This is a genomic window from Nonomuraea sp. NPDC050310, assembly GCF_040655795.1.
Classification (GTDB): Bacteria; Actinomycetota; Actinomycetes; order Streptosporangiales; family Streptosporangiaceae; genus Nonomuraea.
This window is the reverse complement of the sequence record NZ_JBFAKP010000009.1, coordinates 218,712-272,416: the sequence shown is the minus strand read 5'-3', so window position 1 is coordinate 272,416 and position 53,705 is coordinate 218,712. Positions and strand designations below refer to the sequence as shown.

At 69.8% G+C, this 53,705-nt stretch carries 58 protein-coding genes (2 of these 58 cut by a window edge); 25 read left to right on the top strand and 33 right to left on the bottom strand.

The features are described 5' to 3' along the window. A protein-coding gene (locus AB0I67_RS23070) for an Lrp/AsnC family transcriptional regulator (RefSeq protein ID WP_357926995.1) crosses the window boundary here: on the bottom strand, positions 1-299 show its 5' portion. Its footprint begins 169 nt before the window's first position; only the first 299 of its 468 coding nucleotides appear in the window; it begins with the start codon at positions 297-299; its stop codon lies beyond the left edge, outside the window. A gap of 113 nt (positions 300-412) precedes the next feature. On the opposite strand from AB0I67_RS23070, the gene AB0I67_RS23065 reads away from it, so the two are divergent. Together AB0I67_RS23065 and AB0I67_RS23060 are read left to right on the top strand one after the other, a co-directional pair. Further along, positions 413-1,288 carry a phenylalanine 4-monooxygenase gene (locus tag AB0I67_RS23065; RefSeq protein WP_357926993.1) on the top strand — a complete coding sequence of 292 codons (876 nt, stop codon included), beginning with the start codon at positions 413-415 and terminating at the stop codon, positions 1,286-1,288. Positions 1,289-1,348: 60 nt separating this feature from the next. Further along, positions 1,349-2,128 (top strand): serine hydrolase, encoded by a 780-nt coding sequence (locus tag AB0I67_RS23060; protein WP_357926990.1) that lies wholly within the window; start codon positions 1,349-1,351, stop codon positions 2,126-2,128. A gap of 61 nt (positions 2,129-2,189) precedes the next feature. Here AB0I67_RS23060 and AB0I67_RS23055 read toward each other — a convergent pair whose 3' ends face one another. The 5 genes from AB0I67_RS23055 to AB0I67_RS23035 all read right to left on the bottom strand — a co-directional run bounded on the left by AB0I67_RS23055 (position 2,190) and on the right by AB0I67_RS23035 (position 6,563). Further along, positions 2,190-2,849: a response regulator transcription factor gene (locus AB0I67_RS23055; protein ID WP_357926987.1), complete on the bottom strand. Its 660-nt coding sequence runs from the start codon at positions 2,847-2,849 to the stop codon at positions 2,190-2,192. Positions 2,850-2,860: 11 nt separating this feature from the next. Then, positions 2,861-3,694: a phosphate ABC transporter ATP-binding protein PstB gene (pstB, locus tag AB0I67_RS23050; RefSeq protein WP_357927027.1), complete on the bottom strand. Its 834-nt coding sequence runs from the start codon at positions 3,692-3,694 to the stop codon at positions 2,861-2,863. Between the two features lie 24 nt (positions 3,695-3,718). Then, a complete protein-coding gene (gene pstA / locus AB0I67_RS23045; protein ID WP_357926985.1) occupies positions 3,719-4,609 on the bottom strand; it encodes a phosphate ABC transporter permease PstA in 891 nt (296 codons plus the stop codon). Next, the gene (pstC, locus tag AB0I67_RS23040; RefSeq protein ID WP_357927023.1) at positions 4,609-5,469 is read right to left on the bottom strand and encodes a phosphate ABC transporter permease subunit PstC; all 861 of its coding nucleotides are present in this window, start codon (positions 5,467-5,469) and stop codon (positions 4,609-4,611) included. Before pstC ends, pstA begins: the two co-directional genes overlap by 1 nt. Positions 5,470-5,549: 80 nt before the next feature. Further along, positions 5,550-6,563: a PstS family phosphate ABC transporter substrate-binding protein gene (locus AB0I67_RS23035; protein WP_357926982.1), complete on the bottom strand. Its 1,014-nt coding sequence runs from the start codon at positions 6,561-6,563 to the stop codon at positions 5,550-5,552. 138 nt (positions 6,564-6,701) lie between these two features. Here AB0I67_RS23035 and AB0I67_RS23030 point away from each other — a divergent pair, with 138 nt between their 5' ends. From AB0I67_RS23030 to AB0I67_RS23015, 4 genes are read left to right on the top strand one after another with little or no spacing between them, the layout of a single operon-like run. After that, a complete protein-coding gene (locus AB0I67_RS23030) occupies positions 6,702-7,136 on the top strand; it encodes a low molecular weight protein-tyrosine-phosphatase (RefSeq protein WP_357926979.1) in 435 nt (144 codons plus the stop codon). Next, positions 7,133-7,894, top strand: a complete 762-nt coding sequence (locus AB0I67_RS23025; RefSeq protein WP_357926976.1) for a fructosamine kinase family protein — start codon at positions 7,133-7,135, stop codon at positions 7,892-7,894. The genes AB0I67_RS23030 and AB0I67_RS23025 overlap by 4 nt, the downstream gene beginning before the upstream one ends. A 16-nt stretch (positions 7,895-7,910) precedes the next feature. Further along, positions 7,911-8,513, top strand: coding sequence for an ATP-binding cassette domain-containing protein (locus AB0I67_RS23020; RefSeq protein WP_357926973.1), 603 nt, complete (start codon positions 7,911-7,913; stop codon positions 8,511-8,513). Beyond that, positions 8,500-10,500, top strand: coding sequence for a YhgE/Pip domain-containing protein (locus AB0I67_RS23015; RefSeq protein ID WP_357926970.1), 2,001 nt, complete (start codon positions 8,500-8,502; stop codon positions 10,498-10,500). Before AB0I67_RS23020 ends, AB0I67_RS23015 begins: the two co-directional genes overlap by 14 nt. Here the strand turns inward: AB0I67_RS23015 and hisN are convergent. Next, positions 10,478-11,272 carry a histidinol-phosphatase gene (gene hisN / locus AB0I67_RS23010; RefSeq protein WP_357926968.1) on the bottom strand — a complete coding sequence of 265 codons (795 nt, stop codon included), beginning with the start codon at positions 11,270-11,272 and terminating at the stop codon, positions 10,478-10,480. The two genes, AB0I67_RS23015 and hisN, sit on opposite strands and share 23 nt — an antisense overlap. Before the next feature lie 76 nt (positions 11,273-11,348). Here hisN and AB0I67_RS23005 point away from each other — a divergent pair, with 76 nt between their 5' ends. Further along, positions 11,349-11,792, top strand: a complete 444-nt coding sequence (locus AB0I67_RS23005) for a DUF4442 domain-containing protein (RefSeq protein WP_357926965.1) — start codon at positions 11,349-11,351, stop codon at positions 11,790-11,792. A 7-nt stretch (positions 11,793-11,799) separates the two neighbouring features. Here the strand turns inward: AB0I67_RS23005 and rsgA are convergent, their stop codons facing one another. Next, complete coding sequence (rsgA, locus tag AB0I67_RS23000; RefSeq protein ID WP_357927020.1) at positions 11,800-12,849, bottom strand: ribosome small subunit-dependent GTPase A; 1,050 nt, start codon at positions 12,847-12,849, stop codon at positions 11,800-11,802. Then, the gene (aroA, locus tag AB0I67_RS22995; RefSeq protein WP_357926963.1) at positions 12,846-14,120 is read right to left on the bottom strand and encodes a 3-phosphoshikimate 1-carboxyvinyltransferase; all 1,275 of its coding nucleotides are present in this window, start codon (positions 14,118-14,120) and stop codon (positions 12,846-12,848) included. The genes rsgA and aroA overlap by 4 nt, the downstream gene beginning before the upstream one ends. A 95-nt stretch (positions 14,121-14,215) precedes the next feature. On the opposite strand from aroA, the gene AB0I67_RS22990 reads away from it, so the two are divergent. Beyond that, the gene (locus AB0I67_RS22990; RefSeq protein ID WP_357926961.1) at positions 14,216-14,962 is read left to right on the top strand and encodes an SOS response-associated peptidase; all 747 of its coding nucleotides are present in this window, start codon (positions 14,216-14,218) and stop codon (positions 14,960-14,962) included. A 146-nt stretch (positions 14,963-15,108) separates the two neighbouring features. Further along, entirely contained in the window at positions 15,109-15,441 is a 333-nt protein-coding gene (locus AB0I67_RS22985; RefSeq protein WP_357926958.1) for a TraR/DksA C4-type zinc finger protein, read from the top strand. Positions 15,442-15,457: 16 nt separating this feature from the next. Here the strand turns inward: AB0I67_RS22985 and AB0I67_RS22980 are convergent, their stop codons facing one another. Next, positions 15,458-16,189: a methyltransferase domain-containing protein gene (locus tag AB0I67_RS22980; protein ID WP_357926956.1), complete on the bottom strand. Its 732-nt coding sequence runs from the start codon at positions 16,187-16,189 to the stop codon at positions 15,458-15,460. Positions 16,190-16,419: 230 nt separating this feature from the next. Between AB0I67_RS22980 and AB0I67_RS22975 the strand changes: the two genes are divergently transcribed. The 4 genes from AB0I67_RS22975 (at position 16,420) to AB0I67_RS22960 (ending at position 20,097) form a co-directional block, all read left to right on the top strand. Then, the gene (locus AB0I67_RS22975; protein ID WP_357926953.1) at positions 16,420-17,028 is read left to right on the top strand and encodes a sigma-70 family RNA polymerase sigma factor; all 609 of its coding nucleotides are present in this window, start codon (positions 16,420-16,422) and stop codon (positions 17,026-17,028) included. Then, positions 17,025-17,288: a mycothiol system anti-sigma-R factor gene (rsrA, locus tag AB0I67_RS22970; protein ID WP_357926950.1), complete on the top strand. Its 264-nt coding sequence runs from the start codon at positions 17,025-17,027 to the stop codon at positions 17,286-17,288. The genes AB0I67_RS22975 and rsrA overlap by 4 nt, the downstream gene beginning before the upstream one ends. A gap of 221 nt (positions 17,289-17,509) precedes the next feature. After that, complete coding sequence (locus AB0I67_RS22965; protein WP_357926947.1) at positions 17,510-18,832, top strand: HD-GYP domain-containing protein; 1,323 nt, start codon at positions 17,510-17,512, stop codon at positions 18,830-18,832. Continuing rightward, positions 18,832-20,097 (top strand): HD domain-containing phosphohydrolase, encoded by a 1,266-nt coding sequence (locus AB0I67_RS22960; protein ID WP_357926945.1) that lies wholly within the window; start codon positions 18,832-18,834, stop codon positions 20,095-20,097. The genes AB0I67_RS22965 and AB0I67_RS22960 overlap by 1 nt, the downstream gene beginning before the upstream one ends. Positions 20,098-20,114: 17 nt before the next feature. On the opposite strand, the gene AB0I67_RS22955 is transcribed toward AB0I67_RS22960, so the two are convergent. Further along, complete coding sequence (locus AB0I67_RS22955) at positions 20,115-20,606, bottom strand: AAA family ATPase (protein ID WP_357926942.1); 492 nt, start codon at positions 20,604-20,606, stop codon at positions 20,115-20,117. Positions 20,607-20,653: 47 nt separating this feature from the next. Here AB0I67_RS22955 and AB0I67_RS22950 point away from each other — a divergent pair, with 47 nt between their 5' ends. After that, complete coding sequence (locus AB0I67_RS22950) at positions 20,654-20,872, top strand: biotin/lipoyl-binding carrier protein (RefSeq protein ID WP_357926939.1); 219 nt, start codon at positions 20,654-20,656, stop codon at positions 20,870-20,872. A gap of 12 nt (positions 20,873-20,884) precedes the next feature. On the opposite strand, the gene AB0I67_RS22945 is transcribed toward AB0I67_RS22950, so the two are convergent. Next, entirely contained in the window at positions 20,885-21,268 is a 384-nt protein-coding gene (locus AB0I67_RS22945) for a thioesterase family protein (RefSeq protein WP_357926936.1), read from the bottom strand. 217 nt (positions 21,269-21,485) lie between these two features. On the opposite strand from AB0I67_RS22945, the gene AB0I67_RS22940 reads away from it, so the two are divergent. Next, positions 21,486-23,051 (top strand): serine/threonine protein kinase, encoded by a 1,566-nt coding sequence (locus AB0I67_RS22940; RefSeq protein WP_357926933.1) that lies wholly within the window; start codon positions 21,486-21,488, stop codon positions 23,049-23,051. Between the two features lie 31 nt (positions 23,052-23,082). On the opposite strand, the gene AB0I67_RS22935 is transcribed toward AB0I67_RS22940, so the two are convergent. Genes AB0I67_RS22935 through AB0I67_RS22920 form a run of 4 tightly spaced genes read right to left on the bottom strand, consistent with a single transcriptional unit; the run spans position 23,083 to position 27,661 of the window. Next, positions 23,083-24,720, bottom strand: coding sequence for an acetolactate synthase (locus AB0I67_RS22935; protein WP_357926929.1), 1,638 nt, complete (start codon positions 24,718-24,720; stop codon positions 23,083-23,085). A gap of 20 nt (positions 24,721-24,740) precedes the next feature. After that, entirely contained in the window at positions 24,741-25,496 is a 756-nt protein-coding gene (locus AB0I67_RS22930) for a hypothetical protein (protein WP_357926927.1), read from the bottom strand. Next, positions 25,493-26,638, bottom strand: a complete 1,146-nt coding sequence (locus AB0I67_RS22925) for a sensor histidine kinase (protein WP_357926923.1) — start codon at positions 26,636-26,638, stop codon at positions 25,493-25,495. Before AB0I67_RS22925 ends, AB0I67_RS22930 begins: the two co-directional genes overlap by 4 nt. Before the next feature lie 54 nt (positions 26,639-26,692). Beyond that, complete coding sequence (locus tag AB0I67_RS22920) at positions 26,693-27,661, bottom strand: hypothetical protein (protein ID WP_357926920.1); 969 nt, start codon at positions 27,659-27,661, stop codon at positions 26,693-26,695. 68 nt (positions 27,662-27,729) lie between these two features. Between AB0I67_RS22920 and AB0I67_RS22915 the strand changes: the two genes are divergently transcribed. Further along, entirely contained in the window at positions 27,730-28,293 is a 564-nt protein-coding gene (locus tag AB0I67_RS22915; RefSeq protein WP_357926918.1) for a hypothetical protein, read from the top strand. Between the two features lie 32 nt (positions 28,294-28,325). On the opposite strand, the gene AB0I67_RS22910 is transcribed toward AB0I67_RS22915, so the two are convergent. Further along, on the bottom strand, positions 28,326-29,045 hold the full coding sequence (locus AB0I67_RS22910) for a GntR family transcriptional regulator (RefSeq protein ID WP_357926915.1): 720 nt from the start codon (positions 29,043-29,045) through the stop codon (positions 28,326-28,328). Between the two features lie 213 nt (positions 29,046-29,258). On the opposite strand from AB0I67_RS22910, the gene AB0I67_RS22905 reads away from it, so the two are divergent. Beyond that, positions 29,259-30,761, top strand: a complete 1,503-nt coding sequence (locus AB0I67_RS22905; protein ID WP_357926912.1) for a histidine kinase N-terminal domain-containing protein — start codon at positions 29,259-29,261, stop codon at positions 30,759-30,761. 44 nt (positions 30,762-30,805) lie between these two features. Here the strand turns inward: AB0I67_RS22905 and AB0I67_RS22900 are convergent, their stop codons facing one another. Further along, positions 30,806-31,060: a WhiB family transcriptional regulator gene (locus AB0I67_RS22900; RefSeq protein WP_357926909.1), complete on the bottom strand. Its 255-nt coding sequence runs from the start codon at positions 31,058-31,060 to the stop codon at positions 30,806-30,808. A gap of 273 nt (positions 31,061-31,333) precedes the next feature. After that, complete coding sequence (locus AB0I67_RS22895) at positions 31,334-32,275, bottom strand: diacylglycerol kinase family protein (RefSeq protein WP_357926906.1); 942 nt, start codon at positions 32,273-32,275, stop codon at positions 31,334-31,336. A gap of 146 nt (positions 32,276-32,421) precedes the next feature. On the opposite strand from AB0I67_RS22895, the gene AB0I67_RS22890 reads away from it, so the two are divergent. After that, on the top strand, positions 32,422-32,802 hold the full coding sequence (locus AB0I67_RS22890) for a hypothetical protein (protein WP_357926904.1): 381 nt from the start codon (positions 32,422-32,424) through the stop codon (positions 32,800-32,802). Here AB0I67_RS22890 and AB0I67_RS22885 read toward each other — a convergent pair. The 3 genes from AB0I67_RS22885 to sodN all read right to left on the bottom strand — a co-directional run bounded on the left by AB0I67_RS22885 (position 32,799) and on the right by sodN (position 34,552). Then, positions 32,799-33,578 (bottom strand): RNA polymerase sigma factor SigF, encoded by a 780-nt coding sequence (locus AB0I67_RS22885; protein ID WP_357926901.1) that lies wholly within the window; start codon positions 33,576-33,578, stop codon positions 32,799-32,801. The two genes, AB0I67_RS22890 and AB0I67_RS22885, sit on opposite strands and share 4 nt — an antisense overlap. Before the next feature lie 17 nt (positions 33,579-33,595). Continuing rightward, on the bottom strand, positions 33,596-33,988 hold the full coding sequence (locus AB0I67_RS22880; protein ID WP_357927015.1) for an anti-sigma factor: 393 nt from the start codon (positions 33,986-33,988) through the stop codon (positions 33,596-33,598). Positions 33,989-34,150: 162 nt separating this feature from the next. Further along, positions 34,151-34,552 carry a superoxide dismutase, Ni gene (gene sodN / locus AB0I67_RS22875; RefSeq protein WP_357926898.1) on the bottom strand — a complete coding sequence of 134 codons (402 nt, stop codon included), beginning with the start codon at positions 34,550-34,552 and terminating at the stop codon, positions 34,151-34,153. A gap of 61 nt (positions 34,553-34,613) precedes the next feature. Here sodN and AB0I67_RS22870 point away from each other — a divergent pair, with 61 nt between their 5' ends. After that, positions 34,614-34,946 (top strand): S24 family peptidase, encoded by a 333-nt coding sequence (locus AB0I67_RS22870; RefSeq protein WP_357926896.1) that lies wholly within the window; start codon positions 34,614-34,616, stop codon positions 34,944-34,946. Here the strand turns inward: AB0I67_RS22870 and AB0I67_RS22865 are convergent. The 5 genes from AB0I67_RS22865 to AB0I67_RS22845 are packed head-to-tail and all read right to left on the bottom strand — an operon-like array spanning position 34,943 to position 38,611. Beyond that, the gene (locus tag AB0I67_RS22865) at positions 34,943-35,362 is read right to left on the bottom strand and encodes a CGNR zinc finger domain-containing protein (RefSeq protein ID WP_357926893.1); all 420 of its coding nucleotides are present in this window, start codon (positions 35,360-35,362) and stop codon (positions 34,943-34,945) included. The genes AB0I67_RS22870 and AB0I67_RS22865 overlap by 4 nt on opposite strands. Positions 35,363-35,371: 9 nt before the next feature. Further along, the gene (locus tag AB0I67_RS22860; protein ID WP_357926891.1) at positions 35,372-36,175 is read right to left on the bottom strand and encodes a transporter substrate-binding domain-containing protein; all 804 of its coding nucleotides are present in this window, start codon (positions 36,173-36,175) and stop codon (positions 35,372-35,374) included. Positions 36,176-36,231: 56 nt separating this feature from the next. Continuing rightward, entirely contained in the window at positions 36,232-36,978 is a 747-nt protein-coding gene (locus tag AB0I67_RS22855; RefSeq protein WP_357926889.1) for an amino acid ABC transporter ATP-binding protein, read from the bottom strand. After that, complete coding sequence (locus AB0I67_RS22850; RefSeq protein WP_357926886.1) at positions 36,975-37,787, bottom strand: amino acid ABC transporter permease; 813 nt, start codon at positions 37,785-37,787, stop codon at positions 36,975-36,977. The genes AB0I67_RS22855 and AB0I67_RS22850 overlap by 4 nt, the downstream gene beginning before the upstream one ends. Beyond that, positions 37,787-38,611, bottom strand: coding sequence for an ABC transporter substrate-binding protein (locus AB0I67_RS22845; protein WP_357926884.1), 825 nt, complete (start codon positions 38,609-38,611; stop codon positions 37,787-37,789). The genes AB0I67_RS22850 and AB0I67_RS22845 overlap by 1 nt, the downstream gene beginning before the upstream one ends. Positions 38,612-38,814: 203 nt before the next feature. Here AB0I67_RS22845 and AB0I67_RS22840 point away from each other — a divergent pair, with 203 nt between their 5' ends. Together AB0I67_RS22840 and AB0I67_RS22835 are read left to right on the top strand one after the other, a co-directional pair. Beyond that, positions 38,815-40,014, top strand: a complete 1,200-nt coding sequence (locus tag AB0I67_RS22840) for an NADP-dependent malic enzyme (protein WP_357926882.1) — start codon at positions 38,815-38,817, stop codon at positions 40,012-40,014. A gap of 129 nt (positions 40,015-40,143) precedes the next feature. Beyond that, the gene (locus tag AB0I67_RS22835; protein ID WP_357926879.1) at positions 40,144-41,496 is read left to right on the top strand and encodes a hypothetical protein; all 1,353 of its coding nucleotides are present in this window, start codon (positions 40,144-40,146) and stop codon (positions 41,494-41,496) included. Between the two features lie 258 nt (positions 41,497-41,754). On the opposite strand, the gene AB0I67_RS22830 is transcribed toward AB0I67_RS22835, so the two are convergent. The 4 genes from AB0I67_RS22830 to AB0I67_RS22815 all read right to left on the bottom strand — a co-directional run bounded on the left by AB0I67_RS22830 (position 41,755) and on the right by AB0I67_RS22815 (position 48,333). Beyond that, entirely contained in the window at positions 41,755-43,440 is a 1,686-nt protein-coding gene (locus AB0I67_RS22830; RefSeq protein ID WP_357926877.1) for a hypothetical protein, read from the bottom strand. Positions 43,441-43,935: 495 nt separating this feature from the next. Further along, the gene (locus tag AB0I67_RS22825; protein WP_357926874.1) at positions 43,936-45,609 is read right to left on the bottom strand and encodes a hypothetical protein; all 1,674 of its coding nucleotides are present in this window, start codon (positions 45,607-45,609) and stop codon (positions 43,936-43,938) included. A 376-nt stretch (positions 45,610-45,985) separates the two neighbouring features. Beyond that, positions 45,986-47,071 (bottom strand): hypothetical protein, encoded by a 1,086-nt coding sequence (locus AB0I67_RS22820; protein WP_357926872.1) that lies wholly within the window; start codon positions 47,069-47,071, stop codon positions 45,986-45,988. A 158-nt stretch (positions 47,072-47,229) separates the two neighbouring features. Then, entirely contained in the window at positions 47,230-48,333 is a 1,104-nt protein-coding gene (locus AB0I67_RS22815) for a serine protease (RefSeq protein WP_357926869.1), read from the bottom strand. A 281-nt stretch (positions 48,334-48,614) separates the two neighbouring features. On the opposite strand from AB0I67_RS22815, the gene AB0I67_RS22810 reads away from it, so the two are divergent. The 4 genes from AB0I67_RS22810 to AB0I67_RS22795 all read left to right on the top strand — a co-directional run bounded on the left by AB0I67_RS22810 (position 48,615) and on the right by AB0I67_RS22795 (position 52,793). After that, a complete protein-coding gene (locus AB0I67_RS22810) occupies positions 48,615-50,060 on the top strand; it encodes an acetyl-CoA synthetase (protein ID WP_357926865.1) in 1,446 nt (481 codons plus the stop codon). A 77-nt stretch (positions 50,061-50,137) separates the two neighbouring features. Further along, positions 50,138-51,028 carry a hypothetical protein gene (locus tag AB0I67_RS22805; protein ID WP_357926862.1) on the top strand — a complete coding sequence of 297 codons (891 nt, stop codon included), beginning with the start codon at positions 50,138-50,140 and terminating at the stop codon, positions 51,026-51,028. Positions 51,029-51,037: 9 nt separating this feature from the next. Then, a complete protein-coding gene (locus AB0I67_RS22800; RefSeq protein WP_357926859.1) occupies positions 51,038-51,994 on the top strand; it encodes a zinc-binding dehydrogenase in 957 nt (318 codons plus the stop codon). A gap of 16 nt (positions 51,995-52,010) precedes the next feature. Next, positions 52,011-52,793, top strand: a complete 783-nt coding sequence (locus tag AB0I67_RS22795; protein WP_357926856.1) for an oxygenase MpaB family protein — start codon at positions 52,011-52,013, stop codon at positions 52,791-52,793. Positions 52,794-52,851: 58 nt separating this feature from the next. On the opposite strand, the gene AB0I67_RS22790 is transcribed toward AB0I67_RS22795, so the two are convergent. Continuing rightward, a complete protein-coding gene (locus tag AB0I67_RS22790; protein ID WP_357926853.1) occupies positions 52,852-53,523 on the bottom strand; it encodes a helix-turn-helix transcriptional regulator in 672 nt (223 codons plus the stop codon). Next, a protein-coding gene (locus tag AB0I67_RS22785; RefSeq protein ID WP_357926849.1) for a DUF4097 family beta strand repeat-containing protein crosses the window boundary here: on the bottom strand, positions 53,520-53,705 show its end. 615 nt of this gene lie beyond the right edge of the window; only the last 186 of its 801 coding nucleotides appear in the window; its start codon lies beyond the right edge, outside the window; its stop codon occupies positions 53,520-53,522. The genes AB0I67_RS22790 and AB0I67_RS22785 overlap by 4 nt, the downstream gene beginning before the upstream one ends.

Here is a 53,705-nt window from a genome sequence, read left to right as displayed (position 1 = left end):
TGGCCGCTGGTGCCGTGGACCTCCAGGATCTCCGGGACGGCACGCAGCGCTTCCACCGCCTCGGCGAGGCGCCCTTGGGCGATCTGGAGCCAGACGAAGGCCAGGATCGGGTAGCCCACCGGCACGGGATCGATCGTGGGGCCGAAGTCGGCGATGACGCCCCGGGCGACGAGCTTGTCCACTCGTGCCTGGACGGTGCCGCGGGCGACACCCAGGAGGCGGGCGAGCTCGGTGAGGCCGATGCGCGGGTGGGCTCGCATGGTGGCGAGCAGCCGGGCGTCCAATGTGTCCACGTGCACCTCTGGGCGATTCGACCAGCCGATCCCGGCGCTAGCCGTACCGGACTATGCGGATATGGCAGAAAAACTAGCAGCTCTTGCCAGCGAATCAGGAAATTGCTGTTATCTGGGTCATGTTCGAGGAAGCGCAGTACTTCGCGCCGGTCTCCACCACGGAGGACGGCGGTGTGGTGGTCGAGTTGTCCCAGTCGCACCCGGGGTTCGCGGATCCGGTGTACCGCGCGCGGCGCAACGCCATCGCCGGGCTGGCGGTCAATCACCGGCGCGGGGAGCCGATCCCCGAGGCCGAGTACACCGAGCAGGAGCACGAGGTCTGGGCGAGCGTGACGCGCGAGCTGGCGGTCAAGCACCGCAAGTACGCGGCGGCCGAGTATCTCGCCGGGGCCGAGCGGCTCGGGCTGCCCGAGGAGCGGATCCCGCAGTTGCAGGAGGTGAGCGAGCTGCTGGAGCCGCTGACCGGGTTCCGGTACCTGCCGGCGGCCGGGCTGGTGCCGCTGCGGGACTTCTACGGGGTGCTCGCGGACGGCTACTTCCACTCGACGCAGTACATCCGGCATCACTCGGTGCCGTTCTACACGCCGGAACCGGACGTCATCCACGAGGTGATCGGGCACGCCAACGCGCTGGCCTCCGACCGGTTCGCGCGGCTGTACCGCAGTGCGGGGGCGGCGGCGCGGCGGGTGGAGAGCGACGAGGCGCTGGAGTTCGTGTCGAAGGTCTTCTGGTTCACCCTGGAGTTCGGGGTGCTGCGGGAGGACAACGAGCTCAAGGCGTACGGCGCGGGCATCCTGTCCTCCTACGGGGAGATCGAGGAGTTCCGCGGGATGGACATCCGGCCGCTGGACCTCGCCGCGATGGGCACCACGCACTACGACATCACGAAATATCAGGACGTGCTGTTCGCGGCCGACTCCCTGGACCACCTGGAGGACGTCGTGGGCGGCTTCTGGGACAGTTGCGACGACGAGTCGATTGCCCGGATTTCCTGAGAACTCCCGTCCCGCTCCCGGCGTCCCACTCTGCAGGGGGCCGAGCTGAGGAGCGGGGCGATGATCATTCACGCGTTACTGGCCGGGACGCTGACCTTCACCGGAGCCCCGCCAGCCGGGTCCGAGGAGGTCACCAGGTCGCTGGACCGGTTCCTGCGCACCCGGCCGGGGCCGGTGACCGCGATGGTCAAGGACCTCAGGACCGGGCGCAGCTACCGCTACCACCGGCACGAGCGGCTCATCACCGCGAGCGGCGCGAAGGTCCAGATCCTGATGGCGCTGCTGCTCAAGACGCCGTGGGCGAAGCTGGGCAAGGCCGCCCGGCACGACGCGAGCATCATGATCCGGCACAGCGACAACCACGCGGCCGACCGGCTGTGGGAGCGTATTGGCAAGGCTCCGGGCTTCACCAGGGCCGGGCGGGCCTTCGGGCTCAAGCACACCGCGGGCGTGCCGGGGGACTGCCTCGACCTGTACTGCTGGGGCATCACCAAGACCTCCGCCGAGGACCAGGTCCGGCTGATGAGCGCGCTGGTGCGCGAGTCGAGCCCGCTGCCGGCCGCCGAGCGCGCGCGGGTCAGGAGCCTGATGGGCGGCGTCGTCGACGGGCAGGACTGGGGTGTCAGCGCCGGAGCGTGCAAGGGCGAGCGCACGGAGCTCAAGAACGGCTGGCTGAAGCGCGTGTCGACGAAACGCTGGGCGGTGACCAGCGTCGGGCTCATCGCGGGGCGGTACGCGGTCGCGGTCCTGACCGAGGGCAGCGCGGAGGCAGGCGACGGCATCGCGACCGTGGAGGGCGTGGTCCGGCGCCTCATGCTCCGCTTCCGCGCGGCCTGCTGAGCCCGCGCGGGAAAACCGTCGCAGGTCGAAGCCGCGCGGTGAAGGACAGGGTCGAAGAAGGTCAGGCCGCGCCGCGCCCCCGCTTGCTGAGCCGGTAGCCCACGCCGCGCACGGTCTGGATCAGCTCGTCGTCCACGTCGCCCAGCCGGGCTCGCAGCCGCTTGACGTGCACCGCGATGGTGTTGGTCGAGGCCGTGTCCGCCGTGTGCCAGACGTTGCGCATGATCTGCTCGCGGGTGACCGTCCGGTCGGCGTTGCGCATCAGGTAGTGCAGCAGCTCGAACTCCCTGAGCGGCAGGTGTACGGCACGGCCGTCCACCTTCACCTGGTGCGCGCCCACGTCCAGTTCCACCCCGCCGACCGCCAGGACCTTGGGCGAGGCCTGGATGAACGGCAACAACTCCGGCACCCGGTACGGCCAGGCCACGCACGCCGACGCCCCGGCGGCGAGCGCCTGGACCGCCTTCTCGGCATGCCCCTCGTCGACACCGAGCAGGACCGGCACGGCTCGCGCCAGCCGTACCGCACGGATGAAGTCCACTGCCCCGATGACCGGCAACGTGGCTGCTACGAGCACCACGTCCGGCTGTAATGCCCCGGCCTGCAACAAGGCCTGGGCGCCGTCGCGCGCGCCGGTGACCGAGACACCCTCTCGTTCCAGTGCCGTGGCCAGGTCCGAGACGATGCGCTCGTCCGGGTCGGCCACCAGCAGTACGGGCATCTCGGAAGCCATCAGCCGAAGCGCCCCGTGATGTAGTCCTCGGTGCGCTTGTCGGAGGGGTTGGTGAAGATGCGGCTGGTCTCGTCGAACTCGACCAGGCGGCCGTGCCGTACGCCCTGGTCGTCGACGTCGGCGGTGAAGAAGGCGGTGCGGTCGGAGACGCGGGCGGCCTGCTGCATGTTGTGCGTGACGATCACGATCGTGTAGTCGCGCGACAGTTCCTGCATCAGGTCTTCGATCTTGGTGGTCGCGATCGGGTCGAGGGCCGAGCAGGGCTCGTCCATGAGGATGACCTCGGGCTGGACCGCGATGGCGCGGGCGATGCACAGGCGCTGCTGCTGGCCGCCGGACAGGGACAGGGCGTTCTGCTTGAGCTTGTCCTTGACCTCGTCCCACAGGGCCGCGCTGGTCAGCGCCTGCTCGACGATCTCGTCCATCTTCCCCTTCACGCCGTTGACCCGGGGGCCGTAGGCGATGTTGTCGTAGATCGACTTGGGGAAGGGGTTCGGCTTCTGGAAGACCATGCCGATGCGGCGGCGGACCTCGATCGGGTCGACGTGGTCGCCGTAGAGGTCTTCGCCGTGGAAAGTGATCTTGCCGGCGGCGCGCGCGCCCGGGATGAGGTCGTTCATCCGGTTGAAGCAGCGCAGCACGGTCGACTTGCCACACCCCGACGGGCCGATCATCGCGGTGATCTCGCGGTTGCCGATGGTCATGTCGACGTTGCGGACCGCCTGGTAGTCGCCGTAGAAGACGCTGAGGTCCTCGACGTTGAAGACCGGGTCCAGCGCCTCGATGTTGCGCGGCGCCTCCGGACCACGGACGGTCACGTTCGGCATGGAGATTCCAATCTCAGACATTCGAGTCCCTTACCACCGCTTCTGGTAGCGGTTACGGAGCCAGATGGCCACGGAGTTCATGAGCAGCAGGATGCCGAGCAGGATCACGATGGCCGCGGCAGCGAGGACGGCGTACTCGGCCTGAGGCCGGGTGATGAAGCCGTAGATCTGCAGGGGAAGCACGGAGAAGCTGCTCCAGACCCCTTCCGGGTTGAACCGGATGAAGGTCGCGGCGCCCAGCATGAGGAAGGGCGCGGCCTCGCCGATGGCGCGGGAGAGCGCCAGGATGGAGCCGGTGGCGATACCGGGCACCGAGGCCGGCAGGACCTGGCGCCAGATGGTCTGCCACTCGGTGGCGCCGAGCGCGAGCGAGCCCTCGCGGATGGAGGGCGGCACGGCCTTGATGGCCTCGCGGGCGGAGATGATCACGATCGGCAGGACCAGCAGCGAGATGGTGATCGCGCCGGTCATGATGGTGAAGCCGAAGGACATCCAGCGGGCGATGATGCCCAGGCCGAGGATGCCGTAGACGATCGAGGGCACGGCCGCCAGGTTCGAGATGTTGAGATCGATCAGGCGGTTGTACCACTTGGTCTTGTCGGCGTACTCCTCCAGGTAGATCGCGGCCAGGATGCCCGTGGGCAGCGCCATCAGGATGGTCAGGCCGATGATCCAGAGGGTGCCGAGGATGCTCGACTGGATGCCGGAGGTCTCGGGCCGCCGGATCGACGGCTGGTTCTCCCAGAGCATCGAGTCCAGGCGGGGCCAGCCTTCCTGGACCACGTAGAAGATCAACGCGGCGAGGAAGCCCAGCGCGATGGCCAGGCTGGACAGCAGGGCGACCCGGAACAGGTGCTCCTTGAGCGGCCGGCCCTTGCTGGCGAGCTGGACCGCCGACCTGGGGGTGGACAGGAGAGCCATCAGTCGTACACCTCGCGGTACTTCTGAACCAGGCGCGCGCTGATCCAGTTCATGGCGAACGTGAGGATGAACAGCAGGGCGCCGACGGCGAAGATGGTCTTGTAGCCGATCGAGCCGACCGGCAGGTCGCCCGAGCCGGCGCTGGCGATGAAGGAGGCCATCGTCGCCATCTCGTTGGCCGGGTTCACGGTGAAGACCGGCTTCGCGCCGGCCGCCAGCACAACGATCATCGTCTCGCCCGCGGCGCGGGAGAAGGCGAGGATGACGGCGGCGACGATGCCGGAGAAGGCGGCGGGCACCACGACGCGCACGGACGTGAGCATCTTGGAGGCGCCGAGCGCGTAGGAGCCCTCGCGCAGGCCGTTCGGCACCGCGGCCATCGAGTCCTCGGCCATCGACGCGATGATCGGGATGATCATGATGCCGACGAGCAGGCCCGCGCTGAGCGCGTTGCGCGGCTCAAGGTTGAGGAAGGGGAAGATCTGCTGGAGCAGCGGGGTGACGAAGACCAGGGCGAAGAAGCCGAAGACGACCGTGGGCACGCCGGCCAGCACTTCGAGCACGGGCTTGAAGATCTTGCGGACCCGCGGGGTCGCGTACTCCGACAGGTAGATGGCCGAGGCCAGCCCGAGCGGGACGGCGACGATCATCGCGATGACGGTGACCTCGAGGGTGCCCACGATGATCGGCCACACGCCGAAGCTCGGCGGGTTGAACAGCGGGCCCCAGGTGGTGGAGCCGAAGAACTCGGCGATGCTCACGGTGGCGAAGAACTCGATGGTCGGCTCGGCGAGAGCCGCGACGATCGCCAGCGTGGTGGCGACCGAGACCAGGGCGGCGAGCATGAGGACGACCTTGATGGCCGCCTCTCCGTAACGCGGGCGCGACCGCGCCAGGGACCTGCCGGTCCCCGTCGCGGTCGCCCTGTGCTGTGCGGCCATCAGCCCGCCAGGCCCTTCAGGGCCTCCAGGTCGGACTTCAGCTTGGTCTCCTGCTCGGTGTTGAGCGGGATGAACTTGGCGTCCTTGGCGATCACGTTGATGTTCTTCGCGTAGAAGTCGAGGAACGCCGCGACCTCCGGCCGCTTGGTGGCGGCGGCGGACGGGTAGACGAAGAGCGGACGGGCGAGCGGCGCGTAGGTGCCGTTCTGGGCGGTCTCGACGCTCGGGGCGACGCAGCCCTTGCCGGAGTCGATCTGGACCGCGTTGAGCTTGTCGGCGTTCTCCTCGAAGTAGGTGAAGCCGAAGTAGCCCAGGCCGCCCTTGGCGCCGGAGACACCGGTGACGATGTCGTTGTCGTTCTCGGAGGGGCTGTAGTCCTTGCGGCTCGCGCCTTCCTCACCGTTGATCTCGTCGGTGAAGTAGTCGAAGGTGCCGGAGTCGGTGCCCGGGCCGTAGAGCTTGAGCGGCTCGTCCGGGAACTTGGCGTCCACGTCCTTCCAGCTCATGACCTTGCCCTCGGCGGCCGGCTCCCACATCTTCTTGAGCTGGTCGGTGGTCAGGCAGGTGGCCCAGGTGTTCTCCTTGGGCACGACCACGGTCAGCGCGTCGGTGGCCACCGTGAGCTCGGTGAACTTGATGCCCTTGGCCTCGCAGGCGGCCTTCTCCTCGTCCTTGATGGCGCGGGAGGCGTTGGAGATGTCGGTCTCGCCGGCGCAGAACTTCTCGAAGCCACCGCCGGTGCCGGAGGTGCCCACCGCGATCTTCACGTTGGGCTGCTCCTCGCCGAAGATCTCGGCGGCGGCCTGGGTCAGCGGGCCGACCGTGCTCGAGCCGTCGACCTTGATCTCGCCGCTGGCCGCGGCCGGGGCGGAGCTGCCCGCCTCGGCGGGGGCGCTGGCGGAGGAGGTGCTCCCCGCGTCAGGCTTGGCGTCGCCGCCACAGGCCGCCGCAGAAAGGGAAACGACGAGGGCTGCCGTCGCCACCCCAAGAAGGCGGCGCTGTCCACTGGTCACGGTATGTGTCCTTCTCCGTGTTGAGATGCTCTTTTTCGTTACGCCCTGATACAACTCGGGCAAAGTGAACGGAAATGAAACGAGCTATGACCGATGGCGGAAGACGTGCCTCGGGGTGCGTGAATACCATCCCAAGTCATGAGCTATCGCATCCTTCTGGTCTGCATGGGCAACATCTGCCGCTCCCCGATGGCCGAGGTCGTCCTCCGCAAAACCCTTGCTGAGCAGGGGATTCATGACGTCGAGGTGGAGAGCGCGGGCACCGGGGGCTGGCACGAGGGCGAGCCGATGGACGAGCGCGCGCTGAGCACGCTGAAGGCCGGCGGCTACGACGGGTCGGCGCATCGGGCCAGGCAGATCCGGCCGGGCGAGTTCGACCTGGTGCTGGTCATGGACCGCGACAACCTGCGCAAGGTGCCCGGGGCGCGGCTGTTTCGCTCCTTCGACCCGGACGCTCCCGAGGGGGCCGAGGTGCCCGACCCCTACTACGGCGGGCAGGACGGCTTCGACGAGGTGTTGCGCCAGGTCGAGGCGGCTTCGCGGGGGCTGGCCGAGTACCTCGCCGCCCGGTGAGCGGGGGGCGAGGCGGCATCGAGCACCGCCGGGAGACCCTTCCCGGCGGCCGGAGGGTCTTCGTCAAGTCGGGTCCTGTTTCCCCGTTGTTCACCTCCGAGGCCGAGGGGTTGCGCTGGCTGGGGGATATCGCGGTTGATGTCGCCTTTGTGAACGAACGCAGTCTCGCCGTGGACTGGGTCGACACCGAGCCGCCCACCCCCGCCGCGGCCGAGCGCTTCGGACGCGACCTCGCGCGCACCCACCTGCTCGGCGCGCCCTCCTTCGGGGCCCCCTGGCCGGGCTTCATCGCCGAGCTGCCCATGGACAACTCGGCCGCCTCCTCCTGGCCGGAGTTCTACGCCGAGCAACGGCTTCTTCCCTTCGTACGGCAGGCGGAGCTGTCCCCGCGGGAGACGGGCCTGATCGAGCGGGTCATCGACCGCCTCCCCGAGCTCTCGGTGGCGGAGCCGCCCGCCCGCATCCACGGCGACCTGTGGAACGGGAACGTGTTGTGGTCGCGGGGGCGCGGCGTGCTCATCGACCCGGCGGCGCACGGCGGCCATCGGGAGACGGACCTGGCGATGCTGGCGTTGTTCGGCGCGCCGCACCTCGACCGGATCCTGGCCGCCTACCAGGAGGTGGCGCCGCTGGCCGACGGGTGGCGGGAACGTGTGCCGTTGCACCAGCTCCACCCGTTGCTGGTGCATGTGGTGCTGTTCGGGGGCGGTTACCGGGAGAGCCTGATCAGCGCGGTTACGAGGGTTCTGGCACTCTGAGTGACACTATGGTCACGTGATCGAAGCGGAAGGGCTCGGGCTGCGCAAGCACGGCCGCTGGATCTTCCGTGACCTGTCGCTCGTCGCGCCGGCCGGTTTCCTCGTCGCCGTCGTCGGGCCGTCCGACTCGGGACGGTCGAGCTTCCTGCTCGCGCTGGCGGGGCGGATGAAGGTGACGACCGGGCGGCTGACCGTCGACGGGGCGCGTGCCGTACGGAAGAAGGTGGCCGTCGCGCGGGTGCGGCCGCCGATCGACCTCACGCCCGAGCTGCGGGTGGGCGAGCACGCGCGCGAGCGCCGGTGGCTGGAGGGCGTCGGGCCGCACGCCTTCGACGACGCGTGCGAGGCGCTGGGCTGGCGGGCTCCGGCGCGCGAGCCCGTGGAGGAACTGGACGCGGCCGATCGCACCCTGCTGTGCGCGGCGCTGGGGCTGATGGCCGGCAAGCCGGTCGTCGTGCTGGACGACGTGCACGAGAACACGGCGAGCGCGCGGCAGAGGGAGGTGTGGCAGGCCCTGCGCCGGGCGTGTGACACGGGGGCGACGATCGTGGCCTCGACGGTGGAGGAGGCGCCCGCGTACGCGCTGGCGGACGGGTGGGTGCGCTGTGCGCGTCCTTGACCTGGCCCTGTTCGAGCTGCGGCGCTTCCGGAAGCCGCTGCAACGGGCCGGGCTGGCCTTCCTGCTGGTGGTGCCCCTGCTGTACGGCGCCATCTACCTGTGGTCGAACTGGGACCCGTACAAGAAGATCGACCAGGTGCCGGTGGCCGTGGTCAACGAGGACCGGCCGGTCTACGTGGACGGCAAGCGGATCGCCGGCGGCGAGGACTTCGTCCAGCGGCTCAAGGAGGACGCGACCCTGCAGTGGCACTTCGTCACCGCCGAGGAGGCCGCCCGGGGGCAGCACGACGGCCGCTACTACGTGATCATCACCGTGCCGCCCGACTTCAGCGAGAAGCTCAGCAGCGGCGCGGACGGGGCGCCGCAGCAGGCGGCGATGTCCATCCAGCTCGACGACGGCAACAACTACCTGGTCGGGGTGATGGCCGAGACCGTCCAGGCCAAGCTCCAGGCGCAGATCAACGAGGCCGCGGTCACCACCTACTTCGAGGCGGTCGTCGAGGGGCTGGAGGAGGCGGAGAAGGGCTTCGAGGAGCTGGAGGACGGCGCCCGCAAGCTCGACCGGGGCGCGGGCAGCGCGGCCGAGGGCGGGCGGAAGCTGGTGGAGGGCACCGAGACGCTCAAGCGCGGCAGCGCCGCACTCGCGCCGGGCGCCCGGCAGGTCGCCGACGGCGTCGACAAGCTCAACGCCATCGCCCAGCCGCTCGCCGCGCTCGCCCAGCGGAAGCTGCCGGTCCTCGCCGATCGGGCCAACCGCATCGCGCAGCTCGCCTCGAAGATCACCGGGATCGGCGCCGAGGGCGCCCGCGGCATCGCACGGGCCGCCGCGGCGGTCTCCGACCTCCTGCACGAGCTGTGCGACGAGATCTCATGGTGGATCGCCGAGGAGAAGAAGAAGCTCGGACTGCCCAGCAACCCGGACGCCTCGGAGGACTTCCGGCTCACCCCCGCGATGAGCGCGATCATCGACTCGCTGCTCGACTTCGCCGACTTCCTGGCCCTGGAGGCGGCTCGCCTCGCCGATGCGGCGGACCAGCTCGACGCGGAGGTCAAGCGGGTGGCCGCCGACATCGCCGCGCTCCGGCGCGAGGTGCCGGCCCTGCAGCGCAAGATCGCCCGCGGCGCCCGGGACATCCAGCGGCTCGACGACGGCGCCCGGCTGGTCGCCAAGGGCGCGGGCCGGCTCGACCAGGGCGTCGGCTCGCTCCTCGACGGCACCCGGCAGCTCAGCGGCGGGCTCGACCAGCTCAAGGACGGCACCGAGCAGCTCGTGGACGGCATCGAGGAGGGTAAGGCCAAGATCCCCTCGCTGGATCGTTCCGACGCCGCGACGCTCGCGGATCCGGTCGAGATCAGCAAGCACAACCTGCACCCCGCCGGGGCCTACGGGCGCGGGCTCGCGCCGTTCTTCATCCCGATCGCCCTGTGGGTCTTCGGGATCGTCGCCTTCCTCATGCTCAAGCCGGTCAGCGAGCGGGCGCTGGCCTCCGGGGCGCCCTCGCCGCTGGTCACCGCGGCGGCGTGGCTGCCGGTGGTGGGGTTCGGGCAGGTCGCGGCCGGGGTGCTCTACCTCGTGGTCGACAAGGGGCTGGGACTCGCCCCCGTCAACGTGCCCGGGACCCTCGGGCTGATGTCGCTGGGCATCGCCACCTTCGTGGCCATCGTCCAGCTCGTTCGCATCGCCCTCGGCTCGGCGGGCGACGCCGTGGCGCTGCTGCTCCTGATGGTGCAGCTCGTCTCCTGCGGCGGCCTCTACCCGCCCGAGACGTTGCCCGAGCCGTTCGCGACCATCCACCCGCTGGTGCCGATGACCTACCTCGTCGCCGGGCTCCGGGTCACCATCTCCGGCGGCAACCCGGACATCACCTGGCACTCGGTCGGCCTGCTCTGCGGCTTCCTGGCCGGGGCGCTGACGCTGATGTTGCTCGTCGTCATCATGCAGCGCCGGTGGACCATGGAACGGCTCAAGCCTTCGCTGGAGCTGTGAGCCGGCTCAGCACCTCGTCGTGGAGCAGGCCGTTGGTGCAGACCAGGCTGCCGCCGTCGAGCCCCTTGCCGCCGGACAGGTCGGACCACACGCCGCCCGCCTCCTCGACGATGACCGTCAGCGCCGCGATGTCCCACGGCGACAGCTCCGGCTCGGCCGCGGCGTCCACGGTGCCCTCCGCGACCAGCATGTGCGACCAGAAGTCGCCGTAGGCGCGGGTCCGCCAGCAGTTGCGGGTCAGGTCGACGAAGTTGTCCAGCCGGCCCTGCTCCTCCCAGCCGCCCAGGCTGGAGTAGGAGAAGGAGGCGTCGCTCAGCTTGCCGACCTTCGACACGTTCATCCGGGTGGCCTTGGTCAGGCTCTTGCCGGTCCAGGCGCCGCCGTCCTTCGCCGCCCACCAGCGCCGGCCCAGCGCGGGGGCGGACACCAGGCCCACCACCACCTTGCCGTGGTCCATGAGCGCGATCAGCGTCGCCCACACCGGGACGCCGCGGACGTAGTTCTTCGTCCCGTCGATCGGGTCGATCACCCAGGACCGCGCGCCGTACCCGGTGGTGCCGAACTCCTCGCCGACCACCGCGTCCCTCGGCCTGGCCCGGCGCAGGGTGCCGCGGATGGCCTCCTCGACCGCCCGGTCGGCGTCGCTCACCGGGGTGAGGTCCGGCTTGGTCTCGACCTTCAGGTCCACCGCCTTGAAGCGGCGCATGGTCAGGTCGTCGGCGGCGTCGGCCATGTAATGCGCGAGACGCAGATCGTCGCTGTAGCCCGTCACGAGGAGCCACGCTATCGCCTGGGCGAGTGGGTTACCTATACCGGTCCATCCGGTTACCCGCCAGTAGCATGGGGCCATGTCATTCGATGTGGGCGCCTTCCTGCTCGACACCGTGCCCTTCGCCCGGCACCTCGGCATCACCTTCGACAAGGTCGCCGACGGCGTGGCCGTCTGCCGCCTGCCCGACCGGCCCGACCTGCACAACCACCTGGCGGGGCCGCACGCGGGGGCGCTGTTCACCCTCGCGGAGAGCGCTTCGGGCGCCGCCATGCTGTCCGCCTTCGGCGACGAGCTGTCCCGGGCGGTGCCGCTGACGACCGGGGCCGACGTCCGCTACCGCAAGCTCGCGCTCGGCGAGGTCGTCGCCGAGGGCCGCCTGCTCGTGGACCGGGCCTCGGTGGTGGGTCAGCTCGACGCGGGGGAGCGGCCCGAGTTCGCGGTGGAGGTCGAGGTGCGCAACGCCGAAGGGGTCGTGGTCTCGGAGATGACCTTCCGCTGGACCCTCCGCCCCAACCGCTGAGCCCTTCTCAGGAGGTCAGGTCTGGGTCGCGGGTGTCGCGGGAGGCCAGCAGCCGCCGCAGGGAGACGAGGCGCGCCGGGTCGGCGTGGGTGGTCGCGACCCAGGCGTCCAGCGCGCACTCGGCGCTGAGGTGGGTGCAGCCCTTGGGGCAGTTGACCGTGCCCTCGATGAGGTCGGGGAAGGCCGCGAGCACGGTCTCGGGGGACACGTGCGCCAGGCCGAAGCTGCGGACGCCCGGCGTGTCGATGATCCAGCCGCCCTCGGGAAGCTGCAGCGCGACGGCCGAGGTGGAGGTGTGCCGGCCTCGGCCGGTGACCGCGTTGACGTGGGAGACCGCGCGGTTGGCGTCGGGGACCAGGACGTTGACCAGCGTCGACTTGCCCACGCCCGAGTGACCCACCAGGACGCTGGTACGGCCGGCGAGATGCTCGCGGAGCTCGTCGAGCGAGCCGCCCTTGTGCACCACCACGTGGGGCACGTCGAGCGTGGCGTACTGCGAGATGAGCTCGGCCGGCGGGGCGAGGTCGGACTTGGTCAGGCACAGCAGCGGCTCGATGTCGGCGTCGAACGCCGCCACCAGCATGCGGTCGATCATGCGCGGCCTGGGCGGCGGGTCGGCCAGGGCGGTGACGATGACGAGCTGGTCGGCGTTGGCGACGATGGGACGCTCGATGCCGTCGTCGGTGTCGTCGGCCGAGCGGCGCAGGATGGAACGGCGCTCCTCGACCCGGACGATGCGGGCCAGGGTGTCGGGCTTGCCGGAGATGTCGCCCACGAGAGCCACCCGGTCGCCGACCACGATGCCCTTGCGGCCCAGCTCGCGCGCCTTCATGGCCATGACGGTCCGGTCGGCGGACGTGCCGTCGCCCGAGGACTCCGCCTTGCGCTTCTTCGCGGGAGCGGGCTGGGTCACCAGGCAGGTGTAGCGGCCCCGGTCGACGGCCACGACGAAGCCCTCGGTGGCGTCCTCGTGGGCAGGACGGATCCGGGTCCGGGGCCGGGAGCCCTTGCCCGGCCTGACCCTGACGTCGTCCTCGTCGTACTGCCGCCGCTTCAGCGGTCTGCTCCCCGATCGGTCCCCAGCAGAGCGGCCCACATGCGTGGGAACTCCGGGAGGGTCTTACCCGTCGTGGCGATGTTCTCCACCTCGACGCCGGGGACCCGCAGGCCGATGACGGCGCCCGCGGTGGCCATGCGGTGGTCGGCGTAGGAGCGGAACAGGCCGGCGCTCAACGGGCGCGGGCGGATGAGGAGGCCGTCCTCCGTCTCCTCGGCGTCGCCGCCCAGGCGGTTGATCTCGGTGACCAGCGCGGCCAGCCGGTCGGTTTCGTGGCCGCGAAGGTGCGCGATGCCCCGCAGCCGGCTCTCGGAGGAGGCCAGCGCGGCGAGGGCGGCGATGGTCGGGGTGAGCTCGCCGACGTCGCGGAGGTCGGCGTCGATGCCCTCGACGCGGCCCTCGCCGACGAGGGTGAGGCCGGTGGTGTCGAGGGAGACGGTGGCGCCCATCCGGGTGAGGAGGTCGCGCAGCGCGTCGCCGGGCTGGGTGGTCTCGAAGGGCCAGTCGGGGATGGTGACCGTACCGCCGGCGACCATCGCGGCGGCCAGGAAGGGCGCGGCGTTGGAGAGGTCGGGCTCGACGACGAGGTCACGCGAGGCGATGGGACCGGGCTCGACCCGCCAGACGTCACGGACGCTGTCGTCGACGTCGACCCCCGCGGCGCGGAGCATCTGGACCGTCATGGCGATGTGCGGCATCGACGGGACCGGCGGGCCGGCGTGCCGGATGGTGACGCCCTTGGCGAAGCGCGCGGCGGTGAGCAGCAGGCCGGAGACGAGCTGCGAGGAGGCCGAGGCGTCGATGGTGACCTCGCCGCCCTCGATCGGGCCGCGGATGGTGAACGGCAGCGAGTCGCGGTCGACCTCGGCGCCGAGCGCGCGCAGCGCGTTGAGGATCGGGCCCATCGGGCGGGTGCGGGCGGCCGGGTCGCCGTCGAAGAAGACCTCGCCGTCGGCGAGCGCGGCCATGGGGGGCACGAAGCGCATCACGGTGCCGGCCAGGCCGACGTCGATGCGGGCGCCGCCCCGGAGGGGGCCGGGGGTGACGTGGTAGTCGTCGCCGTCGCGCACGAGCTCGGCGCCGAGCGCGCGCAACGCCTCGACCATGAGGTCGGCGTCACGGCTGCGGAGCGCCTGCCGTACGACGCCTGGGCCGTCGGCGAGCGCGGCGAGCAGCAGCGCGCGGTTGGTCACCGACTTGGAGCCGGGCAGCGGGACGGTCGCGGAGACCGGGCCGGTCGCCGTCGGTGCGGGCCAGTGCGGAGCGGGCATGGGCCCAGAATATCGGCAGCGGTACGGCTGGGCCGCCCGCGCTCGCCCCGATCCCGCACCTGACGGGCGGAGGCGGGACGTGGCAGTGTGGGGATATGTGTGGACGGTACGCGTCAGCGCGGAAGAAGCACGAGCTGCTGGAGGAGTTCCAGGTCGAGCTCGACGACGACCCCGAGACCGAGCTGGGTCCCGACTACAACGTGGCGCCGACCAAGAAGGTCTACGCGGTGATGAGCCGGGTGCCGAAGGACGCCGAGCGGGCGGTACGCCAGCTCAAGGTGGTGAAGTGGGGCCTGGTCCCGGTCTGGGCGAAGGACCCGTCGATCGGCTCGAAGATGATCAACGCCAGGCTGGAGACGGTGGCGGAGAAGCCGTCCTTCCGGCAGGCGTTCGCCAAGCGCAGGTGCCTGCTCCCGGCCGACGGCTACTTCGAGTGGATGCCCGTCGAAGGGGACAAGAAGAAGAAACAGCCCTACTACATCCACCCGGCCGACGGCGGGGTGCTGGCGATGGCGGGGCTGTACGAGTTTTGGAAGGACCCCTCGCGCGACGACGACGACCCGCTGAAGTGGCTGGTGACCTGCACGGTCATCACCACGACCGGCGAGGACGAGGCCGGGCGCATCCACGACAGGATGCCGATGATGATCGAGCCGGCGAAGTGGGCGGAGTGGCTCGACCCGAAGCTCACCGACCCGAAGACGGTCAGCGGCCTGCTGGTGCCGGCGGACGCGGGACGGCTGGCGGTGTACCCGGTCTCGACCGACGTCAACAACGTGCGGAACAACAGCCCAGAACTCGTCAAGCCCTTGCCGCCTGAAGAAGAAGTGGCACTTTTCTAAACAGGCGGTGTAAGAACCGCGCCAATTGGGCATCCGGTGAGGAAAGCGATACGCATCGCTTACCTACGCCCCTGAACTGCACCGGGCCGGACCGCCGGGGGGTCCGCGCTCCCGGGCGGACCCCCCATTCCCGGAGGTGCGGACCCGTGGATCTCGCGACCGCTCGTGAGCGGCTGGAGAGCATGCTCACCGACATCGACAGATCGATCGCGGTGCTCCGGGGGGACCCGGTGGCCGTCCGGGACAGGTCGGCGGCCGACGCGGGCTCCGACCTGACCGACAACGACCGGGCCCAGGCCATGCTCACGGTGGCCGCCACCCAGCGCAGAGCCGTCCTGGACGCGCTCAAGCGCCTGGAGGAGGGCACCTACGGGTGCTGCGTGGACTGCGCCAAGCCGGTGCCGGAAGGCCGGCTGGAGGCCCGCCCGGAGGCGGCCAGGTGCGTCCAGTGCCAGTCCAAGCGCGAGCGCCGCCGCTAGCCGGCCCGGCGGGAGCTCAGGCGAGCTTGGTCGCGCTGGCCACCAGATGGATGCCGACCGTGTCGTCGTCGTCCGGGTGGGCGTCGAGCTCGGTGCGCACCAGCCAGGCCAGCGCGCGGGTGTCGGACGCCAGCACGTGGTCCACCGTCGAGGGCGACAGCACGGTGCGCGGCCGTACCCAGTCCACCTCCAGCCCGGCCTCCACCAGCAGCTCGCGCAACTGCCCGCTGCTGAAGCAGCGCGTGATGCTGCCGTCCGGCCACGGCACGAGCATGACCTCGCCGTCGACCCGCAGGTGGTCCCAGCGCTCCTGCTCGGCCAGGATCGCCATGCCGAGCACCAGCGAGTCCACGCAGACCAGCACCCGCCCGCCGGGCCGCAGCACGCGCACGACGTCGCTCATCGCCGACTCGGCCATGAGCTCGATGGACATGGCCCGCTCCTCGGCGACCACCGCGTCCACCGACTCGTCGGGCAGGAAGCCCAGGTCGTCGGCCCGCACCTGGCACACGCGCGTGTCGCGCAGGCGCGGTTCCGAGCGGCGGAAGTCGAGCACCTCGATCACCCGGTGCCCGGCTCGGGCCGCCTGCCCGGACCAGCGGCCCCGGCCTCCGGACAGGTCGAGCACCGTCGACGGCCGGGACGGAAGCCACCGGTGCAACTGCTCGGCGACGACGGCGCGGTAAAAGGTCCAGTACGGCCCGAGCGTCCCTGAGCCGTTCAGCTCCTCGGCCGGAATGGGCAGCACACGCGGCTCCAGGGGGTCATGAGGTGTTCACATAATGGCTACCAGCCGGTACGTATGGTTTTTCCCCGCACCGGGTCGTTCGTCACCTTCCATCTTGCGGGAACAGACGAGAGAGCGGGCGGGTTGCAACGAGCATGCTCACATTGGTCGACCCGGAGGAACGGGTATCCTCCCTTGAGTACGGTGTTCCGCCTAAGCAGGCCACCGATGATCTTAGGGGGGTGGGTCCGGTGCCCGCGACAGGCGCGGAGACTCTGGAGCAGCGCAGCGAGCGGTTCGAACGCGACGTCATGCCGTACCTCGACCAGCTCTACTCGGCCGCGCTGCGGATGACCCGGCACCCGGCCGACGCCGAGGATCTGGTGCAGGAGACGTTCGCCAAGGCGTTCGGCTCGTTCCACCAGTTCCAGCAGGGAACGAACCTGAAGGCGTGGCTCTACCGGATCCTCACCAACACCTTCATCAACAGCTACCGCAAGAAGCAGCGGGAGCCGAAGCAGTCCGGCACCGAGGAGATCGAGGACTGGCAGCTCGCGCGCGCCGAGTCCCACACCTCGGGCGGGTTGAAGTCGGCCGAGGTCGAGGCGCTCGAACACCTCCCTGACGGCGACATCAAGAGCGCGCTGGCCGAGCTCCCCGAGGAGTTCCGCATCGCCGTCTACCTGGCTGACGTCGAGGGATTCCCCTACAAGGAGATCGCCGACATCATGGGCACCCCGATCGGCACCGTGATGTCCAGGCTCCACCGCGGCCGCAGGCAGTTGCGGACGCTTCTCGAAGACTACGCCCGCGAGCGCGGCCTGGTCCCGGCGGCGCCGGCTGAGGGGGGCTCGAAATGAGCTGTGGCGACCCGCACGACAAGGACTGTCGTGAGGTTCTCGATCTGGTCTACTCCTACCTCGACGGCGAACTCGACGAGGGCTCCTCGGGCGAGATCCGGATGCACCTCGAGGAGTGCAGCCCCTGCCTGAAGGAGTACGACCTGGACAAGGCGGTCAAGGCCCTGGTCGCCAAGCACTGCGGCTGCGACCCCGTGCCCGACGATCTGCGCGCCAAGGTTCTGGAGCGCATCGCCCGGGTCCGCTCCGAGCTGGCCTGACCGGATCCGGGTGGTCCGGAAGTCGCCTCCGGTAGTGGCTTGATTACGCTTTGCTTGCGATTCCAGACTCTGCCCACTTCCACGGGCCGCTTTCTGTAGCGTGCTGCTCATGTGGTGCAAGGCATGGCTGGTCGCTGCCGTCCTCGTGGTACTCGTGACGCACGGCGGTGGCGCGGTGCCCCCAGGGGTCTCCTGGACCTGAGATCCCCGGAGGGGCCGCAATGCGTGAACTGCCGTGGCCCGCAAGGGTCTACCTGGTCGCCGTCCTGGCGGCGGCGGCCGTACTCATCAGCCGTTTCAGCGCGCCCGGCGACTGGGACATCCTGCTGGTGCTGGCGCTGCTCTTCCTGGTCTGCGAGTCGATGCCGACTCTGCTGAACGTGGAGCAGTTCGCCGTCTCCGTGAGCTTCTCGGCCTCGCTGGCCGCCGTGGTGCTCATCGGCCCCGAGGGCGCGGCCCTCGTCGGGCTGACCGCGGTGGTCAGCGTACGGCCCGGCCTGCCGCTGGTGAAACGGCTGTTCAACGGGGCCCAGTTCGCCATCTGCGGCTACGCGGCGGGCTGGGTCTACGAGGCGCTCGGCCAGCGGGCCGGGGTGCCGCAGGTGCACCAGTTCGACGACCTGATCGGCCCCTACGCCGCGGCCACCGCCGTGTTCGTGCCGCTCAACATCGTGCTGACGCTCACGATGGTACGGCTGGCCACCAAGGGCGAGGTGCCGCTGCGCGGCATGCTGCAGTTCCTGCTGTCCTACCTCGGCTACGGCACCTTCGGCCTGCTGGTCGCCGGCCTGTGGGCGACGGTCCAGTCGATCTCCGCCGTGCTCGTCCTGCTGCCGCTCTTCGTGGCCCGCTGGGCCTTCGGCCAGTACCACGCCCAACAGCGCTCCTACGACGCCACCATCGCCGCGCTGTGCCAGGCCGTGGAGACCAAGGACTACTACACCCGCGGCCACTGCACCCGCGTCTCGCTCGCCTCCACCATGATCGCCCAGGAGGTCGGCATGGGCATGGAGCGGCTGCGCGCGATCCGCTACGCCGGCATGCTGCACGACGTCGGCAAGCTCGGCGTGCCGACCAAGGTGCTGCAGAAGGACGGCCCCCTCACCGAGGAGGAGTACGCGGCCATCCAGCTCCACCCGATGCGCGGCCTGGAGATCGTGCGCGGCATCGACTTCCTCGACGAGGCCTTCGCCGGGATCATGCACCACCACGAGCGGCACGACGGCAAGGGCTACCCGATGGGGCTGGCCGGCGAGGAGATCCCGGAGTTCGCCCGGATCATCGCCGTCGCCGACGCCTTCGACTCGATGACCTCCGTCCGCTCCTACCGCGGCGCCCGGCCGGTCGAGATGGCGCTCGACGAGTTGCGCAAGGGCGCGGGCACCCAGTTCGACCCGGTGCTCGTGACCGCCTTCATCAAGGCACTGGAGCGCGAGCCCTGGCAGCCGCCGCGGCAGATCCCCGCGGTGCCCGAGGAGACCGCCGAGGCCGCCACCAAGGACCACGACGACCCGACCATGCCCATCGAGGTACTGACCACCTGATGAACGCACCCATGCGCGGGCTCGACTCCGGTCAGCTCCTCCTCATCGCGGCCGCCGGGCTCCTGGCCGTGGCCGGGGTCGCGCACACCGCCGCCGTCGGCCTGCAGCAGCCCGAGGTCGCCCTCGGCTTCGGCGCGCTGATCGCGGTGGGTGAGCTGGCGCGGCTGACCATGCCGGGCAACCGCGAGGTGGCCCCGATCGGCGCCGCCGCCGCGCTGGGGTACACCCTGCTGCTCGACATGAGCGGCACGCCGCTGCAGCACAGCGCCTTCCAGGTGGTCGCGGTGATCTCCGTCGGCATGATCGCCGGGGCGCTCCCGCACCTGGCGGTCGGCCGCCCGCCGCGGCTCGACGCCGTGGCGCGCCGGCTGCTCACCGGGGCGTTGCTCGCCTTCGCCTTCCGTCCGATGGCGCCCTCGCTCTTCGAGATCACCCAGGGGCCGGACGGCAAGTGGTGGCCGGCGCTCGGGGCCATGGTCGTGCTCATCGCGCTGACGTTGCTCGCCGACGTGCTCATCGCCGCGATGCTCCGCGCCGAGCAGGTCCGCACCGCCTTCCGGGTCGCGGTGCGGGACGAGATCAACATGGCCTTCCCGCTGGGCGCCGCCGTGGCCGCCTCCGGGGTGCTCCTGGCGCTGGCCACGCACAGCATGGACATGGTCGCCCTGCTCGTCTTCGCCGCGCCGCTCCTGGTCACGCAGGTCGCCTTCCGCAAGTACGCCGGCATCCGCGCCACCTACCTGCAGACCGTGCGGGCGCTGTCGCGGGTCACCGAGGTCGGCGGCTACGTCGAGCCCGGCCACTCCCGCCGGGTCAGCCGCCTGGCGGTCAGCGTCGGCCGCGAGCTCGGCATGGCCGAACCGGAGCTGCTGGAGCTGGAGTACGCCGCCCTCATGCACGACATCGGGCAGCTCTCCCTGCGCGACCCCATCCCCAGCGGCGCGACCGTGCTCACCGACCCCGGACAGGCCCGCCGCATCGCCGAGCTGGGCGCGGCGGTGATCAAGCAGACCGGGGTGCTCGACCGGGTGGCCGAGCTGGTCCGGCGGCAGTGCGACCCGGTCAAGGACGACCCGCCGCTGTCGAGCCGGATCATCAAGGCCGCCAACGGCTACGACGACCTGGTCGGCGGTTCCACCGATCGCGACCGTGCCGGGGCCGCGCTCGAACGCCTCCGGCTGGGGGCGGGTGGCGAGTACGACCTGCACGTCATCGAGGCCCTGGCCCGAGTCGTCGACCGCCTCACCCCGGCCCACCGCCTCTGACGGCCGGCACGGTCTGCTCAGGGCCGGTCTGTACGGCAGGCGGCCGTTTCCTCCAGGCGGCGCACGACCTCCTCGATCGGCGCCGTGGCGTCGATCTCAGCCGTCGCCGTGGCCCTCAGCAACGGCTCCACGCTCTCCAGATCGCGCAGGACCGCCTCCCGCTCCTCGGGACGCTTGCCGTACGGGTTGGTGGTGCGAGCGGCGATCCTGGCCAGCAGCACCCCCGCCGGCGCGCTCAACAGCACGACGTGGTCGAAGCGCGAATAGAACCGCCCCTGGTTGGACCGGCACCCCGCGACGAAGAGAGTGCCGGTGGTGTGCCCGTCGAGCAGGGCGTGGATCGCCTCCTCGCGCCAGATCCAGTCGGTGCCGCCATCGGGCAGGGGCACCGGACGGGTCCAGTCCCCGTAGTCGGTGTCGACCGTGGCGTGGCCCCGGGCGGCCAGGTGGTGGAGCGCGGTGGACTTGCCCGTACCCGACATGCCGGTGACCAGGACTGTTGTCGCCATGGGCGGCAGTTTAGGACCATGTCCTGATCAACTGAGGAGGGGAACGCATGGCTGAGGTGCGCGCGGAGATGGTGGCCGGCGTGGGAGAGGTCGTCGTCCGGGAGGGGGACACGGTCGCGGAGGGCGACACGCTGGTCATCCTGGAGTCGATGAAGATGGAGATCCCCGTCCTGGTGGAGGAGGGGGAGGGCGGGGTGGTGACTCAGATCAGGGTGGCCCCGGGCGATGTGATCAAGGCGGGTGACCTCATCGCGGTGATCGAGTGATCCCGTGGAAGGTCAGCGGTCGCTGAGCCGGGACAGGAACCGCTCGCGGTCGACGACCGCCCGCTCGATCGTGCCGCGTCCCACGAGCTGCTCGTTCTGGTGGGCCTCGAAGCTGAAGACCAGCCGCCGGCCGTCCACCTCGGTCAGCTTCGCGCTGATCGAGACGTGGGCGCCGAGCGGGCTGGCGGCCAGGTGGTCGAGCTCGACCCGGGTGCCCACGGTGGTCTGGCCGCGTTCCAGGTGCCGGCGGACGGCCTGGCAGGTGGCCATCTCGGCCAGGGCCAGCAGGCGCGGGGTGGCGAGCACGGGCACGTCGCCGCTGCCCACCTTCTGGGCGGTGTCCTCCCGTTCGACCATGATCAGCATCGAGGCGTGGAGGCCGGGCGCGAGGGTCATGGCCGTCAGCCTACTTGCGTGGGTTTGGAAGTGCCTGCGTGGGCGCGACTTCACGCGATAGGGTTTTTAAGCGACTTGTGCTGTTTCGGGAGAGGAATGAGGGACGCAGGCCGTAAACTCTGCCTGCCGTGACCTCCGTGTTACCCGGCTGCGATAAAAGTCCTGTTTGTTGGATTGTTCGGGGGACGCGTGAGAGGCGTGGGGTAGCGGGGGAGACATGACTGGCCAAGGAACGACGCTTGCGGGGCGATATCGCCTGGACACCCGCATCGGCGCCGGTGGCATGGGCGAGGTGTGGCGAGGCGAGGACACGGTCCTGGCCCGCACCGTCGCCGTCAAGGTGCTGCTCCCCGGCCGCATGTCCGACCCCGGATTCGCCGCCCGCTTCCAGGCCGAGGCCCGCGCCATGGCCACGATCAACCACCCCGGCGTGGTCGACGTCTACGACTACGGCGTCAGCGGCGACACCGTCTACCTGGTGATGAAGTTCGTGGACGGCGAGCCGCTCGACCGGCTGCTGGCCCGCCTGGGCCGCATCGCCCCCGAACCGGCCATGGAGCTCATCGCCCAGGCCGCCTCCGCGCTGCAGGCCGTCCACGACCGCGGCATCGTGCACCGCGACGTCAAGCCCGGCAACCTGCTGGTGCAGCGCGACGGCACGCTCGTCCTCACCGACTTCGGCATCGCCCGGCAGGAGGTCGCCAGCCGGCTGACCGACGCCGGCATGGTGCTGGGCACCGCCGCCTACTGCGCGCCCGAGCAGGCCGAAGGCATGCCGGTCACGCCCGCGGTGGACATCTACGCGCTCGGCGTCGTCGCCTACGAGTGCCTGGCCGGGATGCGGCCGTTCGACGGCGAGAGCGCGGTCACGATCGCGCTCAAGCACATCCGCGAGACCCCGCCGCCGCTTCCGCCGGACATCCCCGCTCCCGTGCGCGCCCTGGTCGAGCGGGCGTTGTCCAAGGACCCCGCCGGCCGGTTCCCCACCGCCGCCGCGATGAGCCAGGCCGCGCGCCAGGTCGTCCAGGAGGGCGGGGCGCGGCAGCAGATCACCGACTTCATCCCGGTCACCACCGGGGCCAGCATGGCTCCCCCCGACGTGCCGGCCGGACCGGACAACACCACCGTCGCCACGCCTCAGGGCGCTGCCGCTCCCGGCTCCCGCCGGGGACGCCGGGCCGCCGCCAAGAGCCGGGGGAAGAGCGGGCTGGTCGCCGGGGTGGCGGTTGTCGCGTTCCTGGGGGTGGGCGCGGGGGCCTACGCCATCACGGGCGGGGCCATCCTGCCCACGGCGGCCCCCTCGCCGACGGTCTCCAGTGTCCGGGCAACCGAGTCGCCCAGCCCTTCAAGGACGAAGACCGGGCCGAAGGTCACCAAAACGACCCGTCCGCCGACTCCCACCATCCTGCCCTCGACTCCCAAGGAGACCGAGGAGCCGTCGGAGGAGCCGTCGGAGACGCCGACGACCAAGCCGCCGACCACCAAGCCGACGCCGACGAAGTCCCCGAGCCCCACGCCGAGCGTCAAGATGGCGAAGATCCCGGACATCGTGGGCAAGAAGGAGTCGGTGGCCAAGGAGCTGCTGTACAAGGCGGGCTTCAAGCAGATCAACGGTCAGAACCAGGAGAAACCCGATTTCCCCCGCGAGTGCCTGGTCGTGGGCTCGGTCTACCCGGATCCCGGAACGCCGCACCCGGTGAACAAGGCCGTGGAAGTGGTGCTGATGGGTGACATGTCGTGCATCAACACCCCCACTCCCACCCCGTCACCGTCGAAGTCGTGAGGCAAGGGCGGGACGTCCCGCCCTTGAACCCTCACACCCCGGTGGTGTTCCGCGGGTAGGCGACCTCAGGGTCGGTCGCGATGTTCACCAGGTACGGCACGCCCGAGTCGAAGGCCCGCCGCAGCGCCGGGCCGATCTCGGCCGGGGAGGTCACCAGCTCCCCGCCTCCGCCGAGCGCGGTGACCACCTGGTCGTAGCGGGTCTGCGGCTGCAGTTCCGCGGCGACGTCGTAGCCGTACAACATCTGCATGGGGTGCTTCTCCAGCCCCCAGATCCCGTTGTTGCCGCAGATCATGACCACCGGCAGCTTGTGCCGTACCAGCGTGTCCACGTCCATGAGCGAGAAGCCCGCGGCCCCGTCGCCGAGCAGGAGCACGACCTGCGAGGAGGGCCGGGCGATCCGGGCGGCGATGGAGTAGCCCAGCCCGGTGCCCAGGCAGCCGTAGGGCCCGGGGTCGAGCCAGTTGCCGGGCCGCCGAGGCTCGACGTACTTGCCGGCGTAGGAGACGAAGTCGCCGCCGTCCCCGATGACCACGGCGTCGTCGGCCAGCACCTTGTTCAGCTCGCCGTAGATGCGCATGGGATGGATCGGGTCGGTGTCGGCGGCCAGCAGCTCGGCGTCGGCCTCGACCGCGGAGGCGGAGGCGGCGGCGAGGGTCGACAGCCAGGGCGCGTAGCGGTCGGGCTTGACGCCGTTCTCCCCGCAGGCCGTACCCAGACTCCAGAAGACCAGGGACAGGTCGCCCGCGGCGGTGGCGGCGGGGGTCATGTGCGTGGCGAGCTGGGAGGGCGCGTCGGTGATGTGCACGACGCGGGCCAGCGGGGCGCCGTCCTTGCCGCCGAACCAGCCGTAGCCGAGCCGGAAGTCGAGCGGGGTGCCGACCACGATGACCAGGTCGGCCTGGCCGAAGGCGAGGCCGCGGGCGCGGGTGACGAGCTGCTCGTGCCCGGCGGGCAGGATGCCGCGGCCCTGGCCGTTGGGGATGACCGGCAGCCGCCAGGCCTCGGCGAAGTCGCGGGCGGCCTCCTCGGCGCGGTCCATCCACACGTCGGAGCCCAGGACCAGCACCGGCCGCTCGGCCTCGGCCAGCAGCCGGGCGATGCCGGCGACCGCCTCGGGGTCGGGCTCCAGGGAGGACGGGGTGAGCGGCTCGGCCTGGTAGTCCGGGGCGGGGGAGAACAGGTGGTCCATGTGGAAGTCGAGGAAGACCGGGCCCCGGTGCGGGGCGCTGGCCGTGCGGAAGGCGGTCTCGACGTCCTGGCCGGCGGCGTCGGCGCCGGAGGAGGTGAAGGCGAGCTTGGTGATCGGGGCGAGCAGCGGCGGGTGGTCCATCTCCTGCAGGGCGCCGCTGCCCCAGCGCGACTGCGGGGCCCGGCCGCCCATGACGACCACGGGGGAGCCGTTGAAGTGGGCCGTGGCGATCCCGCTGACGCCGTTGGTGATGCCGGGGCCCGCGGTGAGGACCGCGAGCCCGGGCCTTCGGGTCAGCCGGGCGGTGGCTTCCGCGGCGAAGACGGCGCTCTGCTCGTGCCGCACGTCGAGGATCCGCATCCCCTCGTGCACCGCGCCGTCGTACAACGGGAAGACGTGCCCGCCGGACAGGGTGAACATGGTCTCGACGCCGTAGGCCTTGGAGACGGCAACGGCTGCATCGCCAGCATGCTTCATGCCCGGGAAACTACCACCGGTCAGCGGCAGCACACCTGGACGTAGCCATGGGGATTGATGAGGCTGAGCTTTCGCTGGGAGTCGCCGGACCGGGTGACGTCGATCATCGTCTCCACCGCCTCCACCTCGACGTCGTAGGAGAGCCCCAGCGGCAGCCAGGTGTTCAGCCAGCCGCCGGCCTTCACCACGGCCTTGACCGACGTGGGCGCCTTGTCGAAGCGCATGGTGACCGGTCCTCTGGTCACCTCGACGTCCACGGTGTCGCTGAGCAGGTCGCTCAGGTCGACCGAGCCCTCGGCGCTGCGGGCCCAGATGGAGCCCCACGCCTGGTCCACGTCGATCGAGCCGCTCTCGGTGGTGAGCCGGAGGTCGCCGTGGAGCTCGCGGACCCGCAGGCTGCCGACTGTGGTGGCTTCGAGGTCGGTCTCGACCGGGATGCGCACGACGTAGTGCACCGAGCACTCGCCGTCCTCGGCGCACCCGTCGCCGAGCGAGAGCGTCGAGCCGTCCCACTTCTCGCGGACGGCGGGCTTGTCGCGGAGCCAGATGACCGTGCGCTCCAGGGTGATCCGGCCGGGGGCGCCGCGCTCGATCTCCAGCTCCACCGCGCCGCTTCGCGAGTCGATGGTCAGGGCGGAGCCGTCGAAGGCGAGCCGCGACTGGCTCCGCTCGGAGGGCGCCTCGGCGTCGGCGAACAGCGCCCACGCCCCGGCGGTGGTCAGGAAGAGCACGAGCACGGTCAGCACGCTGCCCGCCAGCAACCAGAGGCCTCTCATACCGGCAACTCCACGGTGATCATCGTCGGTCCGCCCACCGGGCTGGTCAGCAGGAAGGTCCCGTCCACGGCGTGCACGCGCTGGCGCAGGCCGCGCAAACCGGTTCCGGAGTCGAGCGTCGCGCCGCCGCGGCCGTCGTCGTAGACGCTCACGTGCAGGAGTTGCCGGTCGAGCCGGACGGTGATCTCGACGGCGGTCGCCCTGGCGTGCTTGGCCACGTTGGCCAGCGCCTCGGAGACCACGAAGAAGGCGACCGCCTCGATGGTCGGCGAGAGCCGTACCGGCAGGTCGACCCGGAGCCGGACCGGCACGGGGGCACGGGCCGCGATGCCGGAGAGCGCCGCGTCGAGGCCCTGGTCGTTGAGGACGGCCGGGTGCAGGCCGCGCACCAGGTCGCGCAGTTCCTTGAGCGCCTGCTTGGCCTCCTCGTGCGCCTGGTCGATGGCGTCGCGGGCCGGGTCGGGCAGGTCGGTGAGGGTGGCTCGGGCCATGCCGAGGTTCATGGCCAGCGACACCAGGCGTTGCTGCGCGCCGTCGTGCAGGTCGCGCTCGATGCGGCGGCGCTCGGCGTCGGCGGCGTCCACCACGCCGGCGCGGCTCTCGGTGAGGGTCTCGATGCGCTGGCCCAGCTCGGTGTGGCTGGGCCCGAGCAGGCCGCGGGCGATGGCCAGGTCGAGCGAGGCCATCGCGCGGGCCAGCACGCCGCCCAGCACCAGCAGCACGACGCCCGAGCCGGTGTAGGCGGCGGCGATCGCCGGGTCGCGCAGGTTGATCGGGAAGATCCACGGCGCGGGCTGGAGCCACTGGTGCAGGAAGCCGAACAGGCCCACCACCGCGGCGCCCCAGCAGAAGCAGATCAGCAGCCCGGTGGCCATGCTGAAGAACGGCGAGAGCACGTGGTAGCCGAACTGCCGCCAGTAGTGCCCGTCGCGGCGCCGGGAGACGACCTCGGCCGTCGGGATCTCGACGCCCAGGAAGGCCCTGAAGCGGGAGCGCTGCACGCGGGTCAGCCACGGCACCGCCCGCGTGGCCAGCCGCGGCACGAGAACGGTCAGCAGCGCGAGCGTGCCGAGGAGCAGGCCGACCGCGAACCCCGTGACCACGTGCGCCGTGTCCAGCCAGGCGCGACGGGGGATGTTCATGCCCTCGACCCTACGGATCCGGCGGCGGCGATGTCGGTGGTGCTAGCTTCACTTTCACAGCGGGGGCACGGACCACCCCTTCTCCCGGAACAGCGGCGCGTGCTCGGCGTTGACGTACAGCCGGTCCTCCGGGTGCGGGACGCGGAAGTAGCTCTGCGGGTGCAGCAGCTCGCGCGCGTTGTCGGACAGGTCCATGACGTAGCGGTCCGGCGCCCGGCGCTGGGCGAGGAAGCGCAGCTCGAAGGGGAGGATCGCGAGCGGTCCCGCGTGTTCCCACAGGCCGAGCCCGGCCTGCCTGGCCCGCTGTACGGCGTCGCGAGCCCGCCCCAGCGCGCCGGCGGAGGCGAGCTGCAGGGCGCTGCCCGGCGGCGGCACCGCGTCCGACACCCGGCCCTCCTGGCGCACGAAGGGGTCGACGTTCGGCCAGATGAAGTACGGCACGACGTGCCCGGCGGCCAGCAGGCGCTCGTTGTAGGGGTCGGGGCGGGGCTTGAGCTTCTGCTCCCGGTTCACGTAGGCCAGGAGCCGGCCGTACCGGTCGAGGATCTCGTGCGCGAAGGCCAGCCGGAGCTTGAAGGTCTCGCCGGTCAGCCCCTGCTCCTCGATGTCGAGGCGCATCATCTCGCGCAGCGCGGCGGTGGCCGGGACGGAGTGCCTGGCGTGGTTGGGCCCGGCGTCGGGGCCGAGGCGGGCCAGCAGGTCGGCGTGCAGCGCGGTGCGCAGCTTCAGCTCGGGGTAGCCCTTGGCGAACGGGTCGCTCAGGAAGCGGGTCCAGGCCGGGTGCTCGATCTTGACGAAGCTCTTCGGGTCGTCGGGGAAGTCGGGGTTGCGGGGTAACTCGAAGCTGACCTCGGGCGCGTCCACGCCGAGCAGCCGCACCCCGAAGTTGCCGTCGGCGGCGATGTTGATGGTGTCGCCGTCGTGGACGACCTTGTCCAGCGGTTGCGCGGCGCCGCGGGCGCGGGCCAGGAGCCCGTGTCCCACGGTGATGCCCGGCACCGGTTGTTCGATTGCCTTGGCCATGCTCGCATCTTCGCCGAACGAATGGCTCTTGTCGCGCATCTCACACACGGGGAGAGAAGACAGGAGGAATGGTGTTCGTTTCGGTCGTGACCGCGGTCGCCGTGGCGTTCGGCGGGGGGCCGGTCATCCCGAAGGGCTTCCTGACCTGGGAGGCCGAGGCGCGGGGCCCGGAGTGGACGGTGGTGACCAGCAAGAGCACCGCGTTGCAGTTCGCCCCGTGCCAGCGGTATGTGCGCTGGGACAAGGGACGGGTGGCCGCCCGCGTGGTCTCCTACCTGGTCGAGGCGGAGTACTCCAAGCACGAGCAGCTCGTCGTCTACAAGGACGTCAAGGCCGCCAAGGCGGTCATGAAGGGGCTGCGCGCGCAGGCGGCGCGATGCGCGGGCGGGAAGAAGGGCCCGTGGGTCTCGCCGCTCGGGCTCGGCGACGAGGGGCTGCGCATGGGGTCCAACGGCGTGCACAGCGGCCATGCCGACGTGGTCGTCCGCCGGGGGGCGGCGATCATCTCCTACGGCCAGACCACCGCCAGAATGAACAGCGGCCTGCCGTACAGCCGGTTCAAGAAGGTCGTGTCCTGGGCCGAGAACGGCCTGCTGAGCAAGGTCTGCGACCTGCCCGCGGCGCGCTGCTAGAGGTCTACCGGGCCGGCACCGCGGCCCGGTCCCTACGGCCTGCGCAGGCGGGTGACGAACTTGTACCGGTCGCCGCGGTACAACGACTGCGCCCACTCCACCGGGTTGCCGTCGGCGTCGAAGGCGTGCCGGGTGAGCAGCAACATCGGCAGGCCCACGTCGACCCCCAGCATCTGGGCGTCGTACGGCGTGGCCAGCACCGTCTCGATGATCTCCTCGGCGTCGGTCAGCCGCACGTTGTAGGCGTTGTGCAGCGTCTCGTAGAGCGAGGAGTGCACCTCCAGCTCCCGCCGCAGCCGGGGGAAGCGGCGGGCCGACAGGTGGGTGGTGTCGATCGAGACCGGCTCGCCGTTGGCCAGGCGCAGGCGGTGGATGCGCAGCACGCGCCCGCCCGGGTTGATGGCCAGGCGGCGGGCCAGCGCCTCGTCCGCCGAGATGTAGCCGATCTCCAGGATCTTGGTGTCCGGTTCGAGGCCGACGTTGCGCAGGTCGCCGATGTAGGAGCTCAGTTGCAGCACCTGGGCGACCTTGGGCTGGGCGACGAAGGTGCCCTTGCCCTGGATGCGCAGGAGCCGGCCCTCGACGACCAGCTCGGACAGCGCCTGCCGTACGGTGGTGCGGGAGGTCTCGAAGCGGACGGCGAGCGTGCGCTCGGGAGGCAACGACGCCCCGGCCGGCAGGCTCTTGGTGAGCTCCAGCAGGTTGCGTTTGACGTCGTAGTACTTCGGTACGCGGGGACCCTCTTCAGCCACGTCTCACCTTTTACTCTCTGCCACGGCGGTGAGGGCGTGTCTGATCACCGCGAGATCATCGGAACTCAGATTGGCCCGCGCGGTCAACCACAGGCGAGAAGGAAGGATATCCAGACTGGCGAGCGACGCTGCCATCGGATGCCTCCTGACCTTTTGTCTCTCCAAGAGATGCCCAGTTTGGAAATATAGGCAGCCAGCACGCATGATGCACTCGTGCCGACTCTCAGCGACCTCGCGGTCCGACACACCAAGCTGGACGCCGCCGACATCGAGTGGCTGCACACGCTCGTCTCCGACTGGCAGTTGCTGGCCGACCTGTCGTTCGCCGACCTCATCCTGTGGGCGCCGCTCCCCGGCACGGAGCAGTCCAGCACCGGTGTGATGGAGCCGGCGGGCTGGGTGGCCATCGCGCAGATGCGCCCGACCACCGGCCCCACCGTCTACCACGACGACATCGTCGGCTCGATGGTCCCGCCCGGCGAGCGCCAGTTGATCGACACCGCCTGGAACGAGCGCCGCATCTGCCGCGAGGGCGACCCCGACTGGTCCTCGGGCGTGCCGGTCCGCGAGGAGACCATCCCGGTACGGCATGCCGAGGGGCACTTCCTGGGCGTGATCCAGCGCTCGACGAACCTGTCTTCGGCCCGCACGCCCTCCCGGCTGGAGCTCACCTACCTGCAGAGCGCCTCCGACCTGGCGCAGATGGTCGCCGAGGGCCGCTTCCCGTTCTCGGGGGAGCCGCCCATCCTGGTGCGCTCGCCGCGCGTCGGAGACGGCCTGCTGCGGCTGGACCGGGCCGGCCGGGTCACTTACGCCTCGCCGAACGCGTTGTCGGCCTACCGGCGGCTTGGGCTGCACGCGGACCTGGTCGGCGCGGAGCTCGGCCGGCTGACCGCGACGCTCTGCTACTCCGACGAGCCGATCAACGAAGACCTGATGATCGTGGCGAGCGGCCGCGCGGCGCAGGAGACCGAGGTCGAGTCGGGCGGCACGATCGTGCAGCTCCGGGCGATCCCGCTGATCGTGGGCGGCGGTCGCATCGGCGCGCTGGTGCTCCTGCGCGACGTGACCGAGCTGCGGCGGCGCGAGCGCGAGCTGATGACCAAGGACGCGACGATCCGGGAGATCCACCACCGGGTCAAGAACAACCTGCAGACCGTGGCCGCCCTGCTGCGCCTGCAGGCCCGCCGGTTGCGCGTGCCGGAGGGCCGCGAGGCGCTGGAGGAGGCGGTGCGCCGGGTGGGTTCGATCGCGATCGTGCACGAGACCCTCTCCCACGCGCCCGAGGAGTTCGTGGACTTCGACGACATCGCCGACCGCGTGATCGCGATGGCGGGGGAGGTGTCGGCGCCGGAGGCGGCGGTCACGCCGCGCCGGGTGGGCGCCTTCGGGGTGTTGCCCTCGCTGATCGCCACGCCGCTGGCGATGGCGCTCACCGAGCTGCTGCAGAACGCGTTGCAGCACGGGCGGCCGAGGGCGCTGGAGGTGCTGGTCACCTCGGAGTACGGCCTGCATCGGCGCGAGCGGCTGACGGTGGTCGTCTGGGACGACGGGCGGGGTCTGCCGGCCGACTTCGACCTCGACAACAGCACCAGCCTCGGCCTGCAGATCGTCCGCACGCTGGTCGAGGGGGAGCTGTCGGGCAGGCTGGCGATCGTGCCCCGCGACGGCGGCGGGACCGAGGTGACGCTCTCGATCCCGTTGCCGTCGACCTGAGCGCGCTTCAAGCCGGGAAGCCGCGCTCGTCTTCTTCTGGTGGTTTAGAGGATGGCGCGGGCGCGGGCGCGAGCCGTGCGACGCTTGAGCGCGCGGCGCTCGTCCTCGCTCAGACCGCCCCAGACGCCGGCGTCCTGCCCGGATTCCAGGGCCCACTTCAGGCAGCCGTCGACGACCGCGCAGGATCGGCAGACCTGCTTGGCCTCGTCGATCTGCATGAGTGCGGGTCCGGTGTTGCCGATCGGGAAGAACAGCTCGGGGTCCACGTCACGGCAGGCAGCTCGGTGGCGCCAGTCCATGCGTCCACTCCTTAGTAGATGGAGCCTGTGGTTTGACTCCGTGCGGCTTACTACTTTGTGAAGACTTTCACTAACGTGCGCGAACAGTGACCCGAATCTGTTGACCCGGGGTGTCCGTCCGCCGGCGAGGGCCTGAAGGGGTTCGTTCAAAGGTCCTACGTTCCGACGTCGTGTTGAGCCTTTCAGCCACGCAGAGTGCACGCAAGAGGGTTGGCGGGAAGTTTTGGCGGATATGGATGTCGGATGCGTCACACAATGACCGAATGTAACCACCTAGACCAGAACTTGTAACGCATTCGGGATAGACCGGAACGTTACCCACTCGCGTTCGCCCAGGTAGTCGCCGTCGAGCTGGAAAGCCACCGGCCGCTCGGCCCGCAGGGTGAACTCGGCCTCGTCGTGCAGCTCCACCAGATGCTTGCCGCGCGGCCAGTTCTCCCGCTCGCGGTCGAGGAGCTGCCGGATCAGGCCCAGCACCGACGGCAGTCCCATTCGCTTCAGGCCCAGCAGGTCGAGGCCGGTTTCGAAGCTCGCCCACGGGGTCGGGGTGATCGGCCGCGTGCCCAGGTAGGTCCAGGGCGAGGTGTTGGTGATGATCGCCATGAAGACGCCGGGCGCGGCCGGGATGCCGGGACCGCTGATGGTGATCGCCGGATGCCGCTTGTCGGTCAGGAAGTAGTGCCGGATCGCGGTGTTCACGTACCGCACCGGCGTCGCTTTCCGGCCGGCCCCGCGCAGCCCCTCCACCGCGCGGATCACCTCCGCGTCGTACCCCATGCCCGAGCAGAAGGTGAAGTAGCGGTGCCCGTCCTCCCACACCGCCTCGCCCAGCCCGACCGTGCGGCGGCTGCCCTCCCGCAACGCCTCCAGCACCGCGCCCATGGCCTCGGTCGGGTCGTTCGGCAGGCCCAGCGCGCGGGCGAAGACGTTGGCGCTGCCGCCGGGGATCACCGCGAGCGCGGGCCGGCCGCCGTCGCCGTCGACCGGCTCCAGCAGGCCGTTGACGGTCTCGTTGATCGTCCCGTCGCCGCCCAGCACCACCACCAGGTCGTAGCCCTTGGCGTGGGCCGTACTCGCCAGCGTCGCGGCGTGGCCCCGGTAGCGGGTCTCCTCGACCGCGAGATCCACGCCGGCGCCCAGCGCGCGGATCAACACGTCCCGCGTCCGGCGGTTCGTGCTCGTCGCCTTGGGGTTGACCAGCAACATTGCGCGCATATGGCCAGAGTATCCGCTGATCGCCCGATACCTGCGGAGAGCCCCGGGAGTGTGTCCGGGCGCCTGAAGCCCCGTGCGTCACGGACCTGCTGTACGCGTGCCGTACAGGAGGAAGGGGCGGCCGGGGGCGGCGGTAGGGTGGCGGCGTGAAACGTCCGGTGAGTTTGGTCGTCGCCGCGGTGGTCGTGGCCCTGGAAGGGCTGGTCGCGCTGGCGCTGGGTGGCGTGCTCGCGGTGCGCACGATGCTCGGCGAGGCGGAGGCGGTCACGACCGCGCTGGCCGAAGCGGTCTTCGGGCTGGGCATCGGCGCCGGGCTGATCTGGGTGGCCTGGGGCGGCCTGCTGCGGGCCGAGCGGTGGGGGAGAGCCCCGGGCGTGCTGACGCAGATCTTCCTGATCCCGGTCGGCATCACGGTCTGGACGGAGCAGCCGACGATCGGCGCGCCGATCGTCGCGCTCGCCGTGGCGGGCCTGGTCGCCCTGCTGGCGCCGCCGACGACTCAGGCCCTGTACGGCGAGGCGGACTAGTCCTCCGCGGTCAGCCCCTCGCGAAGCTGGGCGAGGGTGCGGGCGAGCAGCCGTGAGACGTGCATCTGCGAGATGCCGAGCTCGTTGGCGATCTGCGACTGGGTCATGTTGCCGAAGAACCGCAGCAGCAGGATGCGCTTCTCGCGCGGCGGCAGCCGTTCGAGCAGCGGCTTGAGCGACTCGCGATACTCCACGCCCTCGAGCGACTCGTCCACGATGCCGAGCGAGTCGGAGACCGCCGGCGCGTCGTCGTCGCCGGAGTCGGGCGCGTCGAGCGAGACGGTGGAGTAGGCGTTGGCCGACTCCAGGCCCTCCAGGACCTCTTCCTCGGTCATCTTGAGGTAGGTGGCGAGCTCGGCGACGGTCGGCGCCCGGCCCTCGCGCTGGGAGAGCTCGCTGATCGCCTTGGTGAGGCTCAGCTTCAGCTCTTGCAGGCGGCGCGGCACCCGGACCGCCCAGCCCTTGTCGCGGAAGTGCCGCTTGATCTCGCCGACGATGGTCGGCGTGGCGTAGGTGGAGAACTCCACGCCGCGGGCGAGGTCGAAGCGGTCGATGGACTTGATGAGGCCGATGGTGGCGACCTGGGTCAGGTCGTCGAGCCACTCGCCTCGGTTGCGGAATCGACGGGCCAGGTACTCGACCAGGGGAAGGTGTAGCTCGACCAGCTCGTCACGGATACGCTGCCGGCGCGGCTCGTCGGGCCCGAGCTCCGCGAGCTCGGCGAAGAGCATGCGGGCACGCACCCGGTCGGGCACGGCGGGCTCGCTGGTGGCCATGGCACCAATCCTTTCCGTCACGACGGCCTCGCTGCGCCTCGGCGCTTGCGCAGGACGATCGCCATGCGGTCGGGGGAGTCGGTCACGGCGTCCACCTCGTCGGCCAGCGCGGTCAGCACCATCCAGGCGAAGTCGTCGCGCTTGGGTGTGCTGTTGCCCACGGTGGCGACCTCCACCCGGACCTGCATCTCCTGGCCGGCGAGCTCGAACTCGGCGGTCAGGTCAGTGCCGGGGACCGACTCGTTGAGCAACATCGCGCACGCCTCGTCGACCGCGATCCGCAGGTCTTCGATCTCGTCCAGCGTGAAGTCCAGCCTGGCTGCCAGCCCGGCGGTGATCATGCGTAGCACGGACAGGTAGGCGCTGTCCGCGGGTAGTCGGGCGCTGACCACATCGCGGATGGCACCCATGCCCTCCACGCGCGTCTCGGTGTCCTCGGTCACGATCCTCCTCGCCGTCATGGTGACGCTGTCTGCAACCTACCGCTATGAGGGACGCCTTGGCTGAGCGAGACTCGCCAAGAGCAGAAAAGGCCCTGGGTGGAAAACACCACCCAGGGCCGATTTGTGCCACTACGCGGCCTTGGTCTCCCAGAAGATCTTGGAGATTTCGTCGATCTTCGCCAGGAGCTCGTCGGCCTGCGCCACGTCGATCTGACCCTTCGCCCCGGCCGCGCCGGCGAGCTTGGTAGCCTCCCAGAACAGCTGGTGCAACTGGGGGTACTGCTCGAGGTGCGGCGGCTTGAAGTAGTCGGTCCAGAGCACCCACAGGTGGTGCTTGACCAGCTCGGCGCGCTGCTCCTTGATGATCAGAGCACGCGTGCGGAAGACCTGGTCGTCCGTGGCGTTGTACTTCTCCATGATCGCCTTGACCGACTGGGCCTCGATCCTGGCCTGAGCGGGGTCGTAGACACCGCAGGGAAGGTCGCAGTGCGCCGAGGCCACATGCTTGGGTCGCAGCAGTCGTGCGAGCATCAGAAAGGTCCTTTCCTCTTGGTCCAGTACCGACCTTACTCGCGTCACGGAGGCTGAACCCATGAGGGTGCGCGTCGAAGGGGACTCCATGCGGCCCGCGCTCCAGCCGGGCGACTGGCTGTTCGTGCGGCGGGGGGCGGCCATCCGGCCGGGAGACCTGGTCGTGGCCCGGCTGCCGGGCGCGCCGGAGCGGCTGATCGTGAAGCGGGCGCAGTGGCACGGCCCCGAGGGCTGGTGGCTGGAGAGCGACAACCAGCGGGCGGCCGGCCGGCGTGACAGCTGGGACTTCGGGCCGGTCCAGGACGTCGTCGGGCGTGTCGTGGTGCGCTACTGGCCACTGCGCCGCCGCCCGGCCAAGACGGACAGGACGGGCCAGGCGGGCCAGGCGGGCTAGCGGGAGGCCGCGGTGCGCCGGCGGGCGCGGTAGGCGGCCACGTTGGCCCGCGTGGCGCAGCGCTCGGAGCAGTAGCGGCGCGAGCGGTTGGACGAGGTGTCCAGGAAGGCGTTGGCGCACGAGGCGGCCTGGCAGCGGCCCAGCCGGTCGGGCCCGAACTCGGTGACCAGGAAGGCCAGCCCGATGACCGCCTTGACCAGCACGTCGTCCCGCTCGGCCAGGTGCAGGTGCCAGCTCTGCCCGTCGTGCCCGGAGATCTCGGGGGTCATGGGGTACTGCCGGAGCAGCTCGTTGAGCCGGCTCACCACCTCCTGCTCCTGCTCGCGTGAGGCGGCGTCGAACACGGCGGCCAGTTCGTGGTGGCCGCCGTCGTTCACGAGCCGGACCGCCAGCTCGGCGTAAGAGGTGAGGTCCATACCCAACTATTACACCGAGCCGGGGCCCTCCGGGCGCGTCCCCTCGTCCCGCTTGGGCGGCTTGGTGCCGAACCACTGCCGGTACAGCCGCTCGTAGCTGCCGTCCTCGCGGGCCTCGGCCAGCGTCTGGTTGACGGTGGACAGGAGCCGCGTGTCGCCCTTGCGGACGGCCATGCCGTACTGCTCGCCGGTGTCGAGGCTGGCGATGAGCTTGAGCTCCTTGGAGAGCTTGAACTTGGTCATCCAGACGGCGATGACCGGGCGGTCCTGGACGAGGACGTCGACCTGGTCGGTCTGCAGGGCGATGAGCTGCTCCATGGAGTCGTCGTACTCCACGGGCTCCAGGCCCTGGCCCCGGACGTAGTCGACGCCGGTGGTGCCGCTCTGCACGCCGACGCGCTCGTCGTCGAGGTCGTCCAGGGAGCTGACCTTGCTGCCCTTGCGGGTGAGGAAGGCCTGGGTGGCCTCGAAGTAGGGCACCGAGAAGTCGACGCGCTCGCGGCGCTCCTCGGTGATCGTGAGGCCCGCGGCGGCCAGCTCGCAGGTGCCCTCGCGCAGGGCCTTGCCGTTCTGGATGTCCTCGAAGGGGATGTTGAGCACCTTGAGCGGCCGGCCGGTCCGCTCGGCGACGAGCCCGGCCAGATCGACGTCGAAGCCGACGATCCGGCCGTCCTGCTCGAACTCGAACGGGTCGTAGGGGGCGTTGGTGCACAGGGTGAGCGCGGCGGTCCGGGCCGGTTCCGGCGGGGTCGCCGCCGAGGTTCCGCAGGCGGCAAGGGTGACCGCCAAAAGCCCCAGAACGGGATATTTCATGACATAAATAGTCACCGATGACCGGGGATGCTCCGGCGCATCCCGCGGCCCCCGGTTCAGCGCTCCTCTGGGTGCAGGACCCGGTGCAGGAAGCTCTTGGTCCGCTCGTGCTGCGGGTCGCCGATGACCTGCGCAGGCACGCCGTCCTCCACGATCACCCCGCCGTCCATGAAGACCACCCGGTCGGCCACCTCGCGGGCGAAGCCCATCTCGTGCGTCACCACGATCATGGTCATGCCCTCCTCGGCCAGCTTGCGCATGACCGTGAGCACGTCGCCGACGAGCTCGGGGTCGAGCGCGCTGGTCGGCTCGTCGAAGAGCATCAGGTTGGGGTTCATGGCCAGCGCGCGGGCGATGGCCACCCGCTGCTGCTGCCCGCCGGACAACTGCGCCGGGTAGGCGTCGCACTTCTCGGCCAGGCCGACGCGGCCGAGGTTCTCCCTCGCCACGACCTCGGCCTCCTTCGCGCCGCGCTTCAGCACCCGCTGCTGCGCGATCATGACGTTCTTCAGCGCCGTCATGTGCGGGAAGAGGTTGAACTGCTGGAACACCATGCCGATGTGCCGGCGCGCGGCGTCGATGTCCACGTCCGGATCGGTCAGCTCGACGCCGCCGACGTAGACCTTCCCGCGCGTCGGCTCCTCCAGGAGGTTCACGCAGCGCAGCAACGTCGACTTGCCCGAACCGGACGGGCCGATCACGCAGACCACCTGGCCGGGCTCGACGGCGAAGTCGATGCCCTTCAGCACCTCGTTGGAGCCGAAGTACTTGTGCAGGTCGCGGACTTCGATGGCGTGGGTCATCGCTTCTCCAACCTGCGAGCGAGGTAGCTGAGCGGGATCGTGACGATCAGGTAGGTCAGTCCGGCCACCATGATCGGCGTGGCGTTCGCGTACTGCGAGGCCAGGTCGTTGCCGAACTTGGTGAGCTCGACGTACTCGCCCGAGACGCCCAGGAAGAGCACCAGCGAGGAGTCCTTGAGCAACGCCACGAACATGTTCGTCGTCGGCGGGATGACGATCCGGATCGCCTGCGGGATCACCACGGTGAACTGCGCCCGCGAGGCGGACATGCCCAGCGAGCGCGCGGCCTCGGTCTGCCCCTTGGGTACGGCCTGCAGACCGGCACGGAAGATCTCCGCCTGGTAGGCGCTGCCCACCAGGCCGAGGCCCAGGATCGCCTGGCCGTAGGTGCCGAACGGCACCTCGAAGCCCGGCAGGGCCAGCGGCAGGAACGTGATCAGCAGGAAGACCAGCAGCGCGGGCACGCCGCGGAAGACCTCGATGTAGAAGATCGCCAGCCACCGGTAGGGGGCCACCTTGGAGATCCGCATCAGGGCCAGGATCAGGCCGAAGACGAACGACAGGATGAACCCGCCGATCGTGTAGATGATCGTGTTCTTCAGCGCGATCGTGAACAGGTCCGGCACGGCCTTGCCGGCCACGTCGGGCTTGGCGAAGTTCTGCGCCAGGCTCGACCAGTCCGCGTACAGGATCACGAAGACGACCAGGCCGGCCAGCACCGTGTACTGGACCGCCCGGACGATCCGCTGCTTCTTGCGGGGACTGAGCCGGGCGGGACCCGGCTCGTCCACCGTCTTCGGGCTGGACATCAGCCCAGCTCACCCGGCTTCTTGCCGAACCACTTCACGAAGATCTGCTCGTAGGTGCCGTCCTTCTTGGCCGCCTCGATGCTCTCGTTGATGGTCTTGAGCAGGATCGGGTCGGCGCCCTTCTTCAGGCCGATGCCGTACTGCTCGCCGGTGTCCAGGCTGGCGATCAGCTCGAACTTCTCGGCGATCTCCGGCTTCTTGAGCCAGGTGAGCACGACCGGGAGGTCCTGGATGATCACGTCCTCCTGGCCGGACTGCAGGGCCAGCAGTTCCTTGGCCGAGTCGGCGTACTCCTTCGGGTTGAAGCCGTTCTTCTTGGCGTACTCCAGGCCCGTGGTGCTGGCCTGCGCGCCCAGCTTGAGGCCCTTGGACTTGACGTCCTCCAGCGAGGTCGCCCCGGTGCCCTTCTTGGCGAGGAGGGCCTGGGTGGCGTCGAAGTACGGCACGCTGAAGTCGATGTTCTGCTGACGCTCAGGGGTGATCGTCATGCCGGCGGCGGCGACGTCGCACTTGCCGGAGGCCATCGCCGCGCCGCTCTTGATGACGGCGAAGTCGATGTCCACGATCTCCTGGGTGAGGCCCAGCTTCTTGGCCGCGAGGTCGACGATGTCGACGTCGAAGCCGACGATCTTGCCGCTGGAGTCCTTGAACTGGAAGGGCTCGTACGGAATGTTGGTGCAGGTGGTCAGCTTGCCGTCGGCGACGAGCTTCGGACCGGCAGCGGCAGCCGTCCCGGTCGAGCCCGGCTGCGCGGTGTTCGTGCCACCGGTTTCGCTGCCACAGGCGCTCAAAGCCAGCACCGCGGCGAAGACTGCGGCACCCATGGCCATGGTTCGGCGATACAAGACGGCCTCCAAGTGGTATGTCTGGTTTCCAGAAGTTTATGGAGGTCACGGGCGCGATTTACCATCCAGCATTTAACAATGTGTCAACGGAAGCGTCGCCGTCCGTATGGCACAATCAAGAAACGGGTGACCCCCGTCCCGATCACGACGACCACTCCTCGTCGCACGTTCCCTTCCGTCCAATGAAGTACTCAGGGGTCGCTGTGGCTGTCACCTCCCTCGAAAATCTCGATCTCGATCCGGCGTTCGCCCTGCACAGAGGCGGCAAGCTGGAGGTCAGATCGACTGTGCCCGTCCGTGACGCGGACGATCTCGCCCTCGCCTACACCCCCGGGGTGGCCCGTGTCTGCACGGCCATCGCCGATTCTCCCGAGCTCGTCAACGATTACACCTGGGTCTCGAATGTGGTCGCCGTCGTGTCCGACGGCACCGCTGTGCTAGGGCTCGGCGATATCGGACCTGCCGCCGCCATGCCCGTCATGGAAGGCAAGTCCCTGCTTTTCAAGCAGTTCGGCGGAGTCGACTCCGTGCCGATCTGCCTCGACTGCACCGGCGTCGACGAACTCGTCGAGACCATCGTCCGGCTGGCCCCGTCCTTCGGCGGGATCAACCTGGAGGACATCAGCGCGCCGCGCTGCTTCGAGGTCGAGGCCCGGCTCCGCGAGCGGCTCGACATCCCCGTCTTCCACGACGACCAGCACGGCACCGCGATCGTCACCCTGGCCGCGCTCCAGAACGCCGCGCGGCTCACCGGCCGCACCCTCGGCGACCTCCGGGCCGTCGTGGCCGGCGCGGGCGCCTCCGGCATCGCGGTCAGCCGCATCCTGATCGAAGCGGGCATCGGCGACATCGCCGTCGCCGACTCCCGCGGCATCATCTACGCCGGCCGTGACGGGCTCAACCCGATCAAGGAGGCGCTGGCGCTCGACAGCAACCGCGCGGGCCACACCGGCACCACCGAGCAGGCCCTCGCGGGCGCGGACGTCTTCGTCGGCCTGTCCGGCTCGACCGTCTCCGAGGCGGCCATCGCCGCCATGGCGCCCGGGTCGATCGTCTTCGCCCTGTCCAACCCCACGCCCGAGATCCACCCCGAGCTCGCGCGCAAGCACGCCGCCGTCGTCGCCACCGGGCGGTCCGACTTCCCCAACCAGATCAACAACGTGCTGGCCTTCCCCGGCGTCTTCCGCGGCGCGTTCGACGTCCGGGCCACCACCATCACGGAGAACATGAAGGTCGCCGCGGCCAACGCGCTCTCCGCCGTGGTCGGCGCCGACCTCACCGCCGACTACGTCATCCCGAGCCCGTTCGACGCCCGGGTCGCCCCGGCCGTCGCCCGGGCCGTGGCCGACCAGGCGCGGCTGGACGGGGTCGCCTCGCGCTGACCCGCGTGACCTAGGAGGGTACGGCTGACGCCAGCCGTACCCTCCTTCGTTTGTTTTGGGAATACCGAAACGGCCTTTACTCTTCGTGTTATAAATGAGGCTCTCTGTAAGGGCTCATCGAGGAGAGCGATGGAACGCGAGCCCAACCGACTGCTCCAGCAGCTCATCGCCGAAGCGGGATTCTCCCGCAAGGGGCTGGCTCGGCGCCTGAACGATCTCGGCACCTCCCGGGGCATCCCGGGGCTGAGATACGACCACAGTTCCGTCCTGCGCTGGATCGGCGGACAGCGACCACGCGAGCCGGTCCCGTGCCTGCTCGCGGAGATCTTCGCTCTCCGGCTCGGCCGGCCGGTCGACCCCGAGGACTTCGGGATGCCGGCCATCAGCAGTCCCCTCCACCTTGGACAAGAGTTCACGCATACGTGGGTGGAGGGAGTCGCGACAGTGACAGCGCTGTGGCGGGCCGATGTGGAACGACGACGATTCCTGGTCGATTCGACCTTCGCGATCGGGGCCGGGGCGGCCGGTGCCGTCCGCTGGCTCACCTCGCCGCCGGGCGGTCGCCCGGTGGGGGCGGGGGCGCGCAAGGTCGGCAGATCCGACGTGACCGCGATCCACGAGGTCACCCGGTCCTTCGGCGAGCTGGACAACCGCTTCGGCAGCGGGCGCGTGCGCTCCGCGGTCGTGAAATATCTGGACACCGCCGTCTCACCGCTGCTGCGGGACGGCTCCTACGACGAGGCCACCGGCCGTACCCTCGCCGCCGCCGCCGCGGAGCTCACCCGGCTGGCCGGGTGGATGGCCTACGACCTCGAACAGCACGGCCTGGCGCAGCGCTACCTCATCCAGGCGCTGCGGCTGGCGCACGGGGCGGACGACCACGCGCTGGGGAGCGAGATCCTCTCCGGGATGGCGCACCAGGCGATCTACATGGGTCAGCCCTCGCACGCCCTCGACCTCTCCCGGGCCGCCCAGCTCTCCGCCCGCCGCTCCGGCCACCGTACCCTCCTGGCCGCCGCCACCGTCCTCGAGGCGCACGCGCACGCGGGGCTGGGGGACTCGCGGTCCTGCGCCCAGGCCCTCAACGAGGCCGAGGCCGCCTTCGAGCGGCGACGGGCTTCGGAGGAGCCGGAGTGGCTGCGGTACTTCGACGCGGCCTACCTTGCGGCCAAGTTCTCCCACTGCTTCCGGGACCTGGGGGACGGGGAGCGGGCTGTGTCCTTCGCTCGCCGGTCTCTGGACATGGACGGGCGCTTTGTGCGGGGACGGATGTTCAACCTCTCGCTGCTGGCCGGCGGCCTGGTGCAGCGTGGTGAGGTGGAGGCCGCCTGTACGGCTGCCCGCGAGGCGTTCTCCTTGGCCGGGGAGCTGCAGTCGGCCCGTACACGGACGTACGTGGAAGACCTGCGGCGCCGCTTCGAGCCCTTCCGCAAGCTGAGCGCGGTACGAGAGCTCTTCGAGCACCAGCTGGCAACGGTCTAGGAACAAGTGAAGGCCCGGTCCTGAGGACCGGGCCTTCTTCCCTTTACTTCATCCCTTTAAGTGAAGGAGTTCCCTATCAGGGTTCAGCCGCGGTTTCGCCGCGTACGAGACGGCGAGAAGACCGTCACCCTGGAGGAAGATCGATTTGGGGAAGTAAAGGCCGAAGGGCTCGGCTAGGCCGAGCCCTTCGGTTTGAAGCTAACAACCCTTAGGGGGAGGTTTGGACCCTCACCCCAAGGTCACCTACCACCGGAGAAACTACGGGAGGATCTTGCCGGAGGCGACGTTCTTGGCGGCGTTGTAGACCAGAGCGGTCTCGCCGTCGAAGTACGCGGAGGTGATGTTGTCGATACGGCCGTTACCGTCGTTGTCCAGGAACAGCGAGGTGATGCCGTTGAGGTAGCCGAGACGCTTGGCGTTGCTGTACTTGAGCAGCCACGGACCACCGTCGTAACCACCGGTCACGGCGCACTTCAGGGCGATCTGCTCCTCAACCTTGTAGGTCGAGGGGGTGACCGGGCCCTTGCCCTGGGTCTTGCCGTAGCACCACTTCGGCGTCACACCGGAGTACGGCTTGGAGCCGTCGGGGTGCTGCGCGAAGGGGTAGCCGAAGGTGCGGACGTACTTGCCGGTCGGCTGGTTCCACGCGAAGCCCTGGCCACCGACGTTGTCGCCGAGGCGACCGACGTGGGCCATGGACAGCTCCACCTTGTAGTACTCACGGAAGTGGTACGTGGTGGTGGTGGACTTCTTGTAGTGCTGGTTGACGAAGAACTCGACAGTCCAGAAGCCGCCAGCGGTCTTGCTGAAGTCGATCTCGCCGGTGCCGAACTTCACCACGCCGGAGGCGGTGGTGTAGGCGTTGCCCAGCTTCTCGCCGGCGTTCTTCGCCGCGACGAAGCTGTTGTACTCCGTCTCGGTGACGCGGGTGACCTTGACGCCCTTGAGGGTGCCCAGGTGGTCGGGGGACAGGTCCTCCTGCCAACGCTGCCCGTTCTGGACACCGTCGGTGGCGGCCTCCCAAGCAGCCTGGCCAACCTCGGTCTTGACGTTGGTCGCACCCGGGTGGTTGTGCGCGACCTTGTCGTCGGGGTTCGCCACGGTCTTCGAGACCACGGGGCCCGCGTTCTCGATCGGCTCGCCCTTGGCGTCGTAGCCGGCCTCGATGCTGCCGCCAGCGTTGTACTTGGCAGCGAGCGCCTTGGCCTCAGCCTCGGTGGCGATCGGCTTCTCGTCAACGAACTTGGAGCCGTTGTACTTGAGGAAGTCGGCCTTCGAGATCTGCGTCTTCTTGGTGGTCTCGCCGTTCTCGCCACCCTTGATGCCGTCGTAGACGGTAACGAACGCGTAGTCGCGGTCGTAGTCCTCGTAGGTGGTGAAGTCGTAGTGGGTGAAGGCCTGCTTGCCCACGTAGATGCCGGCCGGGGTCTTGCCCTGGTAGTACATCGGGACGAACACCCAGCGAGAAACGACTTCCTCGTTCTTCAGGTCCTCGTACACGCAGTGACCAGCGGTGGCCACCAGGTTCTTGTAGTTGGACTGAATCGAGGTGCCGGAGCACCAGTACAGCTTGCCGTCACGGGTCTGGAAGAAGACCTTGCCGATGGTCTTGGGCAGGTTCACGTTGTGAACCTTGACCGCGGCCTTCTTCTCCTCGCCGATGGCGGGGACGACGCCCGGCTTACCGTCGGGGTTGTAGCCGCCCTTCTGGACGATCTTCTTGACGGCCTTGTAGTCGTAGTGGAACGCGGTGGCCTGACGGAGCGCCTCGTTGTTCGACTTCGTCCAGAAGTTGATGGTGTCCTGGACCTCAGCGGCGCGCTGAGCGAGGTGCGCCTCAAGGGTGCCCTCGTCGGGGGCCGCGTTGGCAGCGCCGGCCAGACCAGCAGCCAGCAGACCGGTGGCCAGAATGGCGCCACCGGCGGGGAGGAGGATGCGCTTCAAGGTAACTCCTTGCGCTGTCGTGAGACGCCTCTTGCGTCCCATGCGTCAGTAAAGGGATAGCCAGGAACATACAGTGCCGATCTTGAAAACAGGAACCCGCTTTGAGGGGAAAACGAGGGGCCCGATGGGGCGTGATCGTTCTGTGATGTTTAAGAGGCGTAAGCGCTGAAGGGGTTTCCTGCACCTGCGGTGGGCATTTCCGCAGATCAGCATAAGCTTGGTGTTAGTGGGGCGGATGTGACTGAAGCGACCCCGTGACCGTGGGTCATGTTGTGATGTGACACAGATCACATCGACTCGATGGCACCGGATCGGCCCCCCACGCGTCAAAAGGCCTCACACAAATCGGACAGATCCTCGGCAGGACCGGCGTTTGCGGGCTCTGAGAGAGCCCCAGAACCGCGGATCCCGGGCTACGAACCCCTGCGATAGGTCCTGGGAACGACGAAAGGGGCCCGGCAGAAGCCGGGCCCCTTCGCTTTATTCGCCGTACGGTCAGCCGGTGATCTTGCCGGACCACACGTTGGCAGCAGCGCGGTACACCGTGTTGGTCTCACCGTCGAAGTACGGCGAGGTGTTGGTGTCGACGCGGTCGTTGCCGTCCTGGTCGGCGAAGGTGCTGGTGACACCGTTCACGTAGCCCAGGCGCTTGGCGTTGCTGTACTTGAGGAGCCAGGGGGCGCCGTCGGCGCCCTCGGTCATCGAGCACTTGAGGGAGACGTGCTCCTCGATCTTCTTGGCGGGCGCCTGCACGACCTTGGCCGAGGTCTTGCCGTAGCACCACTTGGGCGTCACGCCGGTGAAGTTCTTGTTGCCGTCGGGGTGTGCGAGCGACGGGTAGCCGAACACGCGCACGTACTTGCCGGTGGGCTGGTTCCAGGCGAAGCCCTGGCCACCCACGTTGTCGCCGAGGCGACCGGCGTCCTTGAGCTCGTGCTCCACCTTGTAGTAGTCACGGAAGTAGTACTTCGTGGTGGAGGACTTCTTGTACCACTGGTTGAGGTAGGTCTTGACGATCCAGTACCCACCCGGGGTGGCGCTGAAGTCGATGGTGACGTCGTCGTCGAACTTCACCTTGCCGGCGGCGGAGGTGTAGGCGACGCCCAGCTCGTTGCCGGCGGCCTTCGAGGCCACGAAGTTGTTGTACTCGGTCTCCGTGACGCGCTCGTACGTGATGCCGTACTCGTTCTTCAGGCCGCTGTTCGGAGCCAGCTTCTCGTTGAAGCGGTTGCCGTTCTGGACGCCCTCGCCCGCACCCTGCCAGGTGGCCAGGCTGACCTCGGTCTTGACGTTGACCGCGCCGGGGTAGTTGTGGGCGACCTTGTCGTCGGGGTTGGGGGTGGTCTTGGAGATGACCGGGCCGGCCCCGTCGATGCTCTCGCCCTTGTCGTTGTACCCCGCCTCGACGTTGCCGCTGGCGTTGTACTTGGCGGCGAGGGTCTTGGCCTCGGCGAGGTCCTTGATCTCCTTCTCTTCGATGTACTTCGCACCCTTGTGGGCGAGGAACTCGGACTTGGAGATCTCGGTGGTCTTGTTGAACGTGCCGCCGATGCCGTTGTAGACCGTCACGAACGCGTAGTCGCGGTCGTAGTCCTCGTAGTTCGAGAAGTCGTAGTGCGTGAACGCCTGCTTGCCGACGTAGATGCCCCACGGGGTCTTGCCCTGGTAGTAGCCCGGGACGAAGACCCACTTGGACATGACGTCCGTGTTGGAGGCGACGTCGTAGACGCAGTGGCCGGCGGTGGCGACCAGGTTCTTGTACTTGGACTGGATCGAGGTGGCCGAGCACCACTTCTTCTCGCCCTTGGCGTTGACGAAGAAGACCTTGCCGATGGTCTTCGGCAGGTTCACGTTCTGAACCTTGGGGGTGGTCTTCTTCTCTTCGCCGATGGCGGGGACGCTGCCGGGCTTGCTGTCGGGCGTGTAGCCGCCCTTGCTCTTGAGCTTGGTGACGTCGGAGTTGTCCCAGACGTTCGAGGCGGTGGCGGCCTTGAGGGCGGCGTTGTTGGAGTCGCTCCAGAACTGGGCGATCTCCTGAGCCACGGCGGCGCTCTTCGCCATCGGGTCCGAGGCGACGTCGGGGGCGGCCTGGGCCGCACCGGCGAGACCGGCGGCGAGCAGACCGGTGGCGAGGACGGCGCCACTGGCCGGGATGAGGATGCGCTTCAAGGGAACTGCTCCTTGCTCTGTCGTGAGGCGAACAGGCGCCTCATGCGTCAGTAAAGGGACAGCAAGGAACATACAGGCGGGATCTTTGCAGGTGGAAGCCGTTCCGCCCTATCCGGAAGGAAGGGTTACCGTCGTTACTTTTCTGTGACATGTCAACACTTCTGTGGAATTTGTGGCGTTTTGACTGCGTGTTAGGGCTTGAGACAGATGGGCAGGGAGTGAAGAACCGCGAATCCTGCGCCGCTGAATGTGACTCAGATCACATGAGATTGATGGCACCGAATCGCGAGATCTTCCGTCTAATCCGGCCGAGTTGATCTCCAGGGCAACGAAAAACCCCGCCGGAAGGCCGACGGGGTCAAGGTTTCTGGGCCCGCTAGGAGGCGTTGGCCGCGCGCTGGTAGACGATCATCGTCCCGCTGTTGAAGTAGGAGGAGGAGACCGCGTCGTAGGTGCCCTTGGCGTCGCGGTTCCAGGTGAGGCTGTTGACGCCGTTGAGCCAGCCCAGCTTCTTGCCGGCGTCGAACTCCAGGAGCCAGGGCCCGCCGCTGGCGCCGTGGCTGAAGTTGCAGCCGGGCAGCTGCACCCCGTGCTCCAGGTTGAAGCTGGGGGAGCGGGTCTTGGTGGTGCGCCCGTCGCAGGTGGCGAGGGTGCGGCCGTCGAAGGGGCGGGTGCCGTCCGGCTGGGCGCCGGAGGGGTAGCCGAAGGCGACGGCCTGGTTGCCGACGCCGCGCAGGATGGTCAGGCCCTGGCCGCCGACGTTGTCCTGGAGCTTGCCGACCGGCACCCGGGTGGGCTTGCCGTCCTTGGTCTCCCAGCGGAAGCCGGAGTGCACGGTGATGAAGGCGTAGTCGTAGTCGTAGTCACCCTCGCCCGACCAGACGTCGTGGATGTTGAGGGTGGCGCCGATGTAGATGCCGTCCGGGGTGGTGCCGCCGGTGCCCGGGTTCGGGACGAAGATCCAGTTGTCCGCGGGGCGCAGGTTCTTCAGGTCGTAGGCGCAGTGCCCGGCGGTGGCGACGACGCTGCGGTTCTTGGCCGCCACGGCGCTCGCCGAGCACCAGTACTCCTTGCCGCTGATCAGGAAGTAGACCTTGCCGAAGGTGCGCGCCGCGCCGCCGGCCGCGGGAGGCGCGGGCGGGACGGTGCGGGCGTCGGGGACCGGGCGCCGGGCCAGGCCGAGGCTCTGGGAGGAGGCGGTCGTGGTCCCGGTGGGCTTGGGGCGGGAGCCGGGGGTGGCCGGGGTGTAGTTCTCGGCCAGCTTGAGCTTCTCCGGCTGCCAGTAGCGCGCGACCGCCTCCATCTGGGCCTCGGTCCTGGCCATGTCGACCGAGTAGGTCGGGTCGGGGGCGAGGGCGGAGCCGGTCGTCGCGGCTGCGGAAGGGGTCCCCGCGAGCGCAGGCAACAGCAGCAGCGCGCCGCTGAGGGCGGCGGCCGCGAGGTGCCTGAGTCGGGGGATCATGAAGTTACCTTCCGTTCTGGGGTGATTTTTCCAGATCAACTGCGGTAATGCAGCTCGGATCGAGATTTGTTATCTGATCAAGCCTGCCGTACCAGCGATAAAGCACCTATCAAGAACGCGCGGAGTGCCGGAGAATCCGGCACTCCGCGCTAAATGATCTACGGCTTCGGCGGGTTGCCGGACCACCGGTTGGCGGCGGCCTTGTAGACCTTGTAGGTGTCGGTGTTGAAGTACGGCGAGGAGATGTGGTCGAACCGGTCGTTGCCGTCGGTGTCCCAGGCGACGCTGTTGACGCCGTAGACGTAACCGGTGCGCGAGGTGTTCTTGTAGTTGTAGACGAACGGGCCGCCGCTCGCGCCGGCGGTGAAGGAGCACTTGAAGCCGATGTGCTCCTGGATGCGGTACTTCGGCGCGGCCGGCATCGGCGCGGTCTTGCCGTAGCACCACTTCATCGTCCGGCCGGAGTACGGCCGGTCGCCGTCGTCGTGCTTGCCGGCGGGGTAGCCGAAGGAGAAGACGTTGGCCTTCGGGCTGCGGTTCCAGGTGAAGCCCATGCCTCCGACGTTGTCGCCGAGCCGGCCGATGTACTTCTTGACCGGCTCCCAGCCGCCGCCGCTGGTCTTCTTCCAGTCGATCTTGTAGCCGTTGTAGACGTTGACGAACGCGTAGTCGAAGTCGTAGTCCTCCTTCACCACGAAGTCGTCGTGCGCGTTGAAGGTCTTGGCCTCGTAGATCCCGTAGGGCGTCTTGCCCTCCCACCGGTTGTTGCCATCCCAGTAGGACGGGATGAACACCCAGTTGTCGTGGAAGCGGTCGTGCTTGGTGTCGTACACGCAGTGGCCGGAGGTGGCCACGACGTTGCGGTACTTGCCCTGGATCGAGGTCGCGGAGCAGAACTTCCACTCCCCGTCGCCGTCGGTGAAGAACACCCGGCCGACGGTGTTGGGCAGGTTGACCTGCTTGACCTTGGGCGACTTGGCGCCCTCCTGGCCGATCGGCGGAACGGAGCCGGGCGGGCCGTCGGGGGCGTTGCCGTTGATCTTGCCGCCGCGCTGGGAGAGGTCCAGCGCGCCGTCGGCGCTCTTGGCGGCCCGGAGCTTGTCCGGGGTCCAGAACGCCAGCGCTGAGCCGGTGGTGCTCTTCGCCTCCGCGGAGACGATGTCGTCGGCGGCCACCGCGTTCGCGGGGGACAGGCCGGCCAGACCGCTGAGGGCCGCGAGAGGAATCGCGATGCCCAGCGCCTTCGTTGCTCGGGACTTCATTGCTGCTCCTTCATCCAGTTCTCGGCGGCCCAGAGCGGGGAACTGTCGCCCCGGATGGGCCAGGAAAACGAGCGAGACGCTAGCGAATGGCGCGAGGCGTAATCCAGGAAACGACGTGAAAAAGTCTGACGCGGTTCCATTCCGTTATTGAAATAGCCATTCCGCATGTATTCGGAAATGGCATCACCCCAGGTCCAGGGCCGAATAAATTCACCCTGACATCACTCGTAACAACCATCACTCAATTTACAAACGGAAGATTGTTCTGCTTAGATGGCGGCATGGATGCCCGCACCCCCTGCCTGGTCGGCGTAGCCCAGTCGACCGTTCGCGACCAGCCCGGACCGGAACCGCTCGACCTCTGGGAGCAGGTCGCCCACGAGGCCGCCCGGGAGGCCCGGCTCGACCCGGCCCGGCTGGATTCGGTCCAGATCGTCTACAGCGACTCCTGGCAGTACGACTCGCCCGCCGACCGGCTGGCCGACCGGCTCGGCGCCGCGCCGCGGCACCGGGTCTACTCCCGGGTCAGCGGTACGGCGCCGCAGCACCTGATCGGCGCGGCGGCGGCCGGGATCGCGGCGGGCGAGATGGAGGCCGCGCTGGTCGTCGGCGCCGAGGCCCTGGCCACCCGCCGGCACTACCGGCTGGCCGGCGAGCGGGTGCCGTGGAGCCACGCCGCCGACCCCAAGCCGCCCTACGGCTGGGAGCGGCCGCCGCATCCGGCCGAGCTCGCCCACGAGCTGTTCCTGCCGGTGCACACCTACGCGATCATGGAGACCGCCCGCCGGGCGGCCCTCGGCCAGTCCGTCGCCGCGGAGACGGCCGAGCGGGGTGCGCTGTTCGCGCCCATGACCGAGGTCGCCGCGGCCAACCGGCACGCCTGGCGCCGCCGCGCGATGTCGCCTGAGGAACTCGTCACGCCGGGGCCCGGCAACCGGTTCGTCGGCTGGCCGTACACCAGGAACACGGTCGCGGTGATCGAGGTGGACCAGGCTGCGGCGCTGGTCCTGGTCAGCTCCGGGCTGGCCGACCGGCTCGGCGTCCCGCGCGAGCAGCGGATCTACCTGCGCGGCTGGGCCTACGCCGAGGAGACGTGGGAGGTGGCCGCCCGGCCCGAGCTCGGCGGCGGGGCGGCGATGGCTCACGCGGCCCGGGCCGCGTTCGACCGCGCCGGGATCGGGCTCGACGAGGTGAGCGCGTTCGACCTCTACAGCTGCTTCGCGGTGGCGGTCCGCCAGGCCTGCGAGGCGCTCAAGCTCGACCCGCACGACCGGCGCGGGCTCACCGTGACCGGCGGCCTGCCGTACGCGGGAGGCCCGTCGAGCTGCTACGTCCTGCACTCGACCGCGACGATGGCCGCGCTGTTGCGCGAGGGCGGCCACGGCCTGGTGACCGGGGTCGGCATGCACCTGACCAAGCACACCTACGCCGTCTGGTCGAGCGAGCCCGGCGGCCGGCTCGGCGACGCGCGCCCGGTGTCCACCGCCGACCCGGTGCCGATCGCCGACACCCACGAGGGACCGGCCGTGGTCGCGGGCTACACCGTGGCCCACGGCCGCGACGGCGTCGCCGAGCGCGGGATCCTCGTCGCCGACCTGCCCGACGGCCGCCGCACCCATGCTCTGGTACGGCAGGCGGACCTGCTCGCCGACGCGGAGCGCCGGGAACTGGTGGGGCAGGCCGTGCACCTGACCACGGACGGGCCGGTGAATGTCGCGACCTGGTGACACAGGTTGCGAACCTGTGATGATTTCGCCAGGTCCGAAGCCTTGCGCGGGCAGGCCCGCTCAACTGGACTGCCGGTGTGGGCGAGCAGTTCGACGTGATCGAGGCGGGCACCCCGCGCCGGCGCCGCCGGTTGGGCGTGGCCCTCCTGGCGCTCGTGGTCGCGGTGCCGCTGGCCGGGTGGCTGATCAGCCGCGACCCCGAGCCGGCGCAACAGGCCGAGCGGCAGCGGCCGGAACCGATCAGCACCCTGGTGACCGTCGGCACGAGACCGAACGTGCTGACGCCCACCCCCCGCCTGGTGGGCGGCGAGAAGGTCCTGGACCTGGTCTTCCCCGACGGCCGCCGCGCGGAGCTGCGCTACCCGGCCGATCTCGACTTCGAGAGCCTCGGCATCCGGCCCTTCCAGGGCGCGGTGCTGCGGGGCGAGACCATGAACCACTACCGCCAGCTCGTCGCGCCCTTCTCCGGCGAGGTCGAGATCACCAAGGGCGGCCAGCCGCTGCGGCACTTCACGCCGAACGTCACGCTCTGGCCCCGGCCCTCCGGCAGCAACCCCGGCCAGGTGCTGCTGTTCGGCTTCGGCGACTGGCGGCTGGCGCTCTACGACCGGCCCAACGGGCTCACCTTCGACCAGCGCATGACCTGGGCGCGCAACCTGAAGGGCACGGTCACCCCGGAGGGCTTCCTCACCCTCTCGGCGACCGGGCCGCTGCGGCTGTCGAAGCCGGGTGAGTACGGCTACGGCCGCGAACCGGCCGGCCCGCAACTGTGGTTCGGCACCTCCACCGGGCACATGCTCGTCCTGGTCCCGCTGCCGGGCTGCCGACGCAACCTGCGGCCGCCGTCGGTGATCATGGGGACCGGCAGCTACGGCTGGGTCTGCCGGTCGGGCGTCTACATCGGCGTCGCCGGGCCACGCCGGTACATCGACCACGCGCTCGAGAGCGTCGAGATCACCGTGAAGTAGGGTGCGGCCATGTTCGCCGTAACCGCCACGCAGACCGATGTCGCGAACCCGCTCGCGGGCCTGACCCTGGGCGAGCGCCCCGAACCGGAGGTGCCGGAGGGGTGGACGACCGTCACCGTACGGGCCGCCGCGCTCAACCACCACGACCTGTGGACGCTCAAGGGCGTCGGCATCCGCCAGGACCGCCTGCCCATCGTGCTCGGCTGCGACGCCGCCGGGCTCGACGAGGACGGCAACGAGGTGATCGTGCACTCCGTGATCGGCTCGGGGCCCGACGAGACCCTCGACCCCAAGCGCAGCCTGCTGTCGGAGACCCACGACGGCACCTTCGCCGAGCGGGTGGCGGTGCCGCGCCGCAACCTGGTGTCCAAGCCGGCCGCGCTCAGCTTCGAGGAGGCGGCCTGCCTGCCCACCGCGTGGCTGACCGCCTACCGCATGCTCTTCGACAAGGCCGAGCTCCAGCCGGGCTCGACGGTGCTGGTCCAGGGCGCGGGCGGCGGCGTCGCCACCGCGCTGATCGCGCTCGGCCGGGCCGGAGGCTACCGCGTCTGGGCGACCTCCCGCAGCGAGGACAAGCGCGAGCGGGCCCTGCAGCTCGGCGCCGACCAGGTCTTCGAGCCCGGCGCCCGGCTGCCCGAGCGGGTGGACGCGGTCATGGAGACCGTGGGCCAGGCCACCTGGGACCACTCGCTCAAGTCGCTGCGGCCCGGCGGGCGCGTCGTCGTCTCCGGCGCCACCAGCGGCGCGGTCCCGCCGGCCGACCTCAACCGGGTCTTCTTCCTGCAGCTGTCGGTGGTCGGCTCGACCATGGGCACCCGCGACCAGCTCCAGCGGCTGGCCGTCTTCCTGGAGCAGACCGGGGTGCGGCCGGTGATCGACCGGGTGGTCCCGCTGGCCGAGGCCCGCGACGGTTTCGCCGCCATGCACGAGGGTGACGTCTTCGGGAAAATCGTCTTCACCGCATAGTGGGTACATCTCGTCCATGGGGCCTGGGACGAGATTGTGGGACACGGCGGGTGAATACCGAAATCTGCTGGTCGCCGGGAGCGCGCTGGTCCTCCAGACCATGCACCCGGCGGTCGGCGCCGCGGTCGCCCAGCGCTCCGACTTCCGCACCGACCCCTGGGGACGGCTCAGCCGCACCCTCGGCTCGGTGCAGCGCTGGGTCTACGCCGACGGCGAGGCCGAGGTGCGCCGGCTGCGCGACCTGCACGCCGGGATCAAGGGCGTCGACGAGTACGGCAGGCCGTACCACGCGTTGCAGGCGGAGGCCTGGGCCTGGGTGCACTGGAGCCTGTTCGAGCAGTTCCGCACCCTCGAACGGATCTTCGGCGCTGGGCCGGTGGACGAGCGGGCGATGTTCGACGACTTCCAGGCGCTCGGGCGGCTGCTGCGGGTGCGCTCGCCCTTCGACGACCTGGCCGGGTATGCCGCCTACTTCGACCGGATGGTGGCCGAGCGGCTGGAGGCGCACCCGACCGCGATCGAGGTGCTGGCGACGTTGCGTGCCACGCCCAGCCCGCCGTACGTGCCGGGGCTGGTGTGGAAGCCGGTGGGGGTGCCGGCCAGCGAGCTGAACTACTTCATCACCGTGGGGACGTTGCCGCCTGCCGTACGGGAGAAGCTGGGGTTGCGGTGGTCGGCCCGGCGGGAGCGGCTGCTGCGGGCGATCGGCCGGGCGGCCGCGGCGGTGGCGCCGCGGCTGCCGGAACGGGTGCGGTACATGCCGCTGGCCTACCGCGCCCGCCGGGCCGCCCGGGGCTAGTCCCTCAGCGCCCTCAGCGCCCTCAGCGCCCTCAGCGCCCTCAGCGCCCTCAGCGCCCTCAGCGCAGGGTGTCGCCGATCCGGGCGGCGGCCTCGTCGAGCGCCCGCCGGGCCTCCTCCAGGGAGCGGCGGGTGAGCCGGCCCGCGGAGGCGTCCTGGCGGACCCGGGCGACGAAGTCGGCCAGCAGCTCGCCCAGGTCGGCGTCGAGCTGCGCCCGCTCCTCGGCGTCGTCGTCGTAACCCCCGCCCAGCGTGCTCCACGCGTCGGTCCAGATGCGCCGCCACTCGCGGCTCCACCGGTCGCTCTCGTCCTGCCAGCGGGTCCACTGCGAGGTGCCGCTGCTGCGCACGTTCTTGGCCGCCTGCGCCAGCTCCTCGCGCAGGGACCGGACGGTCGAGCGCACGTCCTCCTTGACCTCGCGCGCGATGTCCTGGACCGAGGCGGAGATCTCCTGCTCCAGCTCGGCCAGCTCGTCGAGGCGCTCGTTCAGCTCGGCGCGGCCCTGGTCGGTGAGCGAGAAGACCTTCTTGCCGTCGATGACCTCGTGCGTGACCAGGCCCTCCTCCTCCAGTCGGGCCAGGCGCGGGTAGATCGTGCCGGGGGAGGGCGAGTAGACGCCCAGGAAGCGGTCCTGGAGCAGCCGGATCACCTCGTAGCCGTGCCTCGGGCTCTCCTCCAGCAGCTTGAGCAGGTACAGGCGCAGCCGGCCGTGCCCGAAGACGGGGCTCATTCCTTGTCTCCCTTGAGCAGGGTCACCCGGCCGGAGACCGACTTGACCGAGAGTTCGGCCATGCCGCCGCCGATCCGCCCGGACAGGTGTTTGGACCCGGGCCGCTGGGAGGCCGACAGCCCGTCGAAGGCGGAGTCGAGCCGGCCCGTGGTCGAGCGCAGGGTGATGTCGGTGTCCACGGT

What these genes read in the sequence shown, in the direction of transcription:
- AB0I67_RS22810 (WP_357926865.1), top strand. Translation starts at nt 48,615, where the DNA reads ATGGATGCCCGCACCCCCTGCCTGGTCGGCGTAGCCCAGTCGACCGTT.
- AB0I67_RS22900 (WP_357926909.1), bottom strand. Translation starts at nt 31,060, where the DNA reads ATGGACTGGCGCCACCGAGCTGCCTGCCGTGACGTGGACCCCGAGCTG.
- AB0I67_RS22820 (WP_357926872.1), bottom strand. Translation starts at nt 47,071, where the DNA reads ATGATCCCCCGACTCAGGCACCTCGCGGCCGCCGCCCTCAGCGGCGCG.
- AB0I67_RS23005 (WP_357926965.1), top strand. Translation starts at nt 11,349, where the DNA reads ATGTCATTCGATGTGGGCGCCTTCCTGCTCGACACCGTGCCCTTCGCC.
- AB0I67_RS22925 (WP_357926923.1), bottom strand. Translation starts at nt 26,638, where the DNA reads ATGAACATCCCCCGTCGCGCCTGGCTGGACACGGCGCACGTGGTCACG.
- AB0I67_RS22840 (WP_357926882.1), top strand. Translation starts at nt 38,815, where the DNA reads ATGAAGTACTCAGGGGTCGCTGTGGCTGTCACCTCCCTCGAAAATCTC.
- AB0I67_RS22885 (WP_357926901.1), bottom strand. Translation starts at nt 33,578, where the DNA reads ATGGCCACCAGCGAGCCCGCCGTGCCCGACCGGGTGCGTGCCCGCATG.
- AB0I67_RS22920 (WP_357926920.1), bottom strand. Translation starts at nt 27,661, where the DNA reads ATGGCCAAGGCAATCGAACAACCGGTGCCGGGCATCACCGTGGGACAC.
- pstA (WP_357926985.1), bottom strand. Translation starts at nt 4,609, where the DNA reads ATGGCTCTCCTGTCCACCCCCAGGTCGGCGGTCCAGCTCGCCAGCAAG.
- AB0I67_RS22795 (WP_357926856.1), top strand. Translation starts at nt 52,011, where the DNA reads ATGGGGCCTGGGACGAGATTGTGGGACACGGCGGGTGAATACCGAAAT.
- AB0I67_RS22945 (WP_357926936.1), bottom strand. Translation starts at nt 21,268, where the DNA reads ATGACCCTCGCGCCCGGCCTCCACGCCTCGATGCTGATCATGGTCGAA.
- AB0I67_RS22915 (WP_357926918.1), top strand. Translation starts at nt 27,730, where the DNA reads ATGGTGTTCGTTTCGGTCGTGACCGCGGTCGCCGTGGCGTTCGGCGGG.
- AB0I67_RS22845 (WP_357926884.1), bottom strand. Translation starts at nt 38,611, where the DNA reads ATGGGTGCCGCAGTCTTCGCCGCGGTGCTGGCTTTGAGCGCCTGTGGC.
- AB0I67_RS22990 (WP_357926961.1), top strand. Translation starts at nt 14,216, where the DNA reads ATGTGTGGACGGTACGCGTCAGCGCGGAAGAAGCACGAGCTGCTGGAG.
- AB0I67_RS22895 (WP_357926906.1), bottom strand. Translation starts at nt 32,275, where the DNA reads ATGCGCGCAATGTTGCTGGTCAACCCCAAGGCGACGAGCACGAACCGC.
- AB0I67_RS22800 (WP_357926859.1), top strand. Translation starts at nt 51,038, where the DNA reads ATGTTCGCCGTAACCGCCACGCAGACCGATGTCGCGAACCCGCTCGCG.
- AB0I67_RS22835 (WP_357926879.1), top strand. Translation starts at nt 40,144, where the DNA reads ATGGAACGCGAGCCCAACCGACTGCTCCAGCAGCTCATCGCCGAAGCG.
- AB0I67_RS22860 (WP_357926891.1), bottom strand. Translation starts at nt 36,175, where the DNA reads ATGAAATATCCCGTTCTGGGGCTTTTGGCGGTCACCCTTGCCGCCTGC.
- AB0I67_RS23060 (WP_357926990.1), top strand. Translation starts at nt 1,349, where the DNA reads ATGATCATTCACGCGTTACTGGCCGGGACGCTGACCTTCACCGGAGCC.
- rsrA (WP_357926950.1), top strand. Translation starts at nt 17,025, where the DNA reads ATGAGCTGTGGCGACCCGCACGACAAGGACTGTCGTGAGGTTCTCGAT.
- AB0I67_RS22955 (WP_357926942.1), bottom strand. Translation starts at nt 20,606, where the DNA reads ATGGCGACAACAGTCCTGGTCACCGGCATGTCGGGTACGGGCAAGTCC.
- AB0I67_RS22880 (WP_357927015.1), bottom strand. Translation starts at nt 33,988, where the DNA reads ATGGGTGCCATCCGCGATGTGGTCAGCGCCCGACTACCCGCGGACAGC.
- AB0I67_RS22850 (WP_357926886.1), bottom strand. Translation starts at nt 37,787, where the DNA reads ATGTCCAGCCCGAAGACGGTGGACGAGCCGGGTCCCGCCCGGCTCAGT.
- AB0I67_RS22965 (WP_357926947.1), top strand. Translation starts at nt 17,510, where the DNA reads ATGCGTGAACTGCCGTGGCCCGCAAGGGTCTACCTGGTCGCCGTCCTG.
- AB0I67_RS23055 (WP_357926987.1), bottom strand. Translation starts at nt 2,849, where the DNA reads ATGCCCGTACTGCTGGTGGCCGACCCGGACGAGCGCATCGTCTCGGAC.
- AB0I67_RS22870 (WP_357926896.1), top strand. Translation starts at nt 34,614, where the DNA reads ATGAGGGTGCGCGTCGAAGGGGACTCCATGCGGCCCGCGCTCCAGCCG.
- AB0I67_RS22815 (WP_357926869.1), bottom strand. Translation starts at nt 48,333, where the DNA reads ATGAAGTCCCGAGCAACGAAGGCGCTGGGCATCGCGATTCCTCTCGCG.
- AB0I67_RS22855 (WP_357926889.1), bottom strand. Translation starts at nt 36,978, where the DNA reads ATGACCCACGCCATCGAAGTCCGCGACCTGCACAAGTACTTCGGCTCC.
- AB0I67_RS22790 (WP_357926853.1), bottom strand. Translation starts at nt 53,523, where the DNA reads ATGAGCCCCGTCTTCGGGCACGGCCGGCTGCGCCTGTACCTGCTCAAG.
- AB0I67_RS22935 (WP_357926929.1), bottom strand. Translation starts at nt 24,720, where the DNA reads ATGAAGCATGCTGGCGATGCAGCCGTTGCCGTCTCCAAGGCCTACGGC.
- AB0I67_RS22930 (WP_357926927.1), bottom strand. Translation starts at nt 25,496, where the DNA reads ATGAGAGGCCTCTGGTTGCTGGCGGGCAGCGTGCTGACCGTGCTCGTG.
- AB0I67_RS22950 (WP_357926939.1), top strand. Translation starts at nt 20,654, where the DNA reads ATGGCTGAGGTGCGCGCGGAGATGGTGGCCGGCGTGGGAGAGGTCGTC.
- AB0I67_RS22865 (WP_357926893.1), bottom strand. Translation starts at nt 35,362, where the DNA reads ATGGACCTCACCTCTTACGCCGAGCTGGCGGTCCGGCTCGTGAACGAC.
- AB0I67_RS22940 (WP_357926933.1), top strand. Translation starts at nt 21,486, where the DNA reads ATGACTGGCCAAGGAACGACGCTTGCGGGGCGATATCGCCTGGACACC.
- AB0I67_RS23065 (WP_357926993.1), top strand. Translation starts at nt 413, where the DNA reads ATGTTCGAGGAAGCGCAGTACTTCGCGCCGGTCTCCACCACGGAGGAC.
- AB0I67_RS22960 (WP_357926945.1), top strand. Translation starts at nt 18,832, where the DNA reads ATGAACGCACCCATGCGCGGGCTCGACTCCGGTCAGCTCCTCCTCATC.
- sodN (WP_357926898.1), bottom strand. Translation starts at nt 34,552, where the DNA reads ATGCTCGCACGACTGCTGCGACCCAAGCATGTGGCCTCGGCGCACTGC.
- aroA (WP_357926963.1), bottom strand. Translation starts at nt 14,120, where the DNA reads ATGCCCGCTCCGCACTGGCCCGCACCGACGGCGACCGGCCCGGTCTCC.
- AB0I67_RS23030 (WP_357926979.1), top strand. Translation starts at nt 6,702, where the DNA reads ATGAGCTATCGCATCCTTCTGGTCTGCATGGGCAACATCTGCCGCTCC.